The following is a 57671-nucleotide window of genomic DNA, read 5'->3' on the forward strand; positions in this document are numbered from 1 at the left end:
CGGATAAATTTGCATCAAAAGCGGTCAAAAGAGCACGTTATTTCTACAGTTCTCTAAATTTATCTGCGAAAAGAGCCACTTTTTCCCAATTGGTGTACTCCACCTCTTTGGTCGTATCGGTTTCGCCACCCGTCATCGACATAATGAACCTAATCATAGTTCTGTCGAACCAGCTATAACGTGGGTAATAAAGTGCACCAGCAAAAACACCGATTAGCGTTGGTTTCCAAGGCGACTTAATTAGGAACTTGCGAATGTAGGCACTACCTTCAGGAGTATCCTTTCCTTGGTCCTCTTTACGAGCGGTTAGGTTTACGCAGAAAAATGCCACTTTATTTTGCTCCAATTGATTGAGGTTTCGCTCAATAAACTGGTATAGCTTTTTATTAAGATGGCCATAGCGAATAGAGGCGCCTATCAATACTCTGTCGTATTGGCTGAAGTCAATCGTCTCGACATTATGTAAATCCACCAGCTCACAATCGAAATCTGAAAGTTGTTCATCTATATAGTGGAGAATTTTTTTAGTCTGCCCTTCGCGGGAAGAGTATAGAAATAATGCTTTTGCCACGATTTCCCCTTAGCTACGCCAAAACGTCGGCGTAAGTAGAATAAGTAAGGTAAAGATTTCCAAACGACCAAACAGCATAGAAACTATTAATACCCATTTTGCTTTGTCGTTAACATCACCAAAGTGAAGCGCCACTTCTCCCAAGCCAGGACCGAGGTTGTTCAGAGTCGCAGCCACCGCCGAGAACGCACTGAGCTCATCCATTCCTGTTGCAATCAACCCCAACATACAAACCACAAATACCAATGCGTATGCGGAGAAGAAACCCCAAACCGCATCGACAACACGTTGCGGTAGGGCACTGCCACCTACTTTGATGGTGTAAACCGCGCGTGGATGGACTAAACGTTTTAGTTCACGCGCACCTTGTAAGGTAAGAAGCAGGATACGGATCACTTTCATGCCGCCGCCTGTTGAACCAGCACAACCACCTATAAAGGAAGAGAACAATAACAGCACAGGTAAGAAGAGCGGCCAATCCGCAAAACCTGTTGTCGTAAAGCCCGCTGTTGTGGATATTGATACGGTTTGGAACAGAGCCTGATCGAAAGCATCGTATGTCGATGTGTAAGAGTGATGTTTCAGTAATAATAGAAAGCAAATGATAAATAGCAGCACTTGAATAAACAAGAAGGCGCGAAACTCAGGATCTTTCCAGTAATACTTGGGATGTGCGCCACCTGATGCAAATGCAGCAAAGTGCAGTGTGTAATTACATGCAGATATAAGCAGAAAAACCACCGTAATCAGGTTAATCGCGTAACTATCAAAGTATCCGATGCTGGCATCGTGGGTAGAGAAGCCACCAATGGCAATGGTGGAAAAGCTGTGACTGATGGCATCAAATGGCGTCATACCAGCTAACCAAAAAGCCGAAGCACAGGCGATAGTCAGGCTCAAATAGATGTACCAAAGCGCCTTAGCAGTTTCTGCTATGCGCGGCGTCACTTTAGTATCCTTGACTGGACCTGGGATCTCGGCGCGGTAAAGCTGCATACCACCGATGCCAAGTACTGGCAAAATCGCCACCGCTAATACGATGATTCCCATACCGCCGAACCACTGCAGTAACTGTCGATAGAATAGAATCGCTTTAGGTAACTCATCCAAACCAACAATAACGGTCGCCCCGGTCGTCGTGAGAGCAGAAAACGATTCAAAAAACGCATCTGTCACTGAGACGTTCGGATTGTCAGCAATGAGAAAGGGGATCGAGCCTGCACTGCCAAGTACTGTCCAGAATAAGACGACAATAAGAAAGCCATCTCGAGCTTTAAGCTCGTGCTTATACCTGCGGTTTGGGTACCAACAAACGGCCCCACAAAACAGCAGAACAAAAAATGTCGTGACAAAAGGCACACCAGCACCATCTCGATAGATCAGCGCAACGAGTGCTGGCGCAAGCATAGTGACACTAAAGAGTGCGAGCAGTAGCCCGACGATTCGAATAATTGAACGAAATTGCATGGATAAATTGACTAGCGAAGCTGTCCCTGTTGCTTCCTGTTTTTCATTATTGTCCGTCTAGCGGAGTGACAATTGCCTTTGCCCCGCTTTTATTGATGATTGCTTGGGTAAACGCGCTCACTTCTCGAAGCTCAATTTCCACCACTAATACGACCTGATCGCTGTATTCAGCCTCGACTTCTATCGCACCAAATTGCGGCATGATTGATTGTGCGATAGGCATAAACCCATAGTCTAACGTTAGTCTGAGCTTTGTGGTTATTTTTTTCTCAATAGTTTGAAGCAGCTTGAGCGCTTGTTGAACCCCACCCCCATACGCTTTAACCAAGCCGCCTGTACCTAACTTGATTCCACCAGAGTATCGCGTGACCACAGCCGTGATCTCCCCCACCCCAGATCCAGACAGCTGCGCCAGGATTGGTTTGCCTGCCGTCCCTGAAGGTTCTCCATCATCACTAAAGCCCCACTTCATCGAATCTTCTGGTCGACCAGCAACAAAGCCCCAACAGTTATGTCTAGCATCAGCGTGTTTAGCTTTGATTTGATCAACAAATGCTTTTGCAGCTTCGATACTTGGCGTGTGTGCCAAATAAGTAATGAAGACGCTCTTTTTAATTTCTTCTTCAAATTGAGCGGGCTCTGCTGGAATCAGATAAGGCTTGTCATTCATAGGATTATGGATTCATGTCTATTTGCCTGAAGTCTATCACGAGTATGATTTACCCGTCGCATAAGATCTGCCACAGCGCACAATGTTAAACACTTGTTTAAAAAATGTATTGAAATTAAACAATCCACGATCCAAACTAACTTTACTGGTCAAACCAGAACAAAAATAAAACGACTTCCTCGATACCTATTTGCCGAGGTACACGGCGTCGTTGAAATAGGTATACAGACAATCCACGATTGTATGTCATGGAGATAGACAATGATTTACCAAGCCGAAACCCTACAGGTAAAGGAAATACAAGATGGTATTGCAGAGCTAAGCTTCTGCTCTCCAAAATCCGTCAACAAACTCGACCTAGCGACATTAGAATCGCTAGATAAAGCTCTTGATGCGCTCATTGCCCATCAAGGCCTCAAGGGGTTGTTGCTCACTTCAGATAAAGACGCATTCATTGTAGGCGCAGACATTACCGAGTTTTTAGGTCTGTTTGCTAAAACGGATGCCGAGCTCGACCAATGGCTGCAATTTGCTAATAGCATCTTTAACAAATTAGAAGACTTACCCGTTCCGACCATCTCAGTGATCAAAGGCCACGCTCTTGGTGGCGGTTGTGAATGCGTGCTAGCAACAGACATGCGTATTGGTGACAAAACCACCAGCATCGGCCTACCAGAAACGAAACTGGGAATCATGCCGGGCTTTGGTGGTTGTGTACGCTTACCTCGCATTATTGGCGCAGACAGCGCAATGGAAATCATCACCCAAGGTAAAGCATGCCGAGCTGATGAAGCATTGAAAATTGGCTTACTCGATGCTGTTGTAGAGACTGATGCTTTATACGAATCAGCACTACAAACTCTTAACTCTGCAATTAATGAGAAACTTGACTGGCAAGCACGCCGAGCACAGAAAACATCGCCTCTAACGCTGAGTAAGCTTGAATCAATGATGAGCTTCACCATGGCGAAGGGTCTGGTGGCACAAAAAGCAGGTCCTCACTACCCTGCCCCAATGACAGCCGTTATCACGATTGAAGAAGGTGCTCGCTTTGCACGTAATGAAGCGTTAGACATTGAACGTAAGCACTTCGTGAAATTGGCTAAATCGGAAGAAGCAAAATCACTCGTTGGCCTATTCCTTAATGATCAATACATCAAAGGCATTGCGAAAAAAGCAGCGAAGTCAGCAAGTAAAGACACGCAACGTGCAGCCGTATTAGGTGCAGGTATCATGGGTGGCGGCATTGCTTACCAATCAGCGCTAAAAGGTGTGCCAGTCTTAATGAAAGACATCGCGCAAGCATCGCTCGACCTAGGCATGACTGAAGCATCTAAGCTGCTGAATAAACGCTTATCTCGCGGTCGCATTGATGGCTTTAAGATGGCGGGTATTTTAGCGTCAATCACACCGAGCTTACATTACGCAGGTATTGAAAACTCTGATGTGATTGTTGAAGCTGTCGTTGAAAACCCGAAAGTAAAAGCAGCAGTTTTGAGTGAAGTTGAGTCCCATGTCGGTGACGACACCGTTATCACCTCAAACACCTCGACGATTCCTATCAACCTATTGGCAAAATCACTAAAACGCCCAGAAAACTTCTGTGGTATGCACTTCTTCAACCCAGTGCATCGTATGCCTCTTGTTGAGATCATCCGTGGTGAGCACACCTCTGATGAAACCATCAATCGTGTTGTGGCGTATGCTGCGAAAATGGGCAAATCACCAATTGTCGTTAATGACTGCCCAGGGTTCTTCGTTAACCGCGTATTGTTCCCATACTTTGGCGGCTTCAGCATGCTACTTCGCGATGGTGCTGACTTTACGAAAATCGACAAAGTCATGGAGCGTAAGTTTGGCTGGCCGATGGGACCGGCGTACTTGCTTGACGTAGTCGGCATTGATACCGCGCACCACGCACAAGCTGTGATGGCAGAGGGTTTCCCTGAGCGTATGGGTAAACAAGGTCGTGATGCGATTGATGCACTGTTCGAAGCAGACAAATATGGTCAGAAAAATGGTAATGGCTTCTACAGCTACACCATAGATAAAAAAGGTAAGCCGAAGAAAACCTTCTCCGAATCGATCTTACCAGTACTTGCTGACGTTTGTGCCGATAAGCTGGACTTTGACGATCAGACCATCATTCAACGTATGATGATTCCAATGATCAACGAAGTGGTGCTGTGCCTACAAGAAGGCATCATCGCGACTCCGCAGGAAGCAGATATGGCATTGGTTTATGGTCTTGGTTTCCCTCCATTCCGCGGTGGCGTATTCCGCTATCTAGACAGCGTGGGTATTGCTGAATACGTTGAAATGGCAAAACAACACGCCGAGCTAGGTGCGATGTACCAAGTACCGCAAATGCTGATTGATATGGCGGCGAAAGGTGAAAGCTTTTACGGTGCACAACAGCAAGGTTCTATCTAAGGAGGGATTCTAAAATGACTAATCAAACAAGAAATGTTGTCGTAGTCGATTGTCTACGTACTCCAATGGGTCGCTCTAAAGGTGGTGCTTTCCGTCATACACGAGCAGAAGATCTATCTGCGCGCCTAATGAAAGGCATTCTTGCGCGTAACCCACAAGTGAACCCAAGCGAGATTGAAGACATCTACTGGGGCTGTGTACAGCAAACACTAGAGCAAGGCTTTAACGTTGCACGTAATGCCGCGCTACTCGCGGGCCTGCCGATTGAAATTGGCGCCGTGACGGTTAACCGCTTGTGTGGTTCATCAATGCAAGCGCTTCACGACGGTACACGTGCCATCATGACTGGCGATGCTGAAATCTGCCTAATTGGTGGTGTTGAGCACATGGGGCATGTGCCAATGAACCACGGTGTAGACTTTCACCCAGGTATGTCAAAGAACGTAGCAAAAGCTGCGGGCATGATGGGCTTAACGGCTGAAATGCTTGGTAAATTACATGGTATTAGCCGTGAGCAACAAGACGAGTTTGCCGCTCGCTCTCACGCTCGTGCGCACGCAGCAACCGTAGAGGGTCGTTTTAAAAACGAAATTCTACCAATTGAAGGCCACGCAGCAGACGGCACACTGTTCACTCTGGATTACGACGAAGTGATTCGCCCTGAAACATCCGTTGAAGGTCTATCTCAACTTCGCCCAGTGTTCGACCCTGCAAACGGTACAGTAACAGCCGGTACATCATCGGCTCTGTCCGATGGTGCATCAGCGATGTTGATCATGAGTGAAGAGAAAGCTAATGAACTTGGCTTGAAGATTCGTGCACGTATTAAAGGCATGGCCATTGCGGGCTGCGATCCTTCTATTATGGGTTACGGTCCTGTACCTGCGACGAAAAAAGCGCTCAAGCGTGCCGGTCTTTCAATTGAAGACATGGATGTGGTTGAGCTAAACGAAGCATTTGCCGCGCAGTCTCTGCCGTGTGCTAAAGACTTAGGCCTGCTTGATGTTATGGATGAGAAGGTCAACCTTAACGGTGGTGCGATAGCATTGGGTCATCCACTAGGCTGTTCTGGTTCACGTATCTCAACAACGTTGATCAACCTAATGGAAGCGAAAGACGCGAAATACGGTCTGGCCACCATGTGTATCGGTTTGGGTCAGGGCATTGCGACAGTATTTGAACGACCATAACAGTTCAAGACGTTGTTGTAGTGATCGAGCCAACAATCATAAGCAAATGAACTAATAGTAAAATTTTTAGTATTACACTTAAGGGCGACAATTGATGTCGCCCTTTTTGTTTTACATCAATTATGCATGAAGAGCATACATTAAATGCTCAAGTTTCATTTTATTCATAGACAAAGAAGACATACACTTAGACCAGTTGATATCTTGCTGCATGTGACCCAGAGTCATGCTACCGCACAATCGGAGAACCTTATGTTTAATGCTCTAGTTCTAAATCAAGAAGACAAACGTACTATCGCTAACATCGAGCAAATCGATGAAACACAACTGCCTGAAGGCGACGTTCTGATTGACGTTGATTACTCATCGTTAAACTACAAAGACGGTCTTGCGATCACAGGTAAAGGTAAAATCATCCGTAACTTCCCGATGGTGCCAGGTATTGACCTAGCAGGTACGGTAGTAAGCTCAGAAGACGACCGCTACCAAGCTGGTGACAAAGTTGTCCTTACTGGCTGGGGCGTGGGTGAAAACCATTGGGGTGGTATGTCTCAGCGTGCTCGTCTAAAAGCGGATTGGCTAGTACCACTACCAAAAGGTCTAGACAGCAAGAAAGCAATGATGGTTGGTACTGCTGGCTTCACTGGTATGCTGTGTGTTCAAGCACTGCTTGATGCAGGCATCAAACCTGAAAATGGCGAAATCCTAGTAACTGGCGCAAGTGGCGGTGTAGGCTCAGTCGCAGTAACGCTTCTAGCACAGCTTGGCTACAAAGTTGCTGCAGTGACAGGTCGTGTAGAGAAAAACGGCCCGCTACTTGAAAAACTAGGTGCTAGCCGCATCATCGACCGTACTGAATTTGAAGAACCAGCACGTCCGCTTGAAAAACAAGTATGGGCAGGTGCGGTTGATACTGTAGGCAGCAAAGTACTAGCAAAAGTATTGGCGCAAATGGATTACAACAGTGCAGTTGCAGCTTGTGGTCTTGCAGGTGGTTTTGATCTACCAACCACAGTGATGCCGTTCATACTACGTAATGTTCGCCTACAAGGTGTGGACTCAGTAATGTGCCCTACAGAGAAACGTATCGCTGCATGGGAAAAGCTGGTCGAGCTACTACCAGACAGCTACTTCGAGCAAGCGTGTACTGAAGTTGCTCTTGCTGAAGCACCGAAATATGCAGAAGACATCACCAACGGTCAAGTAACGGGTCGTGTGGTTATCAAGCTATAAACACTGACTCAGTGTAAACAGACGAAGAGCCGGCATTGCTGGCTCTTTTTTGTTAGCAGTTCAGTCCCATATCTTCGATACGTTTAGCTATCAGACGGCTACACTCTTCACGCACAATCGTTCTTAACCATTCTTGAGCAGGAGAATGCTCGCAACGCGCATGCCAAATCATCGAGTATTCAAACGGCGTGAATTGGAATGGTAACGGCTTCACCACCAAGTCATAACGCTCGGCAACCAGATACGCCAAGTCCGCTGGCACTGTGATGATAATTGGCAAGGTATCCATGATCGCCAATGCGGCTTCTAAATGATAAGCCCGCAGAACCATTTTACGCTTAGGTTTCTCCATCAAAGCTTGTTCGATCAGCGCTTTAACCCCATCACTGATGGCAATCATGGCATGTGGATGACTCAGATAATCATCCAAGCTCATTTCTTTATCCGCTAATGGATGCTGTTTTGAAAGCATACACAGCACCCCTACTCGCCCCAACACTTCACTGCGTAGAGGCTCCACCGGGCCTGTCGGGCGACAAATCGCTAAGTCTGCACCTTCATATGTTAATTGATCAGATAAGCGGTCGTGTTGCAGTGGCAAGAAGTTAAACGACACATTCGGCGCTTCTTGGTAAATTCTCGGCAAAGCGAACGGTAAGATCGTTTGCATGGCATAGTCGGTGGTCACGATGTTGAAAGTCTGCACGCATTGCAATGGGTCAAACTCAACCGGAGATAACAACTGACGTAAAGACTCTAATGGCTCGCCCAATGAGCGATCGATCTCTAACGCTTTCTGAGTTGGGATCAAATGCTGTCCCTGACGAGTAAACAGCGGATCTCCCAATAAGTCACGCAGACGACCAAGCACACGACTCATTGCCGATTGACTCAAGTTCAGACGTGTTGCTGCCTTACTGACACTGTTTTCCTCTATCAGTACTCGCAACGCAACCAGTAAATTTAAATCTCGGCGATAGATATCTTCCAGTTCCACGAATTAGCCACTTATTTTGTATGTGTTTGGGTAAATTGTACTCTTTAGGCAAAAAAAATCCCGCCTTTCAGCGGGGAAGCCCAAGAAAAATGGGGATAGTGTCGGAATGAAGTGTCGGTAAAAAATAGGTGAGCGTTATTAAAAGCATTCTGATCCAAGCAAGAAGCGCTAATTTTCTTGCTCAGATGCGCCAGACCATCTGCGCATCTCGATCCAAATCCCAATAATAGTGGCAACCATGCCTATTAGAGGCGTCAAAGAGGTGTCAGCTGGCGTCCTGAGTACCAATGCACAAAACGAGATAAAACACAGCACTGAGTAAATCGTAAGTCTGTCTAACGCTGTTAACATTGCCTCTCCCTTGCCAGTTGTTACCAAATTGTTAATTTAAGGTAAAACAAAAAATTCGGTTTGCCAAGTGGTTATTGAATATTTTTTCAACGAAAGTAAAATTCAACGCTCAGTTAGTTACGAGAATCACACTATGAGCTTTAATCCTGAACTGGCAAACAAGACATTAGAGGCGGAAGGACTGCGCTGCCCAGAGCCAGTGATGATGGTCAGGAAGACAATTCGCAACATGCAAGATGGTGAGATTTTGCTGGTCAAAGCAGACGATCCATCCACGACTCGAGACATTCCGAGTTTCTGCCGCTTTATGGACCACCAGTTAGTTGCGGCACAAACGGAGCAAGTTCCGTATCAGTACCTGATCAAGAAAGGATTGGAATAATCTGGTCGAACTAAAAACGGCAGCCTATATTGGCTGCCGTTTGTTTATTCGTCGTATTCGAGTGTGCGAACTTCTGATTGGAGCTTGTTAAGTTGTTTCTTCATTGCCCGCATCTCTTCATGCATAGGAATGATGTGAGCGACACGAATCCACGCTTCTACTGTCAATCCAGTAAGAACGAACGATCCTGCTACAATCGGTAACCACATATCAGTTAGCACCATCGCTAGTAAACACAGCGCTAAACCAAAAGTGAATAAATAACTCTGACTCTTCGGGGACATCCCCATGTAACGTGTAAGCATAAACTTGCCCTCTCGCTATCATTCACACCATTAAACTACCATGACAAGTATGACACTTATATGTCATCCGTCACGCAATGGAACGATTTAGAGTCAGAGTTTGAACTCGCGCAGCGCGCCACTAATGATTGATAACTCACATCATTTCACGTGTAAAAAATCAGAACAGTGCAGCCCCTATTGCCAGAGCAATAAACAAAAATGCGGTGATTTTACGGATCAGCCCTAAAGGCATCTTGTCGGCCGACAATTTACCAATCAGGACCACAGGAACATTCGCCAGCAGCATACCGATTGTGGTACCGATAATCACCAAACTTAACGCATCCGCGTATTGCGCCCCTAAGATGGAAGTGGCGATCTGAGTTTTATCGCCTATCTCCGCAACGAAGAACGCGATAAAACTCGCAATAAATGGGCCTCGATTAGAAATCTGCTCGTCATCATCCAGTTTATCCGGGATCAGAACCCAAGCCGCCATCGCGACAAAACTGACCACCAGCACCCACTTTAAAATCTCAGGTGATAGATAGTCTGCGACAACCACACCTAACCATGCAGCCAAAGCGTGGTTGGCAATAGTTGCCAAAAAGATTGCTGCAATAATTGGGATTGGTTTTCGGTAACGACTTGCGAGTAATAGAGATAGCAATTGGGTCTTATCGCCAATTTCTGCTAACGCTACAGTAGTAATTGAAATAGCTAAAACGCTCACGACATGCTCATTGGGGCAGGGATTATTATTTTTAACCGAAGACAAACCTCACGCCCCTACCCCGGTTCGTGATGATTTGTCTAAGGTCTTGCTAAACTTGAAAGGCTTCAAGTCTCGAACGCCATGGTGATTTTGCACCAATTATGTTGACGGACGAACCAGATGAAACAGAAACTTCATCAGGTAAGCTACTCCCCAAAGACAGGCGCAATTCTAGCCACCTTTGCTGCGCTTCTCAAGAGCCAAAGCAGGCAAAAACTCCCTTTTAGGAAAAATACAGCAGATAACGCGGTAAAAATTCATTAAAGGAGAAAATCGCCCACGAATTAATCAAGATTAGCTCTACTCCCATGCTCAATATCTGGTTATACTAGATTGTTAATTTATTCAACCGTAATTACTCTTTATCGCCGTTGTTAGAGTTGAAAAACTCGGCATAGATGACGAATTAACGAGTAACAAGAGAATCGCGCGAACCTGACTTATGCAAAAATACGATATCAAAACCTTCCAGGGAATGATCCTCGCGCTGCAGGATTATTGGGCTCAAAATGGTTGTACCATTGTTCAACCGCTAGATATGGAAGTGGGTGCGGGTACCTCTCACCCAATGACCTGTCTACGAGCGCTTGGCCCAGAGCCAATGTCGACAGCTTACGTACAACCTTCACGTCGTCCTACTGATGGCCGTTACGGTGAAAACCCTAACCGTCTTCAGCACTACTACCAATTCCAAGTAGCGCTAAAACCATCGCCTGACAATATTCAAGAGTTGTACCTTGGCTCCCTTGAAGTTCTTGGTATTGACCCTCTTGTACACGACATCCGTTTCGTAGAAGACAACTGGGAAAACCCAACACTAGGCGCATGGGGTCTGGGCTGGGAAGTTTGGCTAAACGGCATGGAAGTGACCCAGTTTACTTACTTCCAGCAAGTTGGCGGTCTTGAGTGCAAGCCAGTAACTGGTGAAATCACTTACGGTATCGAACGTCTAGCAATGTACATCCAAGAAGTAGACTCTGTTTACGACCTAGTTTGGAACATCGCACCAGACGGTAGCATCGTTACTTACGGTGACATCTTCCACCAAAACGAAGTAGAGCAATCAACTTACAACTTCGAGCACGCAGACGTTGAATTCCTATTTGGTTTCTTCGAACAGTGTGAAAAAGAGTGTAAAGAACTACTTGAGCTTGAAAAGCCACTGCCACTGCCTGCTTACGAACGCATTCTAAAAGCTGGCCACGCATTCAACCTACTAGATGCGCGTAAAGCGATCTCAGTAACTGAACGCCAACGTTACATCCTACGCATCCGCAACCTGACAAAAGCAGTTGCAGAAGCATACTACGCATCGCGTGAAGCTCTTGGCTTCCCAATGTGTAAGAAAGAACAAGCGTAAGGGGTAGAGTAACATGGCAAAAGAATTTCTAATCGAGCTAGGTACAGAAGAGCTACCACCAACGCAACTTCGCACACTAGCTGAAGCATTCGCAGCAAACTTCGAAGCAGAACTAAAAGGCGCTGAACTTGCTCACGAAGGCGTGAAATGGTTCGCGGCACCTCGTCGTCTTGCACTTAAAGTCGCAGCACTAGCAGACAGCCAGTCTGACAAAGTTGTTGAAAAACGTGGTCCTGCGGTTTCTGCAGCGTTTGACGCGGAAGGCAACCCAACAAAAGCGGCTCAAGGCTGGGCGCGCGGTTGTGGCATCACGGTTGACCAAGCAGAGCGCATGGTTACAGACAAAGGCGAATGGCTACTGTTCAAACAAGAAGTGAAAGGTCAGCCAACGTCTGAGATCGTCGTTGAACTTGCAGCGAAAGCACTAGCAAACCTACCTATCGCAAAACCAATGCGCTGGGGCAACAAAACGACTCAATTTATCCGTCCAGTTAAGACGCTAACCATGCTAATGGGCAGCGATCTAATCGAAGGTGAGATCCTTGGTGTCGCTTCAGACCGTACTATCCGTGGTCACCGCTTCATGGGTGAGCAAGAGTTCACTATCGATTCTGCTGAACAATACCCTGCGATCCTAGAAGAGCGCGGTAAAGTAATGGCAGATTACGAAGCGCGTAAAGCAATCATCCTAGCTGACGCACAAAAAGCGGCAGCAGCGGTTGGCGGTATCGCTGACCTAGAAGATGACCTAGTAGAAGAAGTAACGTCTCTGGTTGAATGGCCAGTGGTACTAACAGCGAAGTTTGAAGAAGAGTTCCTAAAAGTGCCTTCTGAAGCGTTGGTATACACCATGAAAGGTGACCAAAAATACTTCCCTGTTTACGACGAAAACAAGAAGCTACTACCTAACTTCATCTTCGTATCGAACATCGAATCAAAAGAGCCTCGTTACGTAATCGAAGGTAACGAGAAAGTGGTTCGCCCGCGTCTTGCTGACGCAGAGTTCTTCTTCAATACAGACCGTAAGCGTCCGCTTATCGACCGTCTGCCTGAACTAGAGCAAGCGATCTTCCAAAAGCAACTAGGTACGATCAAAGACAAAACAGACCGCATCACAGAGCTTGCTGGCTACATTGCTGAGCAAATCGGTGCTGACGTTGAGAAATCAAAGCGTGCTGGTCTACTAGCAAAATGTGACCTAATGACCTCAATGGTATTCGAATTCACGGATACTCAAGGTGTGATGGGTATGCACTACGCTCGCCACGACGGTGAAGCAGAAGAAGTTGCAGTAGCACTGAACGAGCAATACATGCCTCGTTTCGCAGGTGATGAACTGCCATCAAACGGCGTTTCAACAGCAGTTGCAATGGCAGACAAGCTAGACACTATCGTAGGTATCTTCGGTATTGGTCAAGCGCCTAAAGGCAGCGACCCATTCGCACTACGCCGCGCATCTCTAGGTGTACTACGTATCATCGTTGAATACGGCTACAACCTAGATCTTGTTGACCTAGTAGCGAAAGCGAAGTCACTGTTTGGCGATCGCCTAACCAACGACAACGTTGAGCAAGACGTTATCGAGTTCATGCTTGGTCGTTTCCGTGCTTGGTACCAAGACGAAGGCTTCAGTGTAGACATCATTCAAGCAGTTCTAGCTCGTCGTCCGACTAAGCCAGCAGACTTCGACCAACGAGTTAAAGCGGTTTCTCACTTCCGTGAACTAGAAGCAGCAGAGTCTCTAGCAGCAGCGAACAAACGTGTAGGTAACATCCTAGCGAAATTCGACGGCGAACTAGCAGCAGACATCGACCTAGCACTTCTACAAGAAGACGCAGAGAAAGCACTAGCAGAAAGCGTTGAAGTAATGACAGAAGCGCTAGAGCCAGCATTTGCTACAGGTAACTACCAAGAAGCCCTAAGCAAGCTAGCAGACCTACGTGAACCAGTTGATGCGTTCTTTGATAACGTAATGGTAATGGCAGACGACGAAGCACTTAAGAAGAACCGTCTGACACTACTGAACAACCTGCGTAACCTGTTCCTACAGATCGCAGACATTTCTTTGCTTCAAAAGTAATTCATTACTCTTCGAAGTGATTAAGAAATAAGTAAAAGGGAAGCAGATGCTTCCCTTTTTTGTTGCCTTCAAACCGATGAAGGTGACGCTTATTATTCATTTTGTGAACAAGGCGAAAATTTGTAGGGTGAGACGCGTTTAACTTGTTGGTGTAGAGCTCGGATTGTAGAGGCACAGTTTTGCTATAACTGGACTGTTTATTCGGGGGAAGGACACAATGAAAAAAACAATTCTCGCACTCTCTATCGGTCTACTGAGCGCCTGCAGCCAGATACCAGAAAATGCCATCGTATTAAGCGTTGATGATGACACCGCTGTTTTTGAGGAAAACTCACAAGGCTTACTTGTCGCCGAGCAAAAACTCGAAAAAGGCAGTTATAACTTTACTATTGCTGACAGCAAGCAAAGCTGTGGCAGTAGCTTTGCCCTAGCAGAAGAAGATCGCATCAAGTTCAATCGTCCATTAAAAATGGATAACTGCGCCACTGATGCACAAATGCCGCTGCGCATCTTCAAAGCCAATACCTATCAATTTACGCTCAACCCAACCACCAACGAGCTAACGGTAAAAATCAAACCAAAACAGAGTCAGGACATCACCTACTCTTGCCCTGTCGCAACTGACACGCCAAAAACCATCAATGTTGCTCAAACCTTTAATGATGGCACTGTCGTTCGCGATGCCTTAACCGGACAAGAAGCCACAGTCGCCAACGGCAGCGTCACCATGCAGCCGGGTCCTATGAGCCAAGGTCTATTGCTGCTAGAAGAAGTTGAACAGCAAGCCGATAAACCGTTCAGCTGGGATAACGCAACGGTGTACTTCGTCATGACCGACCGCTTCTACAATGGCAACCCAGACAATGACAACAGCTACGGTCGCAACAAAGACGGAAAATACGAGATTGGTACCTTCCACGGCGGTGACTTAGCGGGTCTGACGAAAAAACTCGATTACATCGAATCACTTGGTGTGAATGCTATCTGGATAACGTCACCACTGGAACAAATCCACGGCTGGGTTGGCGGCGGCGATAAAGGCGACTTTAAGCACTATGGCTACCACGGCTACTATCACCAAGATTGGACCAAGCTTGATGCCAACATGGGTACCGAAGATGAACTCAGAACCTTCGTCGATACCGCCCACAAGAAAGGCATCCGCGTGATTTGGGATGTAGTCATGAACCACACTGGCTACGCAACATTAGCAGACATGCAGGAATTCGGCTTTGGTCAGCTTTACCTTGATAACCAAGAAGCCAAAGAAGTCCTTGGTGAAAAATGGACCGACTGGCAGCCAAAATCAGGACAAAGCTGGCACAGCTTCAACGACTACATCAAATACGGAGATAGCGAAGCGTGGGATAAATGGTGGGGCAAAGATTGGATCCGCACCGATATTGGCGACTACGATGCTCCGGGCTACAACGACATCACCATGTCTTTGAACTACCTACCGGATCTCAAAACCGAATCGACTCAGAAAACCGGATTACCAAACTTCTTCCGCAATAAAAACACCAATGCGCAAGATGAGCTACAAACCCCACGTGAACACCTGATTACCTGGTTATCCGATTGGGTGCGCGACTATGGCATTGATGGCTTCCGCGTCGACACCGCTAAACACGTTGAAATGGAAGCGTGGGCAGAGCTGAAAGCCAGCACCACTCAAGCGCTTGCTCAGTGGAAGCAAAACAACCCGGACAAAGCACTAGATGAACTGCCATTTTGGATGACAGGTGAAGTATGGGCACACAGCGTAGTGAAGAGCCCGTATTTCGATAACGGCTTCGATTCCATCATTAACTTCGAGTTCCAATCTGACGTAGCACCAAAAGCGCTGAAGTGTTTCGCTCAACTTGATAATGATTACCGCCGCTATGCAGAGCGCATCAATACCGATCCTGAGTTCAACGTGTTGAGCTACTTGTCTTCACACGATACACAGCTGTTTTGGTCAGCGCGCAGCCGCAGCTTTGATGACCAAGCACGTGCCGCGAATGCTCTGATGCTGGCTCCCGGTGCAGTACAAATCTATTACGGTGATGAGATAGCTCGTGATTTTGGCATTACTGGTTCAGACACCCACCAAGGCACACGCTCAGATATGCCATGGGATAAGATTCATGGCGAGCGAGAAGATCTACTGCAACATTGGCAAAAGTTGGGCGAATTCCGTAAACGCCACCCAGCGGTTGCTCAAGGTAAGCACATCACTCGCAATCAAGAAGGTTACTACGCATTCGAACGCCAATACCAAGACGACAAGGTGCTGATTGTTTACACCGGTGAGTAAATCACACTCTCTCCACCAGCAAGGGAAGCATAAGCTTCCCTTTTTTATTGTTCTTTTTTCCCTTTTTTATTGTTCTTTTTGCCCTTTTGTCTCGTTCCTCTGGTCTGATGACGCACTTTTTTCTTTTTCGGCTTAATTCACACTTTGCGTTAATTACACATTGAGGTAAGGTCAAGGATTACTCGATAAGCCGATAAAACATCGGCATAAACATACACAAAGCAATCACAATGAATTAGGTATAAGTCAGCATGCAGTTCTCAAAGTTTGGTGAAAAATTTAATCAGTATTCAGGTATTACGCAGTTAATGGACGATTTGAATGATGGTCTGCGCACACCAGGTGCCATCATGCTCGGTGGAGGTAATCCTGCCGCCATTCCTGCCATGCTCGATTACTTTCACCAAGCCAGTGAGGAAATGCTCGCCAGTGGGGAGCTCGTCGCCGCCCTCGCAAACTACGATGGCCCGCAGGGTAAAGACGCGTTCGTCAAAGCGCTAGCTCAGTTATTCCGTGAAACTTACGGCTGGGATATTTCCGAAAAGAACATCAGCCTAACTAACGGTAGCCAGAGTGGCTTTTTCTACTTGTTCAACTTGTTGGCAGGTAAACAGCCAGACGGTTCGCACAAGAAAGTGCTACTGCCTATCGCACCTGAATACATCGGTTATGGTGATGCTGGCATTGATAAAGATATCTTTATCTCTTACCACCCAGAAATCGAGCTGTTAGATAACGGTCTGTTTAAATACCACGTCGATTTTGAGCAGCTAACCGTCGACGACTCTGTTGCGGCAATCTGCGCATCTCGTCCAACCAACCCAACGGGTAATGTACTGACAGACGAAGAAGTACGTAAGCTGGACAAGCTAGCACGTGAGAACAACATCCCACTGATTATCGATAACGCCTACGGTCTGCCGTTCCCAAATATCATCTTTGAAGATGTCGAGCCGTTCTGGAATGAAAACACCATCCTATGCATGAGCCTATCTAAACTTGGCTTGCCTGGTGTGCGTTGTGGCATTGTGATTGCGAGTGAGGAAATCACGCAAGCGTTAACCAATATGAACGGCATCATTAGCCTAGCGCCGGGCAGTGTTGGTCCAGCGCTGGCAAACCATATAATTGGCAAAGGCGATCTGCTTAAACTGAGTTCAGAGGTGATTAAGCCGTTCTACAAGCAGAAGTCGCAACGTGCGGTTGAACTGCTCCAACAAGCAATTACCGATGAGCGATTCCGCATCCACAAGCCGGAAGGCGCTATCTTCTTGTGGTTATGGTTTGATGAACTGCCAATCACAACAATGGAACTGTACCAACGCTTGAAAGCGCGTGGCGTATTGATTGTCCCTGGTGAATATTTCTTTATTGGTCAGCAAGACGAGTGGGATCACGCGCACCAATGCCTGCGTATGAACTACGTTCAAGATGATGAGATGATGCAAAAAGGCATTGCGATTATCGCTGAAGAAGTGGAAAAGGCTTACCGCGAAGGTAAATAGACGGATTGAACTCAGCCGTTCTTCTCTTTGAAATTGCGGCTTTGAAAGCCCCAAACTAAAAAGAGCGCCCTTTTCCATAATGGAAGGCGCTCTTTCTCATTCTATAACCGTGTGGTTAACTGCAGTGTAATCAGCTGATTAGTTGTTTTCAATCAGGTTGTTACCACCGATAGCAATCTTACGCGGTTGCATTGCTTCTGGAATTTCACGAACTAAATCAACATGAAGCAGACCGTTTTCCATTGATGCACCGACAACTTTTACGTAATCCGCAAGTTGGAATTTACGTTCAAAATCGCGTTCTGCAATACCTTGGTAAACGTAGTTTTTGCCTTCTTCGGCTTTACGTTCGCCCTTCACAATCAACATGTTTTCGTTTTGAGTCAGATCGAGCTGTTCTTCAGCAAAGCCAGCAACGGCCATAGTAATACGGTAGTTGTGCTCGTCTTTTTGCTCAATGTTGTATGGAGGGTAACCGCCAGAAGTATTTTTCGCTGTATTCGCTTCCATCAGGTTTAGCAGACGATCAAAGCCAATTGCATTACGGTATAGTGGTGAGAAATCTACATTACGCATAAATCTATCCTCTTAATTAAGCAATAGTCTTAGTTCAGATGAGTTCCATCCTACTGGCGTGTTTATGCAAAAACCAACGCCGAACTAAGAGATTCTTATCATTCCACTGGCCTTGGTTTGGCTCGGAGACATGATATTGAATCTAAAGGTTTAAGTTGTGTGCTAAAACGCCATATCCTCTTCTGAGCGATCTCGTTTTAGCGATTCCAGAGGGCTGGTCTTCTAGTCTCTAGCAAGCCAGTCACCCTCTTCATAACTAGATATAAGGTCGTCAAAAATGACTTTCAAGGGAAAAAATAAAAAATTTTTAAAGCTCCCACTATCCCCTTAAACAGCTTAGTTCCTCATCACTTCGCGATCAGTGGTAAAAAGCCCACCGCTCTGGAGGGCTCAGTCTACACTTTACTTGCGGGAGGATTTACGCGCTTTTACAACGCCCTTTTCTGCCGCCTTTTCCTGCTTTAGTTTGCGCTTTTCTTTTAGACTCAACTGCGGTTGTTTCTTTTCTTTCTTACTCATGACTTCACCTCTATTTATTGGCACAACAGACAACCACACAGCATTTTCTGAGCTGGTGGCTGCGATTGATGAACAATTTCAGTAATCACAAAGCAGCGTCGCTGATTAAAAATTTCCACTTCGAGCGCATCATTTTTAGCTCGACCTAACAGTCGAGCCCCCAAATAAGAATCGACCGCGAGCATACCTGTCATCGGCTGCCCCTTGCGCGAGCTGACTAACGTCATGCGATATTGATAGGCGCGTTCAACATCCACTAAGCGAACCGTGTCCCCAACCGCAATACGAGCTCGGTTACGGCAATGGGCTTGTTGCTCGCAGATTTCAAATAGCGATAACAACCTTAGTGGTGATTGATAGGTTAAAAAGCGACTGGTTAACCACCAAGTTCGCAGCGCCAAGCAGTACGCCGAGAACCAGCGTTCAAACATGATTATTTCCTTCTTAATGCCTTGTCTTACAAATAAATTCAGTGCATTGAACCGGAAGTGGATCACTTCCGGCTTAGTTCAGGAAAGTCATCACCATTTTCTTAGTCTCCTTAATCATCAGCTCTTCAGCACTATAGCGAGCAGAAAAAAGAAAGCAAAAGCGCTCAAGCGAACAAAATGGCGAGAAAAAAAGAAAACAGATATAAAATGGCAGGCTTGATCGCGTTGTTGGCAGTTAGTACCAGAAAAACATCCGCTTTAGCAGAAAGTGGCGATTTTAGCTGGTGGTAAAACAAAAAAAGCAGCGATTTCTCGCTGCTTTTTACTATCACGAACAGTGTCGTTATACGTCTAGGTTCGCTACTTTCAGTGCGTTCTCTTCGATGAAGTTACGACGAGGCTCTACTTGGTCACCCATTAGCGTCGTGAACAGTTGATCTGCGCCTACCGCATCTTCAATCGTTACCTGCATCATACGACGTGTTTCTGGGTCCATGGTGGTTTCCCAAAGTTGGTCTGGGTTCATCTCACCTAGACCTTTGTAGCGCTGACGGCTTAATCCACGCATTGACTCTTTCACTAACCAGTCAAGCGCTTCTGCAAAGTTTGCCACTGGCATAGTACGCTCACCACGTTTGATGTACGCGCCTTCTTCCAGAAGTCCATCAAGTGCTTCTGATAGATCGGCCAACTTGCCGTACTCTTTCGAGTTTAGGAAGTCGATGCTAATTGCATGTTCGTGCGTCACGCCGTGAGTACGAACCACAATCTTAGGCAAGTTTAAGCCTAGCTCTTCGTGCTGCTCAACTTCGTAGCTGTACTGACTTGCACCCACTTCTTTCGCATTCAGCTGTTCAATAAGCTGCTTCGTCCAAGCTTCCACAACTGATGCGTCATGGCATTGCTCTGGCGTTAGGCGAGGAGTGTAAATCAACTCGTTTACCAAAGCACTTGGGTAGCGACGGCTCATACGTTCCGCCAGTTTAATACCCGCATTGTACTGTTGAACAAGCTTCTCTAGTGCTTCACCTGCCAGTGCAGGTGCTTCTGCGTTTACGTGTAGCGATGCATTGTCCAGAGCCAATGATACTTGGTATTGGTTCATCGCTTCTTCATCTTTGATGTACTGCTCTTGTTTGCCTTTTTTCACTTTGTATAGTGGTGGCTGAGCGATGTACACATAGCCACGCTCGATAAGCTCTGGCATTTGACGGTAGAAGAAGGTCAACAGTAGCGTACGGATGTGCGAACCATCGACATCGGCATCGGTCATGATGATGATGTTGTGGTAACGAAGCTTGTCCGGGTTGTACTCGTCACGACCGATACCACAACCTAGTGCGGTGATCAGTGTTGCTACTTCTTGAGAAGATAGCATCTTGTCGAAACGTGCTTTTTCTACGTTAAGAATCTTACCTTTTAGCGGTAGGATTGCTTGGTTCTTGCGGTTACGGCCTTGTTTTGCGGAGCCGCCTGCCGAATCACCCTCCACTATGTATAGTTCAGAGAGTGCCGGATCTTTTTCCTGACAGTCTGCAAGTTTACCTGGAAGACCAGCTAGGTCTAGTGCACCTTTACGGCGCGTCATTTCACGAGCTTTACGCGCAGCTTCACGTGCACGTGCTGCATCAATGATTTTCGAACAAACCATCTTCGCTTCTGTCGGGTTCTCAATCAGGAACTCAGACAGTTTTTCACCCATTGCAGACTCAACAGCTGATTTCACTTCAGAAGAAACTAGTTTGTCTTTTGTTTGGCTTGAGAACTTAGGATCAGGCACTTTCACCGAAACAACCGCAGTTAGACCTTCACGCGCATCGTCGCCTGAAGTCGCTGTTTTCGCTTTCTTCGAGAAACCTTCTTTATCCATAAAGCTGTTCAATGTACGTGTTAGCGCAGCACGGAAACCAGCAAGGTGAGTACCACCATCACGCTGTGGGATATTGTTGGTAAAGCAGAAGATGTTCTCTTGGAAACCATCGTTCCATTGCATCGCCACTTCAACTGAAATGCCGTCTTCACGCTCAGAGTTAAAGTGGAAGATTTTTTCGATGATTGGCGTTTTGTTGGTGTTTAGGTGATCAACGAACGCTTGAATACCACCTTCATACATGAAGTGATCATGTTTGTCCGCTTCACGTTCATCAACCAATTTGATCGACACACCAGAGTTCAGGAATGACAGTTCACGCAGGCGTTTCGCCAGAATGTCATAGTGGAACTCTGTGTTAGAGAACGTCTCGGCACTTGGCCAGAAACGAATTTGTGTACCGGTTTTATCCGTATCACCCACAACGGCTAGTGGCGCTTGAGGCTCACCATGGCGGTAGGTTTGCGTATGGATATGGCCACCACGATGAATCGTTAGCTCAACTTTCTCTGATAGTGCGTTTACTACTGAAACACCTACCCCGTGAAGACCACCCGATACTTTGTATGAGTTATCGTCGAACTTACCACCCGCGTGAAGAACCGTCATGATTACTTCTGCTGCAGAGACATTTTCCTCTGAGTGGATTTCTGTTGGAATGCCACGACCATCATCGCTAACGGAAACCGAGTTATCCTCATGAATTGTCACAACGATGTCTTTACAGTGACCTGCCAACGCTTCATCAATTGAGTTATCCACCACCTCGAAAACCATGTGGTGAAGGCCGGTGCCGTCGTCCGTATCGCCGATGTACATTCCTGGACGCTTACGTACCGCATCCAGACCCTTCAGTACCTTAATACTCGATGAATCGTAATTTTCAGACATGAGTTTCTCTCTTCTAGTTTGACTCTATCCTGCCATGTTCCACATGAAACAATTTACCGTTATCGTCCAACATATCGGCGATTTGGCTTTCAGTGATAGAGCTTACAAATACTTGTGCGCCCGTCTCTTTTAAGCAGTCAGCAAGACGCTTGCGACGTTGGCTATCTAATTCCGACGCGAAGTCATCAATTAGGTAAATGCATTGTTTACCGGCCATCTCTGTCAGGTGTTGCCCTTGCGCTACACGCAATGCACACACCATGAGTTTTAATTGACCGCGTGACAGAACATCTTCAACGGGCGTTCCGTTCACTTTAATGCGCAAATCAGCTTTGTTTGGGCCACTAAAGGTGTATCCCAATGCCTGATCACGCTCAAAATTCTTTTCTAGTATCTCGTGGTATGGGGTGTCTTTATCCCAGCCACGATAATACTTCAATTGGATCTCAAATTCTGGCAAAAATGTCTGACAGATAGTTTCTGCGACGGTTTTCATCTGCTCGATGTAACTTGCTCGCCATTGGCTGATGTTTTCAGCCAATCCTGCCATTTCCTGATCCCAATAACTGAGCTCACGATAACTATTGGCGGTTTTCAACAACGCGTTGCGCTGCTTGTTCAGGCGCTTGAACCTTCCCCATGCTTGATAAAAAGCGGGCTCGGTATGAAACACGCCCCAATCAATAAACGCACGACGATGTTTAGGGCCATCTGTCAGTAAATCAAACCCTTCTGGGTGTATCAACTGCAGAGGCAGAACTTGTGCCAACTGCGCTAATTTTTGTCCAGATTGACCGCCTATTTTAACCTCTGTTGAGCCATCACGCTGCTTATTAATGCCGATAGGTAGCTCAAATTGATCCGAGTTCAAAAAACGACCATGAACAAACAGTTCGTCACACTCATTTTGTATCACTCGTCCGGTGAGAGAGCTCTTGAATGAGCGGCCATGCCCGAGCAGATAAACCGCTTCTAAGACACTGGTTTTACCGCTGCCGTTCGGCCCGATAAGAAAGTTAAAGCCTGCTGATAACTCAATATCACAGGCTTTAATGTTTCGAAACTGCTGAATGATGAGACGAGAAAGAGGCATTCAGTTGGCTTATAGACGAATTGGCATCACCACGTACATGGCACTGTCATCGTCGGCATTTTCAATCAACGCGCTAGCGTTAGCATCCGACATCGACACACGTACATTTTCACAACGCAACGTGTTCAGAACATCAAGCACATAGCTTACGTTAAAGCCGATTTCGATGGCGTCACCTTCAAAGGTTACATCAAGCATCTCTTCCGCTTCTTCTTGTTCTGGGTTATTCGCGGTTATGCGCATTTCAGTATCAGCCAGATTCACTCGCACGCCACGGAATTTTTCGTTGGAAAGAATCGCAGCACGAGAGAAGGCTTGGCGCAACTCGTCACAACTTGCTATTAGTGTCTTATTGGTGCTCTGAGGCAATACACGGCGGTAGTCAGGGAAACGACCATCAACCAACTTAGAGGTAAAAGTAAAGTTATTCACCTCAGCACGAACATTGGAGCTACCGATCTGAAGTACTACGGGCTGCTCTGGCGCATCCATCAACTTTACTAATTCTTGCACACCTTTGCGTGGCACGATGATTTGCTTCTGCGCAAAGTCCGCACCTAGCTGAGTTTGCGATACCGCCATACGGTGGCCGTCCGTCGCCACGCTGCGTAGCGTGGTGCCGTCAATTTCAAACAACATGCCGTTGAGGTAGTAACGAACGTCTTGATTCGCCATCGAGAACTGAGTTTTGTCGATCAGCGTACGTAAATCAGCTTGGCTCAGTGATACTTCCACTTCGCTTTGCCAGTCTTCAATATTAGGGAAATCGTTCGCAGGAAGCGTTGCCAACGAGAAACGGCTGCGACCAGAGCGAATTTGTACGCGATCACCTTCTAATACAAATGTGATGATCGCATCGTCCGGTAAACCACGGCAGATATCGAGAAACTTACGCGAAGGAACGGTAATGCTGCCCGCTTCAAAATCACCTTCTAGCGTCACTTTGCTTACTAACTCTACTTCAAGATCGGTTGCCGTCATCGACAATACGTTCTCTTCTACTTTAAGAAGTAGGTTACCCAGGATTGGCAGGGTTGGTCGGCCACCTAAAGCGCCCGAAACCTGCTGTAGCGGTTTGATTAAATGACTACGTTCAATGGTAAATTTCATGCTTGGCTCTTTACGCTGTCAGCTCAATAAATGATTTGCTTAGAATATCGTTATTCTAACCGATTACGAAGACAGGGTGCGAATCAAGTTAGAGTAATCTTCTTTAATGTCGTGGCTCTCTTCACGCAGCTGCTCAATCTTGCGACAAGCATGAAGTACGGTCGTATGATCGCGGCCCCCAAACGCATCGCCAATTTCAGGCAAACTGTGGTTGGTTAGCTCTTTTGCTAACGCCATAGCCAGCTGACGAGGACGCGCTACAGAACGAGAGCGACGTTTAGACAGCAAGTCCGCCACTTTAATCTTGTAATATTCCGCCACGGTCTTTTGAATGTTATCGATTGTCACCAGCTTCTCTTGTAGAGCAAGCAGATCGCGCAGCGCTTCACGAACAAAATCAATCGTAATTGGACGACCAGTAAAGTTCGCATTCGCGATAACACGGTTCAGTGCACCTTCTAGCTCACGAACGTTCGAACGCAGACGCTTGGCAATGAAGAATGCCACTTCATCAGCAAGGTGGATTTGGTGATCTTCGGCTTTTTTCATCAAGATCGCCACACGCGTTTCAAGCTCAGGTGGCTCGATCGCAACAGTAAGACCCCAACCAAAGCGAGATTTAAGACGATCTTCAACGCCATTAATTTCTTTAGGATAACGGTCAGACGTTAGAATGATCTGCTGATTACCTTCTAATAGTGCGTTGAAGGTATGGAAGAATTCTTCTTGTGAACGTTCTTTATTAGCAAAGAATTGGATGTCATCGATAAGGAGCGCATCCACGCTGCGGTAGTAGCGTTTGAATTCTTCAATCGCATTGTTTTGCAACGCTTTTACCATGTCTTGCACAAAACGTTCTGAGTGCATGTAGACCACTTTTGCGTTCGGGTTGTTATCCACAATCGCGTTGCCCACCGCATGCAACAAGTGCGTTTTACCCAAGCCCGTGCCGCCGTATAGGAACAGCGGGTTGTAAGCAGCTCCAGGATTATCCGATACCTGACGCGCCGCAGCCAAACCCAGTTGGTTCGACTTACCTTCAACAAAGTTATCGAACTTGTGTTTTGGGTTCATGTTTGAGCGGTGATTGATAGCCGCAATCGCTTGAGCGTCGTCATCCCAGGTTTTGTGTACTGGCTTACGCGCCTGTAATTGCGCAGGTGCAGATGACTCGGCAGCCACATCTGCAGGCGTACGTGTCGGCGCTGGTTTTGGTGCAGAGACAGGTCGGCTCCCCACTTCAAAACGTAAGTTAGGAATATCGCCACCGCAGTATTCCTGCAGTAAGCGAGTAATATTGTTCAGATACTTATCACGCACCCAGTCCAACACAAAGCGGTTTGGCGCGAATAGAGTGAGAGTATTGTCATTGAGCTCCGCTTGTAGCGGACGAACCCACATGCTGAATTCTGTAGCTGGTAGCTCTTCTTGAAGCTGCTGCAAACATTGCAGCCAAAGCGAAGATGACACGGTGCCCCCACTGAGTAATTGAATTATCGGAAAAGACTGGCAATTTTACCTGTTGATAACCAAGATCGCCAGCGATTGATCGACGATCCAGTGAATAAGATCCAAGTTATTCACAATTATTTCTGCAAACTTGATGAGATCAACACACCTTGCCCCAAATTTGCCCACACAACGATCCACAATTGGGCAAAATTCACAAGATCGAGCGATTGGTGATAAGTCTGTGTATTATTTTATTCCCAATGCTGATTTTGTCGATCATTTCGCTAGGTTCAGTTCGCATTTTCGTCACATTTAACATTCTTCTTCTATTATCTAATAACTCACAGGTCTAGGTTATTGCTCTTGGTTATTTATTTAATTGAGCTAACTAACAGTAGTATTTCCAACCATAAAATTATGGAGATGTATTATGAAAAACTGGATTAAGGTTGCCGTTGCAGCCATTGCACTGTCGGCAGCAACCGTACAAGCCGCTACTGAAGTCAAAGTTGGTATGTCAGGTCGCTACTTCCCGTTTACTTTTGTAAAGCAAGACAAGCTACAAGGCTTTGAAGTCGACATGTGGGATGAAATCGGTAAACGTAACGATTACAAAATCGAATACGTAACAGCCAACTTCTCTGGTTTATTTGGTCTTTTAGAAACTGGTCGTATCGATACGATCTCCAACCAAATCACCATGACTGATGAGCGTAAAGCTAAATACCTATTTGCTGACCCTTACGTTGTAGATGGCGCACAAATTACCGTGCGTAAAGGCAACGACAGCATCAAAGGTGTTGACGATCTTGCGGGCAAGACCGTTGCGGTCAACCTAGGCTCTAACTTTGAGCAACTGCTGCGTCAATACGACAAAGACGGCAAGATCAACATTAAAACGTACGACACAGGTATCGAACATGACGTGGCGCTCGGTCGTGCAGACGCGTTTGTAATGGATCGTCTTTCTGCGTTAGAGCTGATTAAGAAAACTGGCCTTCCTCTGGAATTGGCAGGCGAACCGTTTGAGACCATTCAAAACGCATGGCCTTTCGTTGACAACGAGAAAGGTCGTAAGCTGCAAGAAGAAGTAAACAAAGCACTGGCTGAGATGCGCGCAGATGGTACAGTAGAGAAAATTTCCGTGAAGTGGTTTGGCGCTGACATCACGAAATAAGAACTCTTTGTACTTTAGGCCGCAAAGTGGTATCACTCTCGGACTAAAATAAACTTACGTAAAGGTGGAACTTGTTTTCCACCTTTTCTTTTCTCTAGCCTTTAGGTAAGCCGTATGGGATTTGACTTTAATTACATGTTGGAACTGCTGCCGATATTGCTGAAATATCTTGGCACTACCATGGAAATGGCGACGTGGGGATTGGTGTTTTCACTGATTTTATCCGTCATTTTAGCCAATATTCGCGTATTTAAACTGCCAGTTCTGGATCAATTAAGCCAACTGTACATCAGCTTCTTCCGTGGCACCCCACTGTTGGTTCAGCTTTTCCTGCTTTACTACGGCTTACCGCAAATTTTTCCATTGATGGTCGGTATCGACGCCTTTTCAGCAGCGGTGATCGGTTTAACGCTGCACTTTGCCGCTTATATGGCGGAAAGTATTCGTGCCGCCATTATTGGCATTGATCGCAGCCAAATGGAAGCGAGCTTATCGGTCGGTATGACGACATCCCAAGCAATGCGCCGAGTGATTTTACCTCAAGCAACGCGTGTCGCACTGCCTTCATTGATGAACTATTTCATCGATATGATCAAGTCAACGTCTCTCGCTTTCACGCTTGGTGTGGCCGAAATCATGGCGAAAGCACAGATGGAAGCCTCATCAAGTTTCCGTTTCTTTGAAGCTTTCCTTGCGGTTGCTCTTATTTACTGGGGCGTGGTGGTAATTCTGACTCGCGTACAAATCTGGGCAGAAGCAAAACTGAATAAGGCGTACGTACGATGATTAAGTTAGAAAATATTCACAAACGTTTTGGTGAGACTGAAGTGCTGAAAGGCATCGACCTCGATATTAAGCAAGGTGAGATCATCGTGATTATCGGCTCAAGTGGTACGGGTAAATCAACCTTGCTGCGTACGGTGAACTTTCTAGAACAAGCAGATGAAGGTCGTATCACGATAGATGACATCTCCGTTGATACTCAAAAACACACTAAAGCCGAAGTATTAGCGCTGCGTCGTCGAACTGGCTTTGTGTTCCAAAACTATGCCCTGTTTGCCCATATGAATGCGCGCCAGAACATTGCCGAAGGTCTAGTGACCGTTCGAGGTTGGAAAAAAGCCGATGCTCTCAAACGAGCGCAACAAATTCTGGATGACATCGGCCTTGGGGATAAAGGCGATAGTTATCCAGCGGCATTATCTGGCGGCCAACAACAACGCGTGGGTATCGGCCGAGCGATGGCGCTGCAACCAGAACTGCTGTTGTTTGACGAACCAACTTCTGCGCTGGATCCTGAATGGGTCGGTGAAGTTCTCTCATTAATGAAGAAGTTAGCTAATCAGCATCAAACCATGCTAGTGGTGACGCACGAGATGCAATTCGCGAAAGAAGTCGCTGATAGAGTGATCTTCATGGCGGAAGGCAATATCGTTGAGCAAGGTTCTCCACAGGATATCTTCGATAATCCACAAGATCCTCGTTTGAAAAAATTCCTTAACCAAGTAGGAATAGAGTAACGATCAAGCATCAGGATCGATTGATCCTTGAGATTTTACTCACACTACGTATAATCGCCCGGCCGGAATTTCGTACTCATTGAGTCATTGACACATTATGTGAGTGTGATTACAATTCCGCCTCTTTGTTGAGAGGCGTCGGTTGTCCTTCTCTATATAAAGAGCTTCTTTATATAAGAAAGCAAATACCCACGCCGGGTTTAACAAGAACCTAAAACTACTGATCAGTAAAGGTAATTATCATGAAACGCACTTTTCAACCTACAGTTCTAAAGCGCAAGCGTACTCACGGCTTCCGTGCTCGCATGGCAACTAAGAACGGTCGTAAAGTTATCAACGCACGTCGTGCAAAAGGCCGTGCGCGCCTATCAAAATAATCGCTAGTTTATTTTGAACACGTACGCGTTTAATCGGGAGTTACGTTTGTTAACTCCCGAGCATTATCAAAACGTCTTCCAGCAAGCTCATCGAGCTGGCTCGCCTCATTTCACCATCATTGCTCGCAATAACAAACTTTCTCACCCACGATTAGGTTTAGCGGTTCCCAAAAAGCAAATCAAAACGGCTGTCGGTCGTAACCGATTTAAGCGTTTGGCTCGTGAAAGCTTTCGTAACAATCAACATCAGCTTCCAAACAAAGATTTTGTTGTGATTGCGAAGAAAAGCGCGCAAGATTTAAGCAATGAGGAAATTTTTAAGTTGTTTGATAAGCTATGGCAACGCCTGTCTCGCCCTTCACGTGGATAGCCATTGGGCTCGTTTATCTGTATCGCTGGTTTATCAGCCCTTTGATTGGTCCTCGTTGCCGGTTCACACCAACCTGTTCCACTTACGCGCTAGAAGCTTTGAGAGCTCACGGTTTTGTAAAAGGATGTTGGTTATCAGGCAAACGTCTATTAAAATGCCACCCTTTGAATGAAGGGGGGTATGACCCCGTTCCACCAGTCCAAAAACAAGACAGAGATAACTAACGATGGATTCTCAACGTAATATCCTGCTCATCGGTTTGGCCCTGGTTTCTTTTTTGCTGTTTCAACAATGGCAAGTTGCAAAGAATCCAGAACCTCAAGCAGTTGAACAGGCTCAATCAAGCAGCACTCTACCTGCACCATCTTTTGCTGATGAACTTGACCCAGTTCCTGGTCAACAGCAAGCTTCTGCAAAAACTATCACAGTAACGACTGATGTTTTAACTCTGTCGATCGACACCGTTGGTGGCGATGTGGTACATGCCAACCTTAACGAATACTCTGCTGAGTTAGATTCATCAGATTCCTTTGTTCTGCTTAAAGACGCTCAAGGTCACCAATTTATCGCTCAAAGCGGTCTAGTGGGTCCTCAAGGTATCGACTTGAGCAGCACAAATCGCCCTCACTACAACGTAAGTGCAGACAGCTTCACAATGGCTGACGGTCAAGATGAACTTCGCGTTCCGATGACATTCACTGCAAACGGCATCGAATACACCAAAACTTACATCTTTAAACGCGGCAGCTACGCGCTTAATGTTGAATACGATGTAGTGAACAACTCAGGCAACAACGCAACATTTGGTATGTACGCTCACCTACGTCAAAACCTAATGGACGATGGTGGTAGCATCACAATGCCTACTTACCGTGGTGGCGCATACTCAACAGAAGATACGCGTTACAAGAAGTACAGCTTTGATGATATGCAGGATCGCAACCTGTCTCTTAACCTAGCCGATGGCCAAGGTTGGGCAGCAATGATTCAGCACTACTTTGCCGCAGCTTGGATCCCACGTAACGAACCAGGTACTAACCTATACACTCGTGTAATTGGCAACCTAGGCGACATCGGCGTTCGTATGCCGAACAAAACTATCGCAACAGGCGATCAGGCTAAGTTTGAAGCAACACTTTGGGTTGGTCCAAAACTGCAAGATGAAATGGCAGAAGTGGCACCTAACCTAGACCTAGTAGTGGACTACGGCTGGTTATGGTTCATTGCGAAGCCTCTTCATATGTTGCTTTCATTCATCCAGAGCTTTGTTGGTAACTGGGGTGTGGCAATCATCTGCCTGACCTTCATCGTTCGTGGTGCAATGTACCCACTAACAAAAGCGCAATACACGTCTATGGCGAAAATGCGTATGCTTCAGCCTAAGCTGCAAGCAATGCGTGAGCGTATCGGTGATGACCGTCAGCGCATGAGCCAAGAAATGATGGAACTGTACAAGAAAGAGAAAGTGAACCCACTAGGTGGTTGTTTACCTCTTATCCTACAGATGCCTATCTTCATCGCGCTTTACTGGGCACTAATGGAATCGGTTGAGCTACGTCACTCTCCATTCTTCGGTTGGATTCATGACCTTTCAGCGCAGGACCCTTACTACATCCTGCCGCTATTGATGGGTGCGTCTATGTTCCTAATCCAGAAGATGAGCCCGACAACAGTAACGGATCCAATGCAGCAGAAGATCATGACCTTTATGCCGGTTATGTTTACCTTCTTCTTCTTGTTCTTCCCATCAGGTCTCGTTCTGTACTGGTTGGTGTCGAACATCGTAACGCTTATCCAGCAAACTCTGATCTACAAAGGATTAGAGAAAAAAGGCTTACACAGCAAGTAACCTTTTAGGAAATGATTGAGAAAGGCGGCCAAAAGGTCGCCTTTTTGTTTTTGGCTGATTACAATTCAGCTAATTAATTGTGATGGCTCCCTAGGTATCTTCCCTATAGCCCAGCTCAAAAGGCAAAATTATGACTACAGATACGATTGTCGCTCAAGCGACCGCGCCTGGTCGTGGCGGTGTCGGTATTATTCGAGTTTCTGGCCCTAAAGCCAACCAAGTGGCGTTAGAAGTCACTGGCAAAACACTAAAGCCCCGCTACGCAGAGTACCTGCCGTTTAAGTCAGAAGATGGCACTGTGCTTGATCAGGGCATCGCACTGTACTTCCCTAACCCGCACTCATTTACCGGTGAAGACGTACTTGAGCTGCAAGGCCATGGCGGCCCCGTCGTGATGGATATGCTGATAAAACGCATTCTAGGTATAGATGGTATTCGAGCTGCTCGCCCTGGTGAGTTCTCTGAACGCGCATTTCTGAACGATAAACTCGACCTCGCTCAAGCCGAGGCGATCGCAGACCTCATTGATGCCAGTTCTGAAGAAGCAGCAAAATCGGCACTGCAATCCTTACAGGGCGCATTTTCAGGCCGCATTAATACCTTAGTTGAGTCGCTGATTCATTTGCGTATCTATGTTGAAGCAGCCATCGACTTCCCTGAAGAAGAGATCGACTTTTTGGCCGACGGTAAAGTGGCTGGTGACCTACAAGCCATCATCGACAACCTAGATGCGGTGCGCAAAGAAGCTAACCAAGGCGCTATTATGCGTGAAGGGATGAAAGTCGTGATTGCGGGTCGTCCAAATGCGGGCAAATCAAGCCTACTGAACGCGCTATCGGGTAAAGAATCTGCAATCGTAACCGACATCGCAGGAACCACGCGTGATGTACTGCGTGAGCATATCCATATTGATGGCATGCCACTACACATCATTGATACAGCAGGTTTGCGTGATGCTTCCGATGAAGTAGAGAAAATCGGTATCGAACGCGCGTGGGATGAAATAGCCCAAGCAGACCGCGTGTTGTTCATGGTGGATGGCACGACAACCGATGCCACCGATCCGAAAGATATCTGGCCAGATTTTGTGGATCGCCTACCAGACAACATTGGCATAACTGTGATCCGTAATAAAGCGGATCAAACGGGTGAAGATATGGGGATCTGCCACGTCAATAACCCTACTCTTATCCGTTTGTCAGCGAAGACTGGTGCAGGGGTTGAAGCTCTGCGCGATCATCTCAAGGAGTGTATGGGCTTCTCTGGCAACAGTGAAGGTGGGTTTATGGCTCGTCGTCGTCATCTCGATGCATTAGAACGTGCCGCACAGCACCTTCAAATAGGCCAGGAGCAGCTTGAAGGCTATATGGCAGGTGAAATATTGGCTGAAGAGCTACGCATCACCCAACAACATCTCAATGAGATTACCGGTGAGTTCAGTTCTGACGACTTACTGGGACGAATCTTCTCTTCATTCTGTATCGGGAAGTAAAGTGGGCAAATAACGGAAAACAACAGCAAGCAACGGTAGATAACACACTGATTTTATTAGATCGTCATTTGCCGTTTGTTTCCATCCGTTGCCGTTAATTGCCAAATCTAGTCCCCATTTGGGCTCCATGACATGCTACTCGCACTGATTGGGGCCCAAATGGAGTCTAAAATGAAAATTTCCATTCAAAAACGAACACTTAGAGCTGATGGCACACGCTCACTACGTTTGGTTTATGATCATGGTTATGCCACAAACACACTAGGTGGACGCCAAAATAAACGTAAACGCAGCTACGAAACTTTAGACCTGTACGTTCACGACAAACCTAAAACACCCGCCCAGCGCCAACACAACAAAGAGCATATGCTTCTCGCCGAAACCATTAAGAGTAAACGACTGGTTGAGTGGCAATCTCAGAAGCATGGTTTTGAGGATCGAACCAAGCGCTCAGCTAGCTTCATTGATTACTTTCAACGGCAAATTGACATCAAAGAACAAACCACCTCAACCTCCAACCATTCAATCTGGCTTTCAGCTCGTAAACACCTGCTGTTCTACTGCGGGAAACATGATCTTAGTTTTGATGAGCTGGATAAAGACTGGTTAGACGGGTTTAAGTATTACCTAACCAATGAAGCGAAAACCAAAAGTGATACACCGCTATCTCGCAACACACAAAGCTCCTACTTCAATAAAGTTCGAGCGGCGATCAACGAAGCACATCGAGAAGGTATTATTCGCGATAACCCGCTTTCACAAGTGACCAGTATCAAAGCGAAAACGACTAAGCGGGTTTATTTAACACTGGATGAGGTCAACGCGTTAGCTCACACAGAATGTCGCTACCCAGTCCTTAAACGTGCGTTTTTGTTCTCATGTGCAACGGGGATGCGTTGGTGCGATATCCATCGACTTACTTGGTCAGAAATAGAGACATTCAATAATCACAAACGAATTATCTTCGACCAGGTCAAACTCTCTCACAGCGATGCTAAGAGCCTTCAGTATTTAGACATACCAAAGTCAGCAGAATCACTTTTGGGTAGCCCCAAAGCCTCTCACGAGCGCGTATTCAAGGGATTAAAATACTCTTCTTATATAAATGTAGAACTGCTTAGATGGGCTCTGGCTGCTGGAATAAGTAAGCACGTTACATTCCATGCTGGTCGTCATACCTTTGCTGTAATTCAGCTTAGCCGAGGAATAGATATATATGCAGTATCGAAACTGCTCGGTCATAGTGAACTTAAAACAACCGAGATCTATGCCGATATCATAGAACAACGCAGGATGGAAGCGATGCTGACATTCCCTGATATTTTTGTTTCTGGAAAGGATTCAGCGGCCTAAGGCCGCTGCTATGAAAGTATTACTTACGAGAAGTGGTGGCGACATAATTTGCTGCCCTTTTTTCGATCTCATAATGAGATGAAACACGCTGCTGCTCTACCCAATCCATGATGGCTTGACGCTCAAATCTGAGGTGCTTACCAAGCTTGAAAAATGGTATTTCCGCAGAGCTGGTCAACTTATAAAGCTGGTTGGTTGATAAACCCAACAAGGCTGCACATTCATCAACGGTTAGAATGTCCTTTCCAAGCAGATCCACCTTTTGTTGCTGCAAACGCTGCTCTAACACAACCCGCTCTACATGATCGATTTTTGCTAAAATGGACTGGAGAAGGACTTGTTCATTGCTTGTCATAACTCCCCCTCCATGCCACTGCTCTGGGAAATGTGGGAAAACTGGGAAACGGATTACGCATCGGCGGTCAGCTCCTCTAGTTCTTGGATAATTTGAGCTGGAGTAAAAGCAAAAAACCTTTCCAACTTACCGTTCACTTTTACTCGTAGTGTCCCCCTGGCTCCCTCGTTTGATTCAAACCAGCGTCGTTGAACCAAAGGAGTCAGCTGGCTGATGTATTGCTTGCGCAGCTGGAGATCACGAATAAACACATTTTTATGAATCAGCCACTGGATCTCATCTCCATCTCGTCGGAAGTACCCCGTGTTTGATGATCTTCCGCTGGATATCTCACTTAACTGCTTTTCCCATTTGGCGAGAGCCCGCTTCAATGCCAAAAGCACTTCAAACTCTTCGTGATTTTGAGTGTGCCCTCTGGCTGCAATCCAGCGCTGAAAAATACTGTACACAGAGAATAAAGACTCTTCTTCGCTCCACGGTACTAGTTTGTGTCGAGAGGCCAGTGAGAGCGCAACGGCAACTAAGCAAAAGCGATGCAGAACCCTAAGAACTTGAGCTGACATGCAGCTTTCCTTCCAGCGCTGCATCAACCTATCCGTTTCCGATCTTAACAAAAGCTCCAGATCAGGTTGCTTTACTATCAAGCACATCCAAGCTGGAAATAGCGAACCATAGTGCTTTTTCGTTGCCTCCTCCAAATGTTTGGCAAAATCGTGAGAATCATTAAATCGGTGAATGCTAGAAAAACAGCCATATTTTTCCGTCAGCGGTATCTCCACTATCCTGACCAACTGGCCAGCGGCGGGCTTTTTGCCGATCTCTTCCAGCAAATCGATCAAACCAACCTCACCAGTACTAAGTACAAGGGTTCGCCACTTTGCTTGTTTACCCAAAGCTCCTGTAATTAACATTCTTAACTTTCCATCGCCATTCACAATCTGGTAAGCCGCTGTATCCAGATTCTCACTTCTCGCCATGCCAATCTCATCCAGAGGCAACATGACATCGTTGTAATTGACTGATACAGATTCGATACCATTGTTCGTGCTATACCAAGTCTTCTTATACGAATGAGAGCCGTAAACTGACGATCCAACATAAATAGCACCAGACTTACCTTGGCTTGATGAACCCATTAAATGAAATACTGAGCTTTCTCCTCCCGACGGTGCTAGTAGCGGTGCTGCAAGTGCGACTCCAACAGAAAATATCAAGGTTGGATTTCCGCTCAAAAGACAGCCTATCTCCTGTTGCCAGTGATCTAGGCTACCTTTTACTTCAAAATTACTATCAACAACTGCTCCAGCATAAAAATATGGCTCCTCGAATGCGCCAAAAGTGGTTTCAGTTGTCACAAATACATCACCATGCCAACCAGTATTAAAGGCACTGATGCCAGTTGGCGCTTGTTTTATCTGTTGACGTAAGTAGCGTAATACACGGCTCCAGTTGTACTTCTCATCTTCTAGCCAAAAGCCGCGATCAAATAGTTCCTCACGCAGTGTGTTACTCGCACTACCTAAAATTCGATTTGCAGGCACAACCAACCGGACAGGAACAAGATCCATATTCACAAACTCAATACAGGCACCATAACCTGATTTTTTATCTTGTGCCCTAACTCGTGCTACAACAGAAAGTTCAGAGCTAATAGCCACCCAACCTTCTTCCTTGTCACAGTACTCCAGTACCTTATCTTTGTTTCGATACATACCAAGCCCCCCGTCACAAACTCAAAAGCCACTTCTGCACATCTTCAAGACGAAATCTCACACTTCGTGCACCTGGTGATAAGTTCACTGGAGAAGGAAAGGAGCCATTTCTCACATAACGGCGAATGGTCGCTTGTGACAGTTGCGTCAACTGGCAGACTTCTTGATAACTTAGTAACTGATTTGATTGGTTATGAACGTTCATAGATACTCCTGTAGCTTATTAACTTGCAGGAGGTATTTTCTGGTATAGGCTAAGAAAAGGCGCGCGCTGCTCAGGACCATTTTGGGCAACTAGAGCAGATAACTTGGAGCCAGAGCGCCCCTAGAGGGAAATTAAGATCAGATAATGATGCAGTAATGCGATTCGACGCTGCTTCACCGTTAATCATTAAGCCACAAAACGCTATGCATTAAGTCACCCGCTAATGCGTTAAGCTGTTACCCATGGTTAACGTAATAGTGATTAGAGACTCACTTTCACATGTGAAAGTGGAGTTTTTTATAATTACTGTCAAACATGTCTGATTGGTTGGGCGAACCCATTAACAATAAAGCTAAAATATCTATTTGGCTCTACAAACTGGAATCGCTACTAAAAGATGAACTTTCAATCATTTAAGCAACTTGTAAAACAAATTCATATCGGAAAACAACTTCCCGATGCGGTATACCTGCACCGAGATGCTATGAGTGAGATTCCACCTGAACTGAGAAAGTTCATCCCAGCTGTAGCTCAGGCAGTGAACTTGCCGGATAATCAATGGAACCTCATTAAGCTGTTTAAAAAGGAATTCCGTTTATCGTTGTTGAACTACCCAACCTTTTATACCGACGCCTACCCAGCGTTAGAGCAAAGCCTGAATGTAGATTTGAGCAAACTTAGTCATAAAGTGACTTGCTATCGCTCTTCAGAAAACCCACCGATCCTGCACCGAAAAGAGACGATGATTCTACCAGGCAGCGACCACTTTGAGCTCTTCACCGCGCTGACTAAAGAAGGGGAGGAGGCGGGCCTATACGAAAACACCCGCACTATTGGCTTCAAACAGTCGTGGTTAAATTTGATCCAAAAAAAGGGATACCAGTTAGTCGATGGGAGGATACTGAAAGTCGAACCAGATGCATTGAGTGATGCTCAACAAGAGCCTGGGATAGATCGTCACAAAACCGCCATTGTACGCCATGAGCTATCAGGTCCGATGAAAACCTTGGCGAAGCAAGGTTACCTAGATGGACGGTTTTCTATTTTCGATTACGGATGTGGTCGAGGGGATGACCTGAGAGAGCTTGAAGCACACGGGCTCGATGCGTTGGGCTGGGACCCGGTTTTCTCGCCTGATAACGATAAAGTCAATTCGGACATTGTGAACTTGGGGTTTGTCCTAAATGTTATCGAAGACCAAGATGAACGTCTTGAAGCACTATTGAGCGCTTGGGAGCTCGCAAACAAAGTACTAGTCGTCTCGGTAATGCTGGCCAACGATTCGTATATTACGCAGTTCCAACCCTATAAAGACGGAGTGATTACGTCGAGAAACACATTCCAAAAATACTACGCACAATCAGAATTCAAAGGGTACCTAGAACGCTCTTTGCAAGAGGATGCTATTGCTGTTGCACCAGGCATCTTCTACATATTCAAAGATAAGCTAGAAGAACAACGTTACCTCCAAAGTAAGTACCAGCGGCACCATACTTGGCATCAACTGACATCGCCTCAGCCTATAGAGAGTAAAGATAAAGCAAAGTTGGTCATTAGCCAAAACAGCACTCTGTTTGATGATTTTTGGAACGTATGTCTGGAACTTGGCCGGATACCGACGAATGACGAATTTAACCGTTCTGAAGAAGTGAGAAGTTTAATTGGTTCTCATAAAAAAGTGTTTGGTTTACTTCAGGAAATGTTCGATACCCGGGAATTTGCCAATGCAGAGAAATCCCGAAAAGAGGACCTACTTGTCTATTTCTCTATGGGGCTATTTGACAAGCGGAAACCCTACACACAACAGCCTGAAAGCCTAAAGCGTGATATTAAAGCCTTGTTTGATGATTATCGTACGGCCAATAATCTCGCGACCGATCTGCTTTTTGCGATCGCAGATACGGAGCTTATTGGAGAGCAGTGTGTCAAAGCTCACCATCAATTACCAGCAAGCATCCTCAACGAAGGACACTCTCTCATTTTTCACAAGAGCTATATAGAAAAGTTACCGCTTCTTTTACGCGTTTATGTTGGTGCAGCATTGCAGATGTACGGTGAGCTCGATGACGCCATTGACTTGATCAAAATACATATCAACTCTGGAAAGCTTACCTTGACTCAATACGATGATTTCGAAAAATCAGTCCCGTATTTAGTCGAAAGAACAAAAATAAAGATGGCAGATCAAGATATCGATTTTTTTGACTATGTAGATGAACAGCGCCGCCCACCCTTACTCAATAAACACTTGTTGCTTGATAAACAGAGTGAGCAGTATGAAAAGCAAAAGAGCTTTGATCTTCGACTATCAAAGCTCTTAGGGACAACGCCAACAATTGAAGTCATTTTGCACCGACAAATGTACGAAGAGCGCTTGCTTCAAGCAGGAAAAACTGTCTCTGGCTTTAGGCTCAACTCTCGCTGAGCTGGTATGGTGGAAGGCTGATGCGATAAGTGCGTCGTGCAATATCTTCGGGCATACCTATCGCAGTCAGGACATGTGAAGCCACATTTGAGAGCGCATTACACGCAGAACCTTGAGAAATCAGCCAAGGGTACTCGCTCGTAAAGCGCTTCACTTCTTCATCAGAGTGGAATGTAACACTCCACGTCGACGGTACTACGGACGGTCCGCCGTTCCTTGTAAAATCAAACTGCGCCATGACATCGAGAAATTGCTTTTCAAAAGAGCCTGATTTGGTTGGATACGATTCTACCGCCGCTGCGAGCCCGACTATCAACGGAGTAGGGGAGGTGCCGCCTCGTAACCCTGCTTCTTGGCCGCCGCCGTGGATCAGTGGGACGAGCTCAGAGTCTCTAGCATCTCGTACGTAAAGTGCGCCTATGCCTTTCGGGCCGTAGATTTTGTGGCCTGATAACGAGAGCATGTCGATATCCATATCGTCTACGTCGATAGCACACTTGCAAAAGCTCTGTGCTGCGTCAGTGTGAAAGGGGATATTGTGCTCAAAAGCTATAGTACCAAACTCTTCAATGGGTTGAATAGTCCCAAGCTCATTGTTGACGTGATGGATAGAAATCAGAATTGTGTTACTTCGTATTTTTTCTTCGAGAGACGACGACGATATGCGGCCATTCTTATCTGGCGCTAGATAAGTCACTTCGAAACCGATTGACTCGAGAAAAGCACAAGTATTGAGAATACACTTGTGCTCAATCTCTGAAGTAATGATGTGGCCTTTGCTCTCTAGATGTTTGAATGCGACCCCTTTCAGAGCAAGGTTGTTCGCTTCGCTCGCTCCACTGGTAAAAATAATCTCGCTCGGGAGCGCACCTATCTTCTCAGCAATAGACTCTCTTGCTTCTTGGATTGCCTGAGCGCTGGCCCGCCCCGCTTGGTGAGCCGATGAGGCGTTCGCAAACTTTTCGTTCTGCCAAGGTTTCATGGCATCTAAAACACGCTGAGACACTGGTGTAGAAGCGGCGTAGTCATAGTAATTATCCATTTTCAACCAAGTACTCTAATGTCTGGTTAAATAAAATATTAGTCACTAACGATTCACCAATATTATTCATAATCCAACTATCAATGTGCTTCAAACCACTATTGCAATATCCTTCAAAAATACCAATAGCATCTCTTAAGTTCTCATTTTTGAGTATATCCAGAGACGGTTCTTTAGCTAGCGCAATAAGATATATATAAGCGTCATGACCTGTCGTTGCATAGGTATCGAGCAGAATTGGAGTTGTGTTTACTTTAGACCCAAGTGGTTGAAAGTCATCTAATTGATAACCAACTAATGCCGCAAAAACCATCAGTTCTTTTACTGTACTAAAGACTCGAGTATCACTTTTCGCCCCTTTTGTTGAGCAAAACCGCTCTTCCAACGCTTCAAAGCGAACATCCCGGCGTACCGATAACTTACGCCAATCAATTATTTCAGCCATGAACAGGGATCTCCTCAATGGTTACCTTATCAAAATCACTACCAAAGCGTACAACATCATAGTCATTACCTTTTACAGTAAGTTTTGTAGGATACTGCCCTTTAAACTCTTCTTCAGTCAACACTGTATGCTGAACGAGGTTATATTCCTTACCAATTTTATGACGAATTCCCTTGTCAGTATGTGCTTCTGTCCACTGAGCCTGAGAGAACATAAAGATTGATTGCTCTACTTTGTTCGCAATGTAACTGACAAGCTCTCGACCATTATCAGGACCAATAAACGCTAGAATGGAGTCTGCAATAAAAGGAGCCACAGTACCTGGAGTAAGCAAGTGCTGCTTGTTATTCGCACGATCTTTCGAGAATTCAATCAACGCAACAATAAACGAAATAGATAACATCGCTTGATAACCATTACCCGCAGCCACTCGCTTACCTTCTCTATCCACGATAGCCCATGTAAAGCTTCCTCCCTTGACGCTAGTATCTTTTTTAACTGTATAACCATTAAAAGCAACTTGGCTAAATAAAGATTGCATCTTGTTCAAGAGGATCTGGTCAACACCTTGCTGCGAAGAGCTAATAGCCTCCTCATATAACTCTATTATCTTGTCTGTTGCGAGAATCAAGTTACGAACTTTATGAGCTTTAGGTTGAGTTGCTGACAGGCTAGTTACTCTGCGATCAATATCTTTAATATCAATCTCTTTTTTACGAACGCTCTGCTCCATTTGTAGGATCTGACGGTTTAGTTGATCGCACCTTGATTTAGCTAAATCTTTACCACGTTCGATAACCTTAATGTCATTAATGTCAGAATCAACAATAGTATGACTTAAGTCCTTTATACTATTTTCAAGCTCCTGTATGACGTCTTCGCGGTCATCAATATCCGCTAATAACTTTTCCATACTAGCTTTCGGCAATTGCTGGTTACAAAGCGTGTCTTGTAGCTTGACAGCTAATTCCCAGCGACGCTTAAGCTCAGGATCGACGGCGTGTTTACCAAGCTCTTCTAAAAGCCGAGCTGCCGAACTATCCTCTCCAACGTGCGTACCACAGATACATTCGTTATTATCCATAATTTCACGTAGCAGTTGCTTATCCACCGTATAACGAAGTGACTTATTTAGTTCTGCTGTATTAATGCTTGAAAGGTCTATCGAGGCAAGTTTTTTGCCAAATGTAGATAATGCCCAATCAGGTGTGTTGGTTATTTTCTCTGTTAATAGTTGCTTATATTGTCGTTGGTAATCATTCAACAATCTTTCTTGTTTTTCGCGCAATTTAATTTTTTCTTCAATAGATGTCTTATCAAAGCGAGTAAGTTTAGATATCTGAATCTCATACTCTTTTTCTGCACTTTCTAACTCTCTTTGCTTCTGTGCAAGCAGAGTATTCTCTCGGTCTAAGTTTGAAATTAAAGTATCTTTGTTTGATAACAATATTTCTATTTCATTATTTGTATCATACTGCTTTAATTCTCTTTGATAACTTGTCTTTACTGCACTTAAGTGTTTTAAAGTTGTTTGCGCAACCGTTAAACCCAACACTTTATCAATAGCATCTTTGATGTGAGAGAAATCATTTTGACTACTTAAAGTACCAGTACCTTCACCTTGATAGAAAAAATACTGAGACATCTCTTTTGGTAAGACCGTATTTATTAGCGTATTCGGGTTATCCTCAGCTTTTTCCGCATAGCAGCCATTTTCAATTTCGTACACATGCAAGTTACTACTAGTACTATTTTTCACTCTAACTCTTCGAACTTCAAATAAGCGATTCTGGTGTTCGAGTTGCACAGAAACACTAAAGGTATTTTTACCTTGTTCCGCAGCATGTTTGTTCAGAAGGTTTTTAGAATCGAGTAAGTTTTCAGTGGTTTCTTCATAAAGACACCAGCGAAGAGCATTTAGCAACGCTGTTTTCCCACCATTATTTTCACCATGAATTAGCGTAACTCCGCGCTCTGGATCTACAGCAAAGTCGATAGATTGCTTACCATAGAATTGACGGAAGTTATTAATCTCTAGTTTTATTAGTTTCATTTACGATATCTTCTGCATTGACGTCAATTATGTCTTTGATCTTTTGAATGTGACGAGATTGCACTAAGTCTCCATAGTACAGCTCCTTCTCAAACTGCATTATCTGGAGTGCGGCTTTATGAACCGCTGACTTATTTGAATAATCCTGATGAGCAATCTGTGTATCCTTATCAACTTCTTTTAATAAAGCTTTAAATGCATTAAGGTCCATCAATAGATTCCTAATTCAATGATTCTTTTATCAATTTCTTTCGAGTTAATAGCTGTTAATTTAAAGTCTTCTACTCTTTCCAACTCCGCCCGACGTAGATTCTGACTAAAGTTATTTACTACACCTGGTAACGGGAGAACAACAAAGTCCACAATCAAGGCTTCATGCTTACCTGCTGCTTTTCGAAGAACACGGCCTCTTCTCTGGACATATTGTCTTGGATTGCGCGTACTAGCTAAGATAAACGCGCTTTGACACACCGGAACATCGATACCTTCATCCAATACTTTCATGGCCACTAAAGCATCAATCCTTTGCTCTTTGAAGCTATTCATAATCCTACTTCGCTCTGACGCTGTCTCTTGAGAAGTGAATTTGGAAACCTTACAGCCATATTCATGTAGACAATTGGTGACCTTAGTTATATAGGGCGTACTATCTCCTGGTGCTGAACCTTCTCCCACATAGATTAAAGAGTGTATTAATGATAGCTCTGGATGTTTTTTCAAATAGGAGATTAATGCTGGCAGTTTACCTGAGCTAGTTGCTAGAATCCTTGCTCTTGCTCCACACATATTAGTTAACATCGACTGCTCATCAATGGATAACCTTGTAGACTTTGCCCTCAAAATTAACTTTTGAATTTTAGCTGAATACTCTTCGTACTGCTGTTGCTCTTCTTCATTAAGATACACAGGAACAAGCTCATAACGGTAGGGGGCGAGTATACCGTCCTTAATAGCATCACTTAGCGAGTACTCACTAATGATACCTTTAAAGTATGAAAGTAAATTCTGTCTGATTGTATCAGGGAATGGCGCTCCTTCGATCTCATCATCATCGGTGCGAAAGGGGGTGGCCGATAACCCTATTCGATAACGCGCTGGAGGCAAGGCATCAAAATAGTTTTGACTACCGAGATGATGGCATTCATCACCAATTAACAAAATATCTTCAGGTGATACTTTAGCGATTTTTGACTGAAACAATTCCGATGAGAGGGTCTTGTTGACGACAATAACACAGATAAAATCTAAAGTTCCGGTTCGAAAACGCAGAAGTTTTTTATCCAATGCAGAAGTCCACTTATCAGAGCCATCGTAACATTGAACGGGAGCAATGTTGAAAGGCGCTAATTCTTTTACCCATTGATTGGCTAGTTCAATGTACGGGACGCTAATTATTGCAAAAGTTGCATCACCATTCTTGTGACGCTCTTCATACAACTCTACCAGTGCAGATATGGATGTGAATGTCTTACCTGAGCCAGTGGCCAATTTGAACAAGCCATTAAAGTCTGCTTTACGCCAACTATTTATAGCCTCGATTTGATGAGGAAATAACTCAAATGCTCTCCCCTTAACCATCAATGGCTTACGTGGGGTCTTAGCTTCAATATTTAACTTAGCTAACTTCTGTTCCGACTTAGGGAAACTATAGGAGAAGAAAGGCTTAGTAGTTTTGGCTCGATAAGAGACTGGAAACAGCTCCCTACTTAATGCGTCAAGGTCAACACCAGATTGAATTTTTTGATAAGCCTCTGAATCAATAGAAACAACTTTTGCTCGCTTCTTGGTATCACTCCACAGCGCATTAAAATTATCCACTTCAACTTTGCCATAATCAGCAAAAGATTCACGCCAACTGAAAAAAAGTGAAACTTCCTCAGAGTTATATTTAGACAATCCAGCCAGGGTTTCATTTGCTGAGCCACTGAATACAACAATTTCATCCTGCTGATAAAAGATCCCTATTTTTTTGTGGAACATGCCTTGATGAGTGAAGGCAAACTTAATCTCAAGTAGCCCTTTCGCCACCATATATGTCAATAGCTTCAGATTCATTTCGTCACTACTAAGCAATAAGTCAGCTAATTGAAGAGACTTTGTTTTACAAGGATTTGATACTCCCTCCATCACTGCCTCATACTCATTGTCAGACAATGGGTCACCAATGATAAGGCGCATCTTACCTTCAGAATGAATAAACTGCTCCAGTCCTTGTGCTGCTGAAACTAGAACATCAGCTGAAAAATAACCTACAGCTCTATCATAGCGATTTGCACAAGAGAGCAAGGGAATATGTACACACTCCAGTATACTTTCTTCATCGGTGTCATACTTAGCTTGAAGTCCAAGAGCTGAAAACTGCATGATTACTCCCAATCAAGCCATTGAGTAAGATTTCGCCATGCGTTAGTCAGCAGTAATACACCTCGTTCATCAATATGTTGCTTCGTCCATTCATCCGCAAACGTAATATCTGCAAATTTTTTTTCTAGCATTAATATTGAAGCATTACGCTTAGATTCATTAGAAATTTGGCTCTCTGCCAATAAGATATCATCAATATTGTCGATCGAATCATTGGATAAAGATTGGAGTAGATGTTGTTTGAGATTGTACCAAGACGGTGGATTCGTGCTGGAAACCCCATTGCGAGCATCAATTAATACGTTACCGATCTTGTTGTACTCTTCTGGGTTAGCAATTTCATCATCACCCCACCCTTCAGTAGAACCACCGTTAAATACCTTCTTAATAGCGTCTTTACCAGAAAGTAGCTCCCACATTATAGTGGTCAGAAAGTCAGTACTCGGTTTATTTGAAATCTCATGATGGATACCGTTAAGCTCGATGCCATGCATACCAGCTAAGAGCAACATTTTAATACTCTTCGGCTTGGTTAGAATCTGTTGTTTAGAACAGATATCAAGCCACTTTTCATCAACATCCTCTTTCGGAGAGCCTTTTGAACTGATCTTTGCTTCTAGCTCTTCCCGAAAAAAACGCTTAATAATATCGGCATTAAATCGATCAGACGTCAGAGGCCCGCTACCCAATTGATACCCTTTTTGGTCTAGACTCACACCGCGTTCATGTAACTTTTTATAAACAGCATCAATTCCATCAGCTCCACCACTCATCGCACGCCAAAGTACGCTAAATGCAGTTACAGCCTTAAGCACTTTTGCAAAGTCGGAATACTCTGTACCGGTTACTCCAAACTTTTCATCAGCTAATATAAATTGTACCAATAGGCTTTGAACAATGTCATGTTTCATATCTACGAGGTAACGTAAACATAGATTTGAAATATCCTGCTCGTTAGACTCTACTAGATTTCCGACACTAGGTACCGCAGCCTGCCAATGATCGAATAGGAAATCAGCAGTTGTTGCAAGTTGGGTTAAATACTCGTCTTTAAAATGACAGTTTTCATAGCTTTTCAGCATTGCATCACGTTGATCTCTTAAGCTCGTAACTTTTACTTTTCCTTGATATGCGCGAACAAAGGCAAGTATCAGAGCTTTAGTTTTAAGGTTTTTTTCTTTACTTTTGATGATGCCTTCAAAGCGCTCCGTGATGGAGTTGAGAATATCCATTGACGCTTCAATTTCTTCTTCGGGTGTCCCATTTTTTCGCTGGGCTCCGATGTGTTCAATTACCTTAGGAACAAACGTTTCAATAGCAGTAAGAGGTTCCCCTGTTGTATTCAAAGCCTCAAACATATCGAATGCATAAGATTCATTATTAACTTCAACATAAGTAAGGCAAACGCGGTGAAGCAAAAACTTTGCAAACGCAGCTATGTAAATAACTTCTGCGACTTTAGCGTGCGAATCAGATGCCCTTGCTAAATCCTTATCAATAGGAAAGTCTAAACATATATCTAACGTTTCAATATCGACCAACTCGCTGATGTTGATTTTCTCTTCTGTTTCGCCCTCTGGAGACTTAAATTGAAAGCCCTTTTGTACGCAGTCAAGCTGCTTTCTTATCTCCTCGACGTTTTTCACTACACGTTTAGCAGAGGTACTCATCAATGACAGGTTTAAAGGCTCAAACACCGAGCTATCGCGTTGTTCAACGATATGACGCTGATAAGCTGACAATAATTCAGATATAGGGCTCTCATATTGAGCCTTCTTCTCACTTCGGCCCCAACAATCGACCTGTGAACGAATAATTTTAGGAAGGTATTTATATACTTCGTGTTCCGCTGTCGTCTCTACAACCGTATTTGAGGTATCAATTTCCAGCTGAGAGACTACCTGCCGTAATTCATCGAGAACATCTTTGATTTCTTCATCTTGTTCCAAATGTATCGCTTTCTTCAAACTCGGTAAAAGCATTCTCAATCTTTCATTCAGACAAAGAATAATAAGAATCAGAGTAGAAAGGCGCTGTTGACCATCAATGATAAGTTTGATGTGAGTAGGTTTATCCCTTTTGACTAAGGGATAAATAGTCAGAGCAGAACTATCGTCCACACTCAAGATAGACCCAAGGAAAATAATCGCATCAGGCGACTCTAGAAGGTTTCTAAATACATTCTCACAATCAGAAAACAAATCTCTAATGTGGCTCTCTTCCCATGAGTATGGTCTCTGATAAGCAGGCATATAAAAGCCCGTATTTTTGCGTTCACAGATGACATCAAAAACTGATTGAGGCTCTGCTTTAAAAATGTCTAGAGACTTTTGCATAGATGCTTTTCCTAGGTAACTGATATACTGAACAAATATGCTACTTATAGCACTAAAACTAAGTAAATTCTATGGTTCTAGTATTGTACACTTACCATTCGGTTGCATATAAAGATCACGTATTATATCTATTCGATACTATAACCTTCTGATACAATAATTTCTCCGCTTGGATAAAATCTCCAATTCAGCAGCAAGGTAAGTACATTGAACATCGAATCTACGACACTGAAATTCTCCGGACATCAAACTTTCCCTATCCGTTACGGGTGGATTTACAAGATTATTCAAGAAGTTGTAAAAGGTGAATCCCTTTCTAGTAAGTCGAACATCGAACAACAGATGCAATCGATGGGCATGGGGAAAAATATGGTGCTGTCTGTTCGACACTGGATCCGTGCGCTGAACTTGGTGGTTTGTATCGATAGCAAAGAACAGATTTTTCAACTGACACCGCTTGCAGAGCAGCTGTTTACGGACAAAAACGGTCATACCGCGTATGATGAATACCTCGATAAAATAGGCACAACTTGGCTCCTGCATTGGTTGCTACAATCGATTGAACCTACTAAAGCTGAGCTTAACGCTTCTAGATTTTTATTTAATTATTTCAATGGAATAAAAGTAAAGAAAGACTCCTTAGCGACTGAAATCAAAGACGCACTGGCGAATCACGAAAAAGAACTCACAGAAGCAACACTGAATAAAGACATTGATTGTCTTTTACAAATGTATGCACACAAATCGTTGCAGGCCAACAAAGTCAACGAAGACAGCTTTGCCTCTCCGTTTACGGAACTCGGTCTATTAAAACAAGAAGACGCTAAAAGCTACATTGCGGAGCTTAATCGACGTCCATCTTTGCCCGTCGAAATTTTTACCTTTGCACTGATTGATTACATGCAGAAAAAACATAAGGGTAGCAAGGTCAACACCTTATCTTTTGACGCATTGTTAAATGACGTAGGCTCCCCAGGCCGGGTATTCCGTCTATCTTCCGCAGGACTGAGTGATAAACTGGATCAAGTAGAAACACTCACTGAAGGCAAAATTGCTTGGACCGATACTCAAGGCTTAAGACAAGTGCAGCACTCTTTTAGCAGCATCGATAACATAGACCCAAGCCAGTACCTTAAACACTACTACCAATCAGAGGAAAAATAAGCGTGACTCTCAGTAAACAATACTCTATCGCTACACGCCACCAACGTTCTACCCGTATCGATAGTGACTTGAGCGCCGATTTCTTTCCTGGCTTGGTTTACCACGGTACAGCACAAGCTTCCTTAGAGACGCTCTTTCGCCAATACGGCCAAACCGGACAAAGCGCTTACACATTAACAGGCGCTTACGGTTCAGGTAAATCAACGGTGGCACTGCTCATGGCCGGTCTATTGCATGCTGACTCGGATATCCGAAGTGCTGCTATCAACACCATAAATGCAGAGTCAAAATCGCTATTAAAAGAGAGCGCACCATACCAAAAAGGGTGGCTACAAATACGTGCAGTCGGCGGCGTCAATGGCCCTGTCGAATCTTTTTGGAATGCAACGCTGAGAGCGCTTGAGGAGCACCCTAATACACATAAAACAAAGGTGCTTAACAAGTACCGTAAAGCCAGTATTGAGAGTGATAGCGAACTGATTAGCTCTTGGAAGACCCTCTTTGATGATGTGGCGCCTTATGTTGATGGCGTACTTATCATTGCCGATGAGATGGGGAAAAGCTTAGAGTTTATCAACCGAAGCGGTGGTGATTTACACTTATTTCAAGACATCGCTGAAGAGCTCTCTCGCATTGATACTCCGGTCATTTTCTTAGGCTTGCTACATCAAGCATTCAGTGAATATGCAAAAGAGCGAGGTACTAAGCTACAGGATGAATGGGCCAAAATTCAAGGCCGCTTCAGCGATATTCTGTACAATGTATCGACCGATGAAACGGTCGCGCTGATCAGTAACTCGATCAAAACAACGTCACCACACCGTAGTGGTGATGAGCTCGTACAACGCGTACTCTCAGCACTTGAAGACAAGCAGCAGCGTAAAGAGTCACTACTCACGCGTCTAGAGCAATGTGTTCCACTTCACCCATTAACGGCATTGTTACTAGGGCCTATAGCTAAGAGGCGCTTTAGTCAAAACGAACGCAGTACATTCGGCTTCTTGAATTCGCACGAGCAATTCAGCTTTCAACTTTTTTTACAACAAACAAGTGACCAAAACGCTCGATACGATCTTAGCCATCTATGGGATTATCTTGAAGCCAACATGGAACACGCCATATTGGGCTCCCCCGATGGACATGGATGGGCAACCGCGGCGGATGCACTAAGAAAAGCTTTCAAACAAGATTTTTCTCCACAATGCATTGCATTACTTAAAGCGATCTCATTAATTACTCTATTTGGTAAATCTGCCAACCTCACGGCAACGGAGAGCGTACTCCTTACAGCAACAGAGATCATCGATAAAAGGCAGCTAAAAGAATGCTTACAACAGCTCAAAGAAGCCTCATGCATCGTCTTTAGAAAGCACTTATCTTCTTGGGTCGTGTTTGAAGGTTCAGATCTCGATATTGCAGGCTTAGTGGAAGAGAAAATAGAACAACTGCATAGCAGCCACGAAGCCGTAGAGCGCATTAACTTTAGTTCCCAAGTAATTGCAAAAGGCCACTATCACGAATTTGGCACATTGAGATGGGCAGCTCAAACCGTAGCGATGCAACTCAGCTATATCGATATGCCGACCCTTATTGAATCTCGAAGTGGCGAGTTTGCGAACTTCTTGTTATTGCTCAAAGAAGAGCCAGAAGATCGCCTACTTGAACTGACACGCAATGATAAATCATTGATGATCGCATGTGCACCTAATGCTAATGAAATAATAGATTTAGCCAATGAAAAGTACGTCCTGGAGCTCATCAAAAGTGACAAGAGCACTGGTGCAGCGCTGACGCACGACAAGGTTGCTCGAGAAGAACATAGAGCACGCTTGTTTAACGCTCAGTCGGCTTTAGATGCGGCATTGACTACCGCCTTCAATAACTCGCGATGGATACACAATGGCGAGATCTACGGTAAGGAAACGATGAGTGAAATCGCCACCTTTGCCGCTGACAGAATATTCCATAAAACCCCGAGAATTCTTAACGAGCTGGTTAACCGTAACAAACTCTCTGGTACGGCGGTTTCCGCTTTGAAAAAACTGCTTGAAGCAATGCTTGATGAAGAAGATCGAGAGGATTTAGGCATTGAGGGTTTCCCACCCGAGAAGTCCATGTATATCAGCTGCTTAAAAAACACTAACATTCACTCAGCTGAAGGGGAAAAGGGGCAGCATTGGTTTAGAGATCACCTAGACAAAAATTTAAATGCTGTATTCGCTGCTGCGGAAAAACGCCTAAAAGATCGCAAGGGCAACGAGGTCGATTTATCTGAAATCGCGGAGCTTTGGGCAAACGCGCCTTTTGGTTTAACAAAAGGTGTCATCCCGATCTTTTTGCTAGCATTTTTGAAATCAATGGGTGAACAAATCGCCTTTTACGAGAAAGATATGTCTGGTGAATTTGCCTTTATTGCAGAACCAGATAGTGACTATGTCCATAAACTGATTAAGAACCCAGGCGATCTCGCCACCAAATACATCGTATTGGCGAAGGATGAGAAAGAGTGGTTGCAGCATCTCGCAATTTTCGCGGCGTCTGAAACGAACCGTGATGTATCCAATAACATCCTTTCTGTCGCGAAGCCGTTAGTGACAACTATGCACAACCTTCCGCACTGGGTGAAAAACGCTCACCATATTGTCCCAGACAACGATGAGCGCAACAGAACCTACTTGAGGATCCGGGATCTATTTTTACAGGCAAATGACCCTCATACACTACTCATCAAAGACTTGCGTACAGAATTAATTGCCTTTGGCGCTGACGAGTTTACGAGTCAAATCGATCTGTTAGAAGACTGCTTTAAAACATTAAGACAAAAGCACGAGCAGATGCTTGCTGCCATAAAAACCAAGGTAAAAACCATTTTCCCAGAAAGCGGTGAAGAGCTTGCTGATATGTGCCAGTACGTCGAGCAAAACTCCGGCGACTTGCGTTTAAAGGCGTTCGCACGCGAACTCGCGAAAAGTGACACTGGATTATTACAATGGTTGGAAAGCATGATTCAGATCGTCATCGGACGCGGAAAACAAAACTGGAACGAAGGCATCCTTCAGACTGCATCAAACAAAATCAGTGATTATGCCCAAGATTTTTTAAGTGTAGTTAAGTCCCAACGTAATGGCGGCGATGCGGCTTCCCAATCAGGTAAAACAAAACTGGTTTCCCTTGTTTTAGAAGGGGATGATGGCAAACTGACATCGTTTAAACGAGAAATCAGGGCAATAGAAACAGAAGAGTTGAAAAATACCATGAGCACGATTGAACGCCAGCTCTCAGAACTCGATGATTTCCATAAAATCAATCTATTACAACAACTACTAAGAAAATCGCTCGAAGCGCAAAGTTAACGCACGTAGGTATTATTCATGAGTGATCAACGCAAGGTGAAACATGTCCTTGGCTTGTCAGGAGGCAAGGACAGTGCTGCTCTCGCAGTGTACATGGCTAGAAACTATCCTGAACTTGATATCGAGTATTTCTTTACTGATACAGGCAAAGAACTACCCGAAGTGTATGAATACCTAGAACAACTTGAAATTGTACTGGGTAAGCCAATTTTGCACATCAATGACAAGAAAGGTTTCGATTATTGGTTAGAGCAACACAATAATTTTCTACCAGCAGGTCAACAGCGGTGGTGTACGATCCGCATGAAGCTCGAACCCTTTGAAAAATGGATTCGACCTTTTCTTAATGATGGTTATGAAGTCATCTCTTATGTCGGTATTCGCGCAGATGAACCGTGGCGAGACGGTTACCGCCCTAATGAAAATCAAAAGTACCTCACTATTAAAATGCCATTTGCAGAAGACGGTATAAAAAAGCAGGGAGTCCTCGACATACTCGATAGTGCTGGGCTAGGTTTGCCTAAGTACTACGACTGGCGCTCTCGTTCAGGCTGTACGTTCTGCTTCTTCCAGCGCAAGATTGAATGGGTTCGCCTGCGTGAAGAGCACCCTGAAGCCTTTGAGGAAGCAAAGGCTTACGAGAAAAGAGCAGAAACCAGTGCCAATGGTGAAACCTTCTTCTGGATGGGCCCTAATGAACCATTAGAAACACTCGAAGATCCTGAGCGTATCAAGCAAATCAAAGAAAACCATGAGAAAGTAAAGGCTCGGTTCGAAAAGAAAAAGCAACGTGAAAGAAAGCGCCGTTTAGGTATGCATGCTATGGTCGATGAAAGTATGCTCATCGACACGCTAGACATGGACGCGATGTACGACCTTGAAGAGGGCGGTGGCGCCTGTATCACTTGCTACAAATAAGTGAAAGCTGCAACAAAAAAGCGCTTTGCAAAACACAAAGCGCCTTCGACATTATGGTAGTAGGTTAAGCTTAGACTCGTAAGCTTAACAAACGCGCCTTCAAGGAGCTTTCCAACGCGTCAAAACGTTCAGACAAGGCAGCTTCAATCTCCTCAATAGCCGAACCAGTAGAGATACGTTTAAACGAACCCCCAATCAAAAGCGAATCCATCACGATATTGTTTTGTGGAATATCAGCAAAATAACGCGAGGGGTCCATTGAGCTAATCACATTATTCGCCGCACCAGAAATCAGTACTCGGTTTAACGGGCTATTTAAAATGTGATTAGGATCTTGGCGGATATCCTCGGTTTTTTGCCCCAGTCCTTTTACTGAGCCCAGCGGGATAATATGGTGGTCATTCAAGCCATCTGACGCATTCGCTGGCCACAACACAACATCACCCTGCTCGTTCTTCCTGAATGCATTGAGTGGTTTAGTTTCTGTTGCATGTAAGTCATAACTAGGCGACACACTCAAAACGTATTGCAAAATCAGATTATGAATACCTTCTTTCGGATACTCATTTAAACGCTGCATCAATAGTTCTTTAGACGCAAACTTGTCATCTTGGAAAATCTGCTCTTCTCGATCCAAGATTACCTGTCCCTCTCCATTAGCAACCCAGTTGTACAGCTGATTAATATCATCAATCACCACTGCACTTTGATCGTAAAGGTAACGACCAGAGAACGCACTCGTCCAATACCAGAACTCGACTTTTTTATGCACCGCAGCATCATTCCAAAAGCGATCTTCCGCGAAGATGAAAGCGATAGGCTGAATCATTAGCTTGTAGTGCAACTTGTTAGAGTTATAAACACCGCAGCGAATCAATAGGAACGAATATGCGCGCTGTACGGCCAAAGTCGCGGTTTCAATATACTTGCGGATAATTTCAGTATCTAGACTCAGCAACGTTTTTGAACTGGTATCTTTTTTCTTCACTTCAAAATCGTTGCCCGCTTCAAGCTCAATTTCACGACGAGCTAATGCCGTGCAGATAGCGAGAATCGCCTTAGAAAGGTAACCAGAAGGTAAGCCATCAGACAAACTTTCGAGCTCATTGAGATACAGACCACCTGATGCACCACTCGCGTGCTGGAGCGAAGAGCAAAGCGTAACCGGCTCAATAAACATCGAGCGAATGATCGAACTGAGTGAGTATGTCGACGTATCCCCAGCAACGCGCTTTGCAACTTTAGCTGCTACCAAATCAAAGTCATCAAGCTTCATACCACCATCGTTCAAATGACAGAAAATAGGAATAGCTCGGCGAATATCGTTGGTCACCAGACTATTGAGTTTATAGTCATCAAAAATGTCACGAATTAAGTAGTTAGAAACGTTATTCTTCCACTCACTTTTGCAAGTGATGAAGATTTTTTCGATTTCTTCTGAGTAGACAATGCCATTTTCTTCACACTCTTCAATGGAATCAATACCATCAAAAAGCTGTGCCGTATCGTAATTCTCTTTAATGAATGCAAAATCGTCTTCGTACTTGTCACGGATTGCCTGCATGTTGATTTCAGCAATCCCTTCTAAAATTCGATTAACAACGATCGACTTGGTACCAATCATAAACAGAGGGATCATGCCATATTCGACACAATCGTTGACAAACTGAGTGATGACTTGCGGTTTGGTCTTACCCGATTCGATGGCTTTCACTTGGTTATAAGGAGAAAACCATTTAGAGACCCCTTTACTGTTGCGTTCGTTGAACGTTTCACAGTTAAAGATATCGACGATATCATTGGGCTCAAAGTGATCAAGGCCGTCCTTGTCAAATATGACTTTGGTGGCATTGAACACATCTGTAACGCTTTCATTCGCTTTACCTACAACCGGAACACGGATAAACCAGCGTACTTTCATTGGGTTGGCTTTTTTAGAAATGAATTCAGACAATTCGGCTTGGTCAGAGAACTGAGAGAAGTCAAACACATCATTAAATGCGTTATACAGCGTAGTTGTTCTCTGCTGACCATCAAGCAGGTACTCGCAGGGATCGGAATCAGTTGAAGTGTGTTGAACTGTTTCTCCAATTTTACGCAAAGCAAAATCGTCCGACAACCCTTCTAGGATCAAAGAGCTTCCCACCGGGAACTTAAGCAGAATTGAAGCAAGTAAGCTTTGCTGTTTTGCTGTTCCCCACTTGTAATCCCTTTGGAAGTCAGGCAATAACAAAGTTTGATCGTTAACTTTCTTAAACGTATCACTGAGAGAGCGTTCCATAACCAACCTTAAAGTTCATTTTTAGCCAACATTTTATGCGGTTATTTTCTATCATATAAACCATTCACTTTCCATTGATAATATAAAAAACTAGCAAATACAATCACTTCTAACATTAAGCCAATTACCATCATATACAAAAACTAAGGATAAATACCAAAAATGAACTGAGAGAAATAGAAACTCGAAGCTCTTTAAGGGGCAGCACAGCTCCCTGGTAAGCATTCCCTTTTTTACAAGCAAGTAAACTATCCGGTAATTCCGGATAGTTCATCACAAGGCATTATTTCGATGGCTTTTGGACTCAAGTTCCAGTGCTAGTATCAAACCCACCAACCGAAAAGCAACCCAAAAGCACTCTTGCTCACAGCACTCCGCGTGCAGTCCCATGGGCTTTCACATGTGAAAGTTGCCAGGAGCATCAACAATAAATTCCTCCAACATCCCACAATAATTGGATTACCACTCATCAAATCCCAAAACAAACAACAATCTTAAGTCATCTCCCACAATTATTGGACTGTGAGTATCAGCATCCCAAGAACCGTCATTAACAAGTCATGGATTATTAGCTTCGACCTCCCACAAAGATAGAGATTTGGAAAGCAACAGGTCAGCTCCCAGGAAAGGAATCTCTTCTATTGCTGCTTTAGCTGCTGGGATATGGGGCAAATATCTAACGCCCAAAATGGGCAACTTCACGTGTTATAGCTAAAGGACGTCTGGGTTACGGTAATTGGTGACGAACAAGCAAAACCAAGGAGTAACCTAACGATGTTAGATGAGAACAGCGCAGCTTATCGCTGGCATAAAATGGCGCAGCAGCGCAGACCAACCGAAGAAAAGCAAGCTTTCGAGCTAGCACTTTCACAATCACTCAATGCTCTGTCACAAGTCGAGCATTTTACTGATCAAGAGCCTTATTTGTTGGAGTTTTTAGCAAGCTGCTACGCCAACAACTTCTGGCGAATCCACCGTTCTTACAAAGACACAAACCCCGGTCATTTCGCCTGTCGAGTCCGCAACCGTGACAACGCGTTCGAGGCCGCATGGCACCATAACTGGTACATGAGTGAGAACCAAATGGCGCAGCGACACAATAAAAAGTACCGCGTTCGCTCTACACATATCCGCAAAGGCAAAGGTTTTCGCTACCCAAAGGGACGGTTTTCAAAGGCCAATAAAGAGTGGGAGTCGGATCTTATCGACTACACCGAAGATGGCTTTGCTCTCGTCCGTGAAATACGCCATGAAATTCTAGCCATCAAGAAGAAGGCCCAAACCTGTACAAAACGACTTCACAAGCTACATAAACACTTCAAAAAAATGGAGGTGCTACATGACTAAAAAACCTGCCGTTGGGATCACAAACTATTGCGGAAAGCTAGATCTATCAGATTTTGATATTGCACTGCCAGAACAATCACCACAGCCAGAATTAATAAAAGATTTACCTCTATTTGTCGCCGATGAATCGAAGATACTAATGGTTGCAGCCAAAGACCTTGAAGCACGATTGGAAAAGCTGTGCAAAGCTCTGACAGCTGAGTACAAAGTGAAATATCCAATACGCTACAAATTCAAAGTCAAAAAATCAAAAGGTTTACCAGAGATCACATGGTATCGCCTCATTCTTCATCGCTATCCAGACGAAGAGCTTGAAGAAAAAGAAGTATCCGAAGGGGTACTGAGACGTTTTTCAAACGCAATGCCCTGGGAGATCCCGCTGTATTTGCATTTGCTCGATGAGTTAGAAAAGCTGGATCAACGTGTCATCCGTATCAGCACGCTGGCCGAAGCCATTAAAGAACTCACTAAAGCCACTAAGAAATACAACACTTAACGTACTGGGTTGCTCCATACTTGCCGGTGTGGAGCTCCACTTAGTCAAGGACTTATAGTTTGAAAATAGGTGGTAAAATTAAGGAAGTAGACACTTAGGAAAGCTAAGCTAAAGAGAAACAAAATTAATGGAGGTTTTATGGAGCTTTGGATTTGGTTGGGTGGTTTATTACTGACAGTCGCCGCAGTCGGTGGGGTATTTTGGTATTCCGGACGAGAGCGATAGCTTTATTGCGAACCTTCGGGTTCCTTTTTATTTGCTAATCGCCAATGCGATATAGATCTTCTTTTATGTCTAAACTTAGACCTAATGTCCTACTTTTCTTTTTAGTAGGATAGCGCTTACTAATTGGTGATCGTTGATGAACAATAACAGCCTTCACAATAGAGAATAATAAATATGCCGATATTGAAATCACTGCAATTTGCCAATTCATATAAGCTATCGCAGCCCAGCCCCAAGCCGTATCGGTAGCCATAGCGAATCCCAGCAACAAAAGAAATAAACCGAAAACATTAGCCACATGCTTCATACTTACGAACTCAATGAGTTTCATATATCTAGTGTATCGCAGAATCAGACAATGCAATTGTACATATATATTTTATTGCTCACTTTCACATGTTCATCAAAGGCATGAGGTAACAGCCTCTAGAACGTATCGGCTGGAACGAGGTTCGGATCAATGCGGTGGATACGCGGCTCGGTAAAAACTCTACCAGAACGCTTGGATTGTCCAAAATGGGCAGATCCAGAGTCTTTGCAGAGCAAATTGGATTGATATTATTTATCTAATTTAATCCCCCCATGAAAGGAGAATGAAAATGACTAAATATGATCATGTTAATATTGAAAACATGCAGAAAGCTGTTCAAGCATTGGAACGCGCAATTGATGCTGATATTGATGAACAGGTTGTTCAAGCACTTGAATCAGAAAATGTTATTGATATTGGTGTCATTGTTGATAAAAACGGAAATCTAGGCATTGGTAATGGCTTGCCGTTTGATGTCTACACCTCTAAGGATGACGCTACTTTGGTCGCTGCTGCGCTAAATGAAGCAGATGCTTTCCTGCTGTCGCTTATAGATAACCCAACCCAGTTGGAACATCGTTCTGATTACCAGGTTCAACAAGACATAATCCTCGCCCTTGTTAACAATTTTACCAGTGTTGATTTGGAGAATGTACCAAGCTTAGTGGTAGGTAATATCCAAGAAGCTAAACGGGTGCTAGAGGACGCTATACAGCGTTTGTTGTAATCACTACTTCAGTTTGACTGCTGAACAATGTGAAATGCGATCGCTAGAACTGGATCGAATCGAGCTGGAATTTGTTATCGCCTTGGATGCTGATGAAAGCGGTGAATCTTGGGAGAAAGTTTTAAGTGTCGATGAAGCTGTTCGTTGATCGTGAAAAAAGCCGGGTTTCCCGGCTTTTTCCGTTTCTGATCTAGCGTTCGTAGGTGGTGACAAGTGTTCTAATGCCCTGA

49 protein-coding genes (1 of these 49 running past the window's edge) are annotated in these 57671 nt (G+C 44.7%); 24 read left to right on the top strand and 25 right to left on the bottom strand.

Annotated elements, in window-relative coordinates; translation table 11 throughout:
* Positions 1–43 precede the first annotated feature (43 nt).
* The 3 genes from hemG to R7D93_RS20785 are packed head-to-tail and all read right to left on the bottom strand — an operon-like array spanning position 44 to position 2708.
* The gene (gene hemG / locus R7D93_RS20775) at positions 44–571 is read right to left on the bottom strand and encodes a menaquinone-dependent protoporphyrinogen IX dehydrogenase (RefSeq protein ID WP_225497064.1); all 528 of its coding nucleotides are present in this window, start codon (positions 569–571) and stop codon (positions 44–46) included.
* Between the two features lie 9 nt (positions 572–580).
* Complete coding sequence (locus R7D93_RS20780; protein WP_225497065.1) at positions 581–2038, bottom strand: TrkH family potassium uptake protein; 1458 nt, start codon at positions 2036–2038, stop codon at positions 581–583.
* Between the two features lie 46 nt (positions 2039–2084).
* Positions 2085–2708 (bottom strand): YigZ family protein, encoded by a 624-nt coding sequence (locus R7D93_RS20785; RefSeq protein WP_005378891.1) that lies wholly within the window; start codon positions 2706–2708, stop codon positions 2085–2087.
* 261 nt (positions 2709–2969) lie between these two features.
* Here R7D93_RS20785 and fadB point away from each other — a divergent pair, with 261 nt between their 5' ends.
* From fadB to R7D93_RS20800, 3 genes are all read left to right on the top strand, one after another.
* Positions 2970–5141, top strand: a complete 2172-nt coding sequence (gene fadB / locus R7D93_RS20790; protein ID WP_225497067.1) for a fatty acid oxidation complex subunit alpha FadB — start codon at positions 2970–2972, stop codon at positions 5139–5141.
* Between the two features lie 14 nt (positions 5142–5155).
* Complete coding sequence (gene fadA / locus R7D93_RS20795; protein ID WP_006743176.1) at positions 5156–6331, top strand: acetyl-CoA C-acyltransferase FadA; 1176 nt, start codon at positions 5156–5158, stop codon at positions 6329–6331.
* A 252-nt stretch (positions 6332–6583) separates the two neighbouring features.
* Complete coding sequence (locus tag R7D93_RS20800) at positions 6584–7564, top strand: MDR family oxidoreductase (protein WP_005378882.1); 981 nt, start codon at positions 6584–6586, stop codon at positions 7562–7564.
* 52 nt (positions 7565–7616) lie between these two features.
* On the opposite strand, the gene R7D93_RS20805 is transcribed toward R7D93_RS20800, so the two are convergent.
* Together R7D93_RS20805 and R7D93_RS20810 are read right to left on the bottom strand one after the other, a co-directional pair.
* Positions 7617–8561, bottom strand: a complete 945-nt coding sequence (locus R7D93_RS20805; RefSeq protein ID WP_005378881.1) for a LysR family transcriptional regulator — start codon at positions 8559–8561, stop codon at positions 7617–7619.
* A 168-nt stretch (positions 8562–8729) separates the two neighbouring features.
* Positions 8730–8912: a hypothetical protein gene (locus R7D93_RS20810; RefSeq protein WP_225497069.1), complete on the bottom strand. Its 183-nt coding sequence runs from the start codon at positions 8910–8912 to the stop codon at positions 8730–8732.
* A gap of 133 nt (positions 8913–9045) precedes the next feature.
* Between R7D93_RS20810 and tusA the strand changes: the two genes are divergently transcribed.
* On the top strand, positions 9046–9294 hold the full coding sequence (gene tusA / locus R7D93_RS20815) for a sulfurtransferase TusA (protein ID WP_005378879.1): 249 nt from the start codon (positions 9046–9048) through the stop codon (positions 9292–9294).
* 44 nt (positions 9295–9338) lie between these two features.
* On the opposite strand, the gene R7D93_RS20820 is transcribed toward tusA, so the two are convergent.
* Positions 9339–9599: a hypothetical protein gene (locus R7D93_RS20820; RefSeq protein ID WP_005378878.1), complete on the bottom strand. Its 261-nt coding sequence runs from the start codon at positions 9597–9599 to the stop codon at positions 9339–9341.
* 160 nt (positions 9600–9759) lie between these two features.
* Positions 9760–10314, bottom strand: a complete 555-nt coding sequence (locus tag R7D93_RS20825; protein ID WP_005378877.1) for a TMEM165/GDT1 family protein — start codon at positions 10312–10314, stop codon at positions 9760–9762.
* A gap of 484 nt (positions 10315–10798) precedes the next feature.
* Between R7D93_RS20825 and glyQ the strand changes: the two genes are divergently transcribed.
* From glyQ to R7D93_RS20845, 4 genes are all read left to right on the top strand, one after another.
* Positions 10799–11716: a glycine--tRNA ligase subunit alpha gene (gene glyQ, locus R7D93_RS20830; RefSeq protein WP_005378876.1), complete on the top strand. Its 918-nt coding sequence runs from the start codon at positions 10799–10801 to the stop codon at positions 11714–11716.
* Between the two features lie 13 nt (positions 11717–11729).
* The gene (gene glyS, locus R7D93_RS20835; protein ID WP_005378875.1) at positions 11730–13796 is read left to right on the top strand and encodes a glycine--tRNA ligase subunit beta; all 2067 of its coding nucleotides are present in this window, start codon (positions 11730–11732) and stop codon (positions 13794–13796) included.
* Positions 13797–14013: 217 nt separating this feature from the next.
* Complete coding sequence (locus R7D93_RS20840; protein WP_225497071.1) at positions 14014–16098, top strand: alpha-amylase; 2085 nt, start codon at positions 14014–14016, stop codon at positions 16096–16098.
* Between the two features lie 251 nt (positions 16099–16349).
* A complete protein-coding gene (locus tag R7D93_RS20845) occupies positions 16350–17603 on the top strand; it encodes a valine--pyruvate transaminase (RefSeq protein ID WP_154204935.1) in 1254 nt (417 codons plus the stop codon).
* A 138-nt stretch (positions 17604–17741) separates the two neighbouring features.
* Here the strand turns inward: R7D93_RS20845 and R7D93_RS20850 are convergent, their stop codons facing one another.
* The 6 genes from R7D93_RS20850 to dnaA all read right to left on the bottom strand — a co-directional run bounded on the left by R7D93_RS20850 (position 17742) and on the right by dnaA (position 25563).
* Positions 17742–18179 (bottom strand): Hsp20 family protein, encoded by a 438-nt coding sequence (locus tag R7D93_RS20850; RefSeq protein WP_225497073.1) that lies wholly within the window; start codon positions 18177–18179, stop codon positions 17742–17744.
* Positions 18180–18712: 533 nt separating this feature from the next.
* On the bottom strand, positions 18713–19129 hold the full coding sequence (locus R7D93_RS20855) for a GreA/GreB family elongation factor (protein WP_005383827.1): 417 nt from the start codon (positions 19127–19129) through the stop codon (positions 18713–18715).
* Between the two features lie 343 nt (positions 19130–19472).
* The gene (gene gyrB / locus R7D93_RS20860) at positions 19473–21890 is read right to left on the bottom strand and encodes a DNA topoisomerase (ATP-hydrolyzing) subunit B (protein WP_005378841.1); all 2418 of its coding nucleotides are present in this window, start codon (positions 21888–21890) and stop codon (positions 19473–19475) included.
* A gap of 13 nt (positions 21891–21903) precedes the next feature.
* Positions 21904–22983 (bottom strand): DNA replication/repair protein RecF, encoded by a 1080-nt coding sequence (recF, locus tag R7D93_RS20865; protein ID WP_005378839.1) that lies wholly within the window; start codon positions 22981–22983, stop codon positions 21904–21906.
* A gap of 9 nt (positions 22984–22992) precedes the next feature.
* Positions 22993–24093 (bottom strand): DNA polymerase III subunit beta, encoded by a 1101-nt coding sequence (gene dnaN, locus R7D93_RS20870; RefSeq protein WP_225497075.1) that lies wholly within the window; start codon positions 24091–24093, stop codon positions 22993–22995.
* 63 nt (positions 24094–24156) lie between these two features.
* Positions 24157–25563 carry a chromosomal replication initiator protein DnaA gene (gene dnaA, locus R7D93_RS20875; RefSeq protein ID WP_005378835.1) on the bottom strand — a complete coding sequence of 469 codons (1407 nt, stop codon included), beginning with the start codon at positions 25561–25563 and terminating at the stop codon, positions 24157–24159.
* 412 nt (positions 25564–25975) lie between these two features.
* On the opposite strand from dnaA, the gene R7D93_RS20880 reads away from it, so the two are divergent.
* From R7D93_RS20880 to R7D93_RS20920, 9 genes are all read left to right on the top strand, one after another.
* Positions 25976–26722 (top strand): amino acid ABC transporter substrate-binding protein, encoded by a 747-nt coding sequence (locus R7D93_RS20880; protein ID WP_005378831.1) that lies wholly within the window; start codon positions 25976–25978, stop codon positions 26720–26722.
* A gap of 114 nt (positions 26723–26836) precedes the next feature.
* Positions 26837–27508, top strand: coding sequence for an amino acid ABC transporter permease (locus R7D93_RS20885; RefSeq protein WP_005378829.1), 672 nt, complete (start codon positions 26837–26839; stop codon positions 27506–27508).
* On the top strand, positions 27505–28242 hold the full coding sequence (locus R7D93_RS20890) for an amino acid ABC transporter ATP-binding protein (protein WP_005378827.1): 738 nt from the start codon (positions 27505–27507) through the stop codon (positions 28240–28242). Before R7D93_RS20885 ends, R7D93_RS20890 begins: the two co-directional genes overlap by 4 nt.
* Before the next feature lie 242 nt (positions 28243–28484).
* Entirely contained in the window at positions 28485–28619 is a 135-nt protein-coding gene (rpmH, locus tag R7D93_RS20895) for a 50S ribosomal protein L34 (RefSeq protein ID WP_005378825.1), read from the top strand.
* A gap of 46 nt (positions 28620–28665) precedes the next feature.
* Positions 28666–28989: a ribonuclease P protein component gene (gene rnpA / locus R7D93_RS20900; RefSeq protein WP_005394102.1), complete on the top strand. Its 324-nt coding sequence runs from the start codon at positions 28666–28668 to the stop codon at positions 28987–28989.
* A complete protein-coding gene (gene yidD / locus R7D93_RS20905) occupies positions 28956–29213 on the top strand; it encodes a membrane protein insertion efficiency factor YidD (RefSeq protein WP_005378822.1) in 258 nt (85 codons plus the stop codon). Before rnpA ends, yidD begins: the two co-directional genes overlap by 34 nt.
* Before the next feature lie 2 nt (positions 29214–29215).
* Positions 29216–30838: a membrane protein insertase YidC gene (gene yidC, locus R7D93_RS20910; RefSeq protein WP_005383834.1), complete on the top strand. Its 1623-nt coding sequence runs from the start codon at positions 29216–29218 to the stop codon at positions 30836–30838.
* A gap of 130 nt (positions 30839–30968) precedes the next feature.
* A complete protein-coding gene (gene mnmE / locus R7D93_RS20915; protein ID WP_005383836.1) occupies positions 30969–32330 on the top strand; it encodes a tRNA uridine-5-carboxymethylaminomethyl(34) synthesis GTPase MnmE in 1362 nt (453 codons plus the stop codon).
* Between the two features lie 171 nt (positions 32331–32501).
* Positions 32502–33683: a site-specific integrase gene (locus R7D93_RS20920; RefSeq protein ID WP_203346799.1), complete on the top strand. Its 1182-nt coding sequence runs from the start codon at positions 32502–32504 to the stop codon at positions 33681–33683.
* Positions 33684–33702: 19 nt separating this feature from the next.
* Here R7D93_RS20920 and R7D93_RS20925 read toward each other — a convergent pair whose 3' ends face one another.
* From R7D93_RS20925 to R7D93_RS20935, 3 genes are read right to left on the bottom strand one after another with little or no spacing between them, the layout of a single operon-like run.
* Complete coding sequence (locus R7D93_RS20925) at positions 33703–34038, bottom strand: helix-turn-helix domain-containing protein (RefSeq protein ID WP_203346798.1); 336 nt, start codon at positions 34036–34038, stop codon at positions 33703–33705.
* A 53-nt stretch (positions 34039–34091) separates the two neighbouring features.
* Positions 34092–35750, bottom strand: a complete 1659-nt coding sequence (locus tag R7D93_RS20930) for a DUF927 domain-containing protein (protein ID WP_203346797.1) — start codon at positions 35748–35750, stop codon at positions 34092–34094.
* A 13-nt stretch (positions 35751–35763) separates the two neighbouring features.
* Positions 35764–35955 carry a helix-turn-helix transcriptional regulator gene (locus tag R7D93_RS20935; protein ID WP_203346796.1) on the bottom strand — a complete coding sequence of 64 codons (192 nt, stop codon included), beginning with the start codon at positions 35953–35955 and terminating at the stop codon, positions 35764–35766.
* A 397-nt stretch (positions 35956–36352) separates the two neighbouring features.
* Here R7D93_RS20935 and R7D93_RS20940 point away from each other — a divergent pair, with 397 nt between their 5' ends.
* Positions 36353–38380 (top strand): DNA phosphorothioation-associated putative methyltransferase, encoded by a 2028-nt coding sequence (locus R7D93_RS20940; protein ID WP_203346795.1) that lies wholly within the window; start codon positions 36353–36355, stop codon positions 38378–38380.
* On the opposite strand, the gene R7D93_RS20945 is transcribed toward R7D93_RS20940, so the two are convergent.
* Genes R7D93_RS20945 through R7D93_RS20970 form a run of 6 tightly spaced genes read right to left on the bottom strand, consistent with a single transcriptional unit; the run spans position 38367 to position 46620 of the window.
* Positions 38367–39422: a cysteine desulfurase family protein gene (locus tag R7D93_RS20945; RefSeq protein ID WP_053308119.1), complete on the bottom strand. Its 1056-nt coding sequence runs from the start codon at positions 39420–39422 to the stop codon at positions 38367–38369. The genes R7D93_RS20940 and R7D93_RS20945 overlap by 14 nt on opposite strands.
* Entirely contained in the window at positions 39415–39867 is a 453-nt protein-coding gene (locus R7D93_RS20950; RefSeq protein ID WP_053308118.1) for a hypothetical protein, read from the bottom strand. Before R7D93_RS20950 ends, R7D93_RS20945 begins: the two co-directional genes overlap by 8 nt.
* On the bottom strand, positions 39860–41920 hold the full coding sequence (locus R7D93_RS20955; protein WP_225497077.1) for an AAA family ATPase: 2061 nt from the start codon (positions 41918–41920) through the stop codon (positions 39860–39862). Before R7D93_RS20955 ends, R7D93_RS20950 begins: the two co-directional genes overlap by 8 nt.
* Positions 41895–42131 (bottom strand): CxC ATPase DNA modification system associated small protein, encoded by a 237-nt coding sequence (locus R7D93_RS20960; RefSeq protein WP_053308116.1) that lies wholly within the window; start codon positions 42129–42131, stop codon positions 41895–41897. The genes R7D93_RS20955 and R7D93_RS20960 overlap by 26 nt, the downstream gene beginning before the upstream one ends.
* Positions 42131–44284 carry a DEAD/DEAH box helicase family protein gene (locus R7D93_RS20965; protein ID WP_053308115.1) on the bottom strand — a complete coding sequence of 718 codons (2154 nt, stop codon included), beginning with the start codon at positions 44282–44284 and terminating at the stop codon, positions 42131–42133. Before R7D93_RS20965 ends, R7D93_RS20960 begins: the two co-directional genes overlap by 1 nt.
* A gap of 2 nt (positions 44285–44286) precedes the next feature.
* Positions 44287–46620, bottom strand: coding sequence for a DUF262 domain-containing protein (locus R7D93_RS20970; protein ID WP_053308114.1), 2334 nt, complete (start codon positions 46618–46620; stop codon positions 44287–44289).
* Positions 46621–46827: 207 nt separating this feature from the next.
* Here R7D93_RS20970 and R7D93_RS20975 point away from each other — a divergent pair, with 207 nt between their 5' ends.
* The 3 genes from R7D93_RS20975 to R7D93_RS20985 are packed head-to-tail and all read left to right on the top strand — an operon-like array spanning position 46828 to position 52055.
* The gene (locus R7D93_RS20975; protein ID WP_203346793.1) at positions 46828–47784 is read left to right on the top strand and encodes a DUF4007 family protein; all 957 of its coding nucleotides are present in this window, start codon (positions 46828–46830) and stop codon (positions 47782–47784) included.
* A gap of 2 nt (positions 47785–47786) precedes the next feature.
* Complete coding sequence (locus tag R7D93_RS20980) at positions 47787–51137, top strand: hypothetical protein (RefSeq protein ID WP_203346792.1); 3351 nt, start codon at positions 47787–47789, stop codon at positions 51135–51137.
* 18 nt (positions 51138–51155) lie between these two features.
* Positions 51156–52055, top strand: coding sequence for a phosphoadenosine phosphosulfate reductase family protein (locus R7D93_RS20985; RefSeq protein ID WP_031850114.1), 900 nt, complete (start codon positions 51156–51158; stop codon positions 52053–52055).
* Between the two features lie 70 nt (positions 52056–52125).
* Here R7D93_RS20985 and R7D93_RS20990 read toward each other — a convergent pair whose 3' ends face one another.
* Positions 52126–54336: a DUF262 domain-containing protein gene (locus R7D93_RS20990; protein ID WP_203346791.1), complete on the bottom strand. Its 2211-nt coding sequence runs from the start codon at positions 54334–54336 to the stop codon at positions 52126–52128.
* 774 nt (positions 54337–55110) lie between these two features.
* Between R7D93_RS20990 and mobI the strand changes: the two genes are divergently transcribed.
* Together mobI and R7D93_RS21000 are read left to right on the top strand one after the other, a co-directional pair.
* Positions 55111–55683 carry a conjugative transfer protein MobI(A/C) gene (gene mobI / locus R7D93_RS20995; protein WP_225497079.1) on the top strand — a complete coding sequence of 191 codons (573 nt, stop codon included), beginning with the start codon at positions 55111–55113 and terminating at the stop codon, positions 55681–55683.
* Entirely contained in the window at positions 55676–56179 is a 504-nt protein-coding gene (locus R7D93_RS21000; protein WP_203346790.1) for a hypothetical protein, read from the top strand. Before mobI ends, R7D93_RS21000 begins: the two co-directional genes overlap by 8 nt.
* 259 nt (positions 56180–56438) lie before the next feature.
* On the opposite strand, the gene R7D93_RS21005 is transcribed toward R7D93_RS21000, so the two are convergent.
* Positions 56439–56657: a hypothetical protein gene (locus tag R7D93_RS21005; RefSeq protein ID WP_203346789.1), complete on the bottom strand. Its 219-nt coding sequence runs from the start codon at positions 56655–56657 to the stop codon at positions 56439–56441.
* Positions 56658–57003: 346 nt separating this feature from the next.
* Between R7D93_RS21005 and R7D93_RS21010 the strand changes: the two genes are divergently transcribed.
* Positions 57004–57441 carry a hypothetical protein gene (locus tag R7D93_RS21010; RefSeq protein ID WP_203346788.1) on the top strand — a complete coding sequence of 146 codons (438 nt, stop codon included), beginning with the start codon at positions 57004–57006 and terminating at the stop codon, positions 57439–57441.
* Between the two features lie 190 nt (positions 57442–57631).
* Here R7D93_RS21010 and R7D93_RS21015 read toward each other — a convergent pair whose 3' ends face one another.
* A protein-coding gene (locus tag R7D93_RS21015) for a hypothetical protein (protein WP_225497081.1) crosses the window boundary here: on the bottom strand, positions 57632–57671 show its 3' end. 176 nt of this gene lie beyond the right edge of the window; only the last 40 of its 216 coding nucleotides appear in the window; its start codon lies beyond the right edge, outside the window — the gene reads right to left on this strand; the stop codon is at positions 57632–57634.

Origin of the sequence: Vibrio sp. YT-15 (genome assembly GCF_033337445.1) — a bacterium.
Classification (GTDB): domain Bacteria; phylum Pseudomonadota; class Gammaproteobacteria; order Enterobacterales; family Vibrionaceae; genus Vibrio; species Vibrio alginolyticus.

Excerpts from the sequence above, each read along its gene's own strand:
- R7D93_RS20780 (WP_225497065.1), bottom strand. The coding sequence starts at position 2,038 with ATGCAATTTCGTTCAATTATTCGAATCGTCGGGCTACTGCTCGCACTC.
- R7D93_RS20785 (WP_005378891.1), bottom strand. The coding sequence starts at position 2,708 with ATGAATGACAAGCCTTATCTGATTCCAGCAGAGCCCGCTCAATTTGAA.
- fadB (WP_225497067.1), top strand. The coding sequence starts at position 2,970 with ATGATTTACCAAGCCGAAACCCTACAGGTAAAGGAAATACAAGATGGT.
- fadA (WP_006743176.1), top strand. The coding sequence starts at position 5,156 with ATGACTAATCAAACAAGAAATGTTGTCGTAGTCGATTGTCTACGTACT.
- R7D93_RS20800 (WP_005378882.1), top strand. The coding sequence starts at position 6,584 with ATGTTTAATGCTCTAGTTCTAAATCAAGAAGACAAACGTACTATCGCT.
- R7D93_RS20810 (WP_225497069.1), bottom strand. The coding sequence starts at position 8,912 with ATGTTAACAGCGTTAGACAGACTTACGATTTACTCAGTGCTGTGTTTT.
- tusA (WP_005378879.1), top strand. The coding sequence starts at position 9,046 with ATGAGCTTTAATCCTGAACTGGCAAACAAGACATTAGAGGCGGAAGGA.
- R7D93_RS20820 (WP_005378878.1), bottom strand. The coding sequence starts at position 9,599 with ATGCTTACACGTTACATGGGGATGTCCCCGAAGAGTCAGAGTTATTTA.
- glyQ (WP_005378876.1), top strand. The coding sequence starts at position 10,799 with ATGCAAAAATACGATATCAAAACCTTCCAGGGAATGATCCTCGCGCTG.
- glyS (WP_005378875.1), top strand. The coding sequence starts at position 11,730 with ATGGCAAAAGAATTTCTAATCGAGCTAGGTACAGAAGAGCTACCACCA.
- R7D93_RS20840 (WP_225497071.1), top strand. The coding sequence starts at position 14,014 with ATGAAAAAAACAATTCTCGCACTCTCTATCGGTCTACTGAGCGCCTGC.
- R7D93_RS20845 (WP_154204935.1), top strand. The coding sequence starts at position 16,350 with ATGCAGTTCTCAAAGTTTGGTGAAAAATTTAATCAGTATTCAGGTATT.
- R7D93_RS20850 (WP_225497073.1), bottom strand. The coding sequence starts at position 18,179 with ATGCGTAATGTAGATTTCTCACCACTATACCGTAATGCAATTGGCTTT.
- R7D93_RS20855 (WP_005383827.1), bottom strand. The coding sequence starts at position 19,129 with ATGTTTGAACGCTGGTTCTCGGCGTACTGCTTGGCGCTGCGAACTTGG.
- gyrB (WP_005378841.1), bottom strand. The coding sequence starts at position 21,890 with ATGTCTGAAAATTACGATTCATCGAGTATTAAGGTACTGAAGGGTCTG.
- recF (WP_005378839.1), bottom strand. The coding sequence starts at position 22,983 with ATGCCTCTTTCTCGTCTCATCATTCAGCAGTTTCGAAACATTAAAGCC.
- dnaN (WP_225497075.1), bottom strand. The coding sequence starts at position 24,093 with ATGAAATTTACCATTGAACGTAGTCATTTAATCAAACCGCTACAGCAG.
- R7D93_RS20880 (WP_005378831.1), top strand. The coding sequence starts at position 25,976 with ATGAAAAACTGGATTAAGGTTGCCGTTGCAGCCATTGCACTGTCGGCA.
- R7D93_RS20885 (WP_005378829.1), top strand. The coding sequence starts at position 26,837 with ATGGGATTTGACTTTAATTACATGTTGGAACTGCTGCCGATATTGCTG.
- R7D93_RS20890 (WP_005378827.1), top strand. The coding sequence starts at position 27,505 with ATGATTAAGTTAGAAAATATTCACAAACGTTTTGGTGAGACTGAAGTG.
- rpmH (WP_005378825.1), top strand. The coding sequence starts at position 28,485 with ATGAAACGCACTTTTCAACCTACAGTTCTAAAGCGCAAGCGTACTCAC.
- yidD (WP_005378822.1), top strand. The coding sequence starts at position 28,956 with ATGGCAACGCCTGTCTCGCCCTTCACGTGGATAGCCATTGGGCTCGTT.
- yidC (WP_005383834.1), top strand. The coding sequence starts at position 29,216 with ATGGATTCTCAACGTAATATCCTGCTCATCGGTTTGGCCCTGGTTTCT.
- mnmE (WP_005383836.1), top strand. The coding sequence starts at position 30,969 with ATGACTACAGATACGATTGTCGCTCAAGCGACCGCGCCTGGTCGTGGC.
- R7D93_RS20920 (WP_203346799.1), top strand. The coding sequence starts at position 32,502 with ATGAAAATTTCCATTCAAAAACGAACACTTAGAGCTGATGGCACACGC.
- R7D93_RS20925 (WP_203346798.1), bottom strand. The coding sequence starts at position 34,038 with ATGACAAGCAATGAACAAGTCCTTCTCCAGTCCATTTTAGCAAAAATC.
- R7D93_RS20930 (WP_203346797.1), bottom strand. The coding sequence starts at position 35,750 with ATGTATCGAAACAAAGATAAGGTACTGGAGTACTGTGACAAGGAAGAA.
- R7D93_RS20935 (WP_203346796.1), bottom strand. The coding sequence starts at position 35,955 with ATGAACGTTCATAACCAATCAAATCAGTTACTAAGTTATCAAGAAGTC.
- R7D93_RS20940 (WP_203346795.1), top strand. The coding sequence starts at position 36,353 with ATGAACTTTCAATCATTTAAGCAACTTGTAAAACAAATTCATATCGGA.
- R7D93_RS20945 (WP_053308119.1), bottom strand. The coding sequence starts at position 39,422 with ATGGATAATTACTATGACTACGCCGCTTCTACACCAGTGTCTCAGCGT.
- R7D93_RS20950 (WP_053308118.1), bottom strand. The coding sequence starts at position 39,867 with ATGGCTGAAATAATTGATTGGCGTAAGTTATCGGTACGCCGGGATGTT.
- R7D93_RS20955 (WP_225497077.1), bottom strand. The coding sequence starts at position 41,920 with ATGAAACTAATAAAACTAGAGATTAATAACTTCCGTCAATTCTATGGT.
- R7D93_RS20960 (WP_053308116.1), bottom strand. The coding sequence starts at position 42,131 with ATGGACCTTAATGCATTTAAAGCTTTATTAAAAGAAGTTGATAAGGAT.
- R7D93_RS20965 (WP_053308115.1), bottom strand. The coding sequence starts at position 44,284 with ATGCAGTTTTCAGCTCTTGGACTTCAAGCTAAGTATGACACCGATGAA.
- R7D93_RS20970 (WP_053308114.1), bottom strand. The coding sequence starts at position 46,620 with ATGCAAAAGTCTCTAGACATTTTTAAAGCAGAGCCTCAATCAGTTTTT.
- R7D93_RS20985 (WP_031850114.1), top strand. The coding sequence starts at position 51,156 with ATGAGTGATCAACGCAAGGTGAAACATGTCCTTGGCTTGTCAGGAGGC.
- R7D93_RS20990 (WP_203346791.1), bottom strand. The coding sequence starts at position 54,336 with ATGGAACGCTCTCTCAGTGATACGTTTAAGAAAGTTAACGATCAAACT.
- mobI (WP_225497079.1), top strand. The coding sequence starts at position 55,111 with ATGTTAGATGAGAACAGCGCAGCTTATCGCTGGCATAAAATGGCGCAG.
- R7D93_RS21000 (WP_203346790.1), top strand. The coding sequence starts at position 55,676 with ATGACTAAAAAACCTGCCGTTGGGATCACAAACTATTGCGGAAAGCTA.
- R7D93_RS21005 (WP_203346789.1), bottom strand. The coding sequence starts at position 56,657 with ATGGCTACCGATACGGCTTGGGGCTGGGCTGCGATAGCTTATATGAAT.
- R7D93_RS21010 (WP_203346788.1), top strand. The coding sequence starts at position 57,004 with ATGACTAAATATGATCATGTTAATATTGAAAACATGCAGAAAGCTGTT.